The following is a 57,671-nucleotide window of genomic DNA, read 5'->3' as shown; positions in this document are numbered from 1 at the left end:
GGCTCCGGATCGAAGCCGCCGGAAAGGAGGACGTGGCACGGACCATCCTCGACGCTGCCGAGCGCCGGGTGCGCAATGACGCCACGGTGCGCATCGACCTGCCCGATCCCGATGTCCCACCCGGCCGCCGGATCGCCTCGCTCGGCGATGACGAGCACTCCTGGGTGATCCAGGGGCCGGAGCGCGTCGCCCTGATCGGGCCCAACGGTGCCGGAAAAACCACACTGCTGGAGCACCTGGTCGACGGGGGAATCGCCGCGGGGCATCTGCGCGCGACGTCCTACACCGACCGGATCGGGTATCTGTCGCAGCGGGTCGATGTCCTGGATGACACGGCGACGCCGCTCGAGAACCTGCGCCAGTCCGCGCCCGAGGTCGGCGACGTCATGCTCCGCAACCGGCTGGCACGGTTCTTGTTGCGCGGCGACGTCGTGCTCCGGCCGGCCGCGGCACTGTCCGGAGGCGAGCGGTTCCGGCTTGCTCTGGCATGTCTCGTGATGGCTGATCCGCCACCCCAGCTACTCGTGCTCGACGAGCCGACGAACAATCTGGATCTGGACACGGTCGACCAGCTGGTGTCCGCACTGTCGTCCTACCGGGGCGCCGTGCTGATCGTGAGCCACGACGACGGGTTCCTTGCGCGGTTGCCGCTCGACCTCGTGCTGGAACTCCGCGACGGCGCTCTCTCTGCGGCGCCCGCGCCCGCCTGACCGGCGTTCCTCGGTCGCACGCGACCGCGAATTGCGACCGAGGAGCGGGGCGGGGAGGGAGATGGCCGCCCGGATGTCGGTGGGCCGCGCGAAGATGGGGGGATGGCCGATGTGCTCGAGCGGTTCGGTCCTGCCACGCAGGACTGGTTCCGCGGCGCCTTCGCCGAGCCGACGGCAGCCCAGGCGGGCGCCTGGGAGGCGATCTCGGGGGGAAAACATGCTCTCGTGGTCGCCCCGACCGGCTCGGGTAAAACACTCTCGGCCTTCCTCTGGGCGATCGACCGGGTCTTCCACGATCAGCGCGACGCCCCGGTCGAGAGAAAGACGAAGAAGAACACGGATGCCGCCCCGCGCACGCGCGTGCTCTACATCTCTCCACTGAAAGCCCTCGGCGTCGACGTCGAGCGCAATCTCCGCTCGCCACTGGTCGGCATCGGCCAGTCGGCGCGGCGTCTCGGCGACCCTCTGCCGGAGCTCACCGTCGGTGTCCGCTCCGGCGACACCCCGTCGGCGGATCGACGCAAGCTCGTCACCGATCCGCCCGACATCCTCATCACGACGCCCGAATCGCTCTACCTCATGCTCACGAGCCAGGCCGCCGAGACGCTGCGGGGCATCCACACCGTGATCATCGACGAAGTCCACGCCGTCGCCGCCACCAAGCGGGGCGCACACCTCGCCGTGAGCCTCGAGCGGCTCGACGCGCTGCTGGAGAAGCCCGCGCAACACATCGGCCTGTCCGCGACCGTCCGGCCGATCGACGAGGTCGCTCGCTTCCTCGGCGGTTCCGCGCCGGTCGAGATCGTCGCGCCACGCGCGACCAAGGCCTTCGACCTGTCGGTCGTCGTCCCGATGGACGACATGCTGCACCCGCCGCCGCCACCGGGATCGGATGCCGGGCCCGCCGCCGGCGAGAGCGCGGCGGACGACGACTGGTTCGCCTCCACCGGCCCGACGGAAGTCACCGGGTCGGTCTGGCCGCACGTCGAAGAGGCGATCGTCGACCGCGTTCTCGCGCATCGCTCCACGATCGTGTTCGCGAACTCCCGTCGGCTCGCCGAACGCCTCACCGGCCGCCTCAACGAGATCTATGCCGAGCGGCTCGGCCGAGAGCCGGCCGCTCCGACGGTGCCGGCGGCGATGATGGCCCAGGCGGGCGCATCCGCGGGCGCGCCACCCGAACTCGCCAAAGCACACCACGGGTCGGTGTCGAAAGAACAGCGCGCGATCGTCGAGGACGAGCTGAAGTCCGGCATCCTGCGCTGCGTCGTCGCGACCTCGAGCCTCGAGCTCGGCATCGACATGGGTGCCGTGGACCTCGTCATTCAGGTCGAGGCGCCCCCGTCGGCCGCATCGGGTCTGCAACGCGTCGGGCGCGCCGGCCACCAGGTCGGCGAGGTGAGCCGCGCTGCACTGTTCCCCAAGCATCGGGGCGATGTGCTGCACACGGCCGTCGTCACGGAGCGGATGCTGGCGGGGCAGATCGAGGCGATCGCGGTACCGCAGAACCCGCTCGACATCCTCGCGCAGCAGACGATCGCCGCCTGCGCGCTGGCCCCGATCGACGTCGAGGAATGGTTCGAGACGGTCAAGCGCTCGGCGCCGTTCCGCACGCTCCCCCGTTCGGCGTACGAGGCGACGCTCGACCTGCTCGCGGGCCGATTCCCCTCCGATGAGTTCGCCGAGCTGCGCCCGCGCGTCGTGTGGGATCGCGATCAGGGCACGTTGACCGGGCGTCCCGGGGCACAACGGGTCGCCGTCACGAGCGGCGGCACGATTCCCGACCGCGGCCTGTTCGGTGTGTTCGTCGCTGGCGAGACACGTAACGCCCGCGTCGGCGAACTCGACGAAGAAATGGTCTACGAGTCGCGGGTGAACGACGTCTTCACCCTCGGCACGACGAGTTGGCGGATCGTCGAGATCACCCACGACCGCGTCAACGTCCTGCCCGCGTTCGGACAACCCGGCAAACTGCCGTTCTGGCACGGCGACGGATTGGGGCGTCCGGCCGAACTCGGCGAAGCGCTCGGAAAATTCTCCCGCGAAGTCGCCGCGGCGCTCCCCGAAAAAGCGACCGCGCGCCTGCGCGGCTCGGGGCTCGATGACAACGCGATCGGCAATCTTCTCGCCTACCTCGCCGAGCAGCGCGAAGCAACCGGCACCCTCCCCACCGACAAGACACTCACGGTCGAGCGGTCCCGAGACGAGGTCGGCGACTGGCGCGTCATTTTGCATTCCCCGTACGGCATGCACGTACACGCACCGTGGGCGCTCGCGGTCAACGCCCGCATCCGAGAGCGTCTCGGCGTGGAAGGATCCGCGGTCGCCAGCGACGACGGGATCATCGCCCGGGTACCCGACGCCGAAGCAGAACCGCCCGGTGCCGAACTGTTCGTCTTCGAACCCGACGAACTCGAACAGATCGTCACGGACGAAGTCGGCGGGTCAGCACTGTTCGCGTCGCGATTCCGGGAGTGCGCCGCCCGGGCACTTCTCCTCCCCCGGCTGAATCCCCACAAGCGCTCGCCCCTGTGGCAGCAACGGCAGAAGTCCGCCCAGCTACTGGAGGTCGCCAAGAACCACCCCACGTTCCCGATCATCCTGGAGACCCTGCGAGAGGTCCTGCAGGACGTCTACGACTTGCCGGCGCTCCTGCGGATCGCCCGGTCGATCGGCGACCGCGGCATCCGTCTCGTCGAAACCACGACGAGCCAGCCGTCACCGTTCGCGCGCGACCTGCTCTTCGGATATGTCGGCGCGTTCATGTACGAGGGAGATTCGCCGCTCGCGGAGCGCCGCGCCGCAGCCCTCTCGGTCGACCCCGCCTTGCTTTCCGAGCTTCTCGGTAAAGTCGAGATGCGCGAGCTGCTCGACCCGGGCGTCATCGCCCAGTTCGAACGCGAGGCCCAACGCCTCGACCCGGCCAGGCGGGCGCGCGGACTCGAAGGGGTCGCCGATCTCCTGCGGATCCTCGGCCCCCTCGACGCCGACGACACCGCTGCCCGCCTCGACGGCGACGACCCGGCCGCCGACGTCCTGCTGCACGAGCTCGTGACGGCGCGTCGCGCGATCCGGGTCGCGATCGCGGGCGTCGACCGGGTCGCCGCGATCGAGGATGCCGGACGCCTCCGCGATGCCCTCGGGATCGCGCTGCCGGTCGGCATCCCGACCGCGTTCCTCGAGCCGCTCCCCGATCCGCTCGGCGATCTGATCGCGCGGCACGCGCGCACCCACGGCCCGTTCCGAACCGGCGACGTCGCGGAGCGGCTGGGAATCGGCGCGGCCGTCGCGCGCCAGACATTGCAACGGCTCGAGTCACAGGGGCGTCTGACGAGCGGCTTCTTCCTTGCGGCTTCGGGACCCGGCGACGGCGACCTGGAGTGGTGCGACACCGAAGTGCTGCGCCGGCTGCGGCTCCGCTCGCTCGCAGCGATCCGCGGCACGGTCGAGCCGGTCTCGCCCGAGGCGTTCGCGCGCTTCCTGCCGATCTGGCAGCACGCCGACGGCCGGCGCCTCGAGGGCATCGACGGCGCGCTCGCGACGATCGAGCAACTAGCCGGCATCCCCTTGCCGGCCAGTGCGTGGGAATCGCTCATCCTGCCGTCGCGGGTCACCGACTACGTCCCGGCCATGCTCGACGAACTCACCTCGACCGGCGAGGTCATCTGGTCCGGACACGGGTCGCTCCCAGGGCGGGATGGCTGGATCGCCCTGCACCCGATCGACACAGCGGCGCTGACGCTCGCCGCGCCGGAGGGGGCCGAGCCCGAAACCCCCCTGGAACAGGAGTTGCTGGCGGCCCTCGCCGGCGGCGGGGCGTACTTCGCCGCTCAGCTCAGCGCGATGACGGCAGCGCAGTCCGAGCAGGCTGTCATCGATGCGCTCTGGAACCTGACCTGGACGGGGCGCGTGACCAACGACACGTTCGCTCCCGTCCGCGCCCTCCTGGCCGGGGGCTCGCAGGCCCACCGGACCACCCGTCGGGCCCCGCGTGCCCGCATGTTCCGCGGGACGTCACTCGCGGTGACGCCGCGCGCGGCCGCTCCCCAGCGTCCACCACTGATCGGCGGGCGCTGGTCGATGCTGCCCGCAGCCGAGAGCGACCCGGCGATCCGCGCTACGGCCTCGGCGGGACTTCTGCTCGAGCGCTACGGCATCCTGACTCGCGGTTCTGTGCAGGCCGAAGGCGCCGCGGGCGGGTTCGCGCAGGCATACCGGGTGCTGGCCGGGTTCGAGGATGCCGGCCACGCCCGCCGGGGCTACTTCATCGAGCAGCTGGGCGCCGCCCAATTCGCCGCCTCGGCCACCGTCGATCGCCTCCGCACGTTCGCCGGGCTTCCCGACCCGGCCCCGCTCCACGCCGTCACACTGGCCGCCACCGACCCCGCGAACCCGTACGGCGCCGCACTCGGCTGGCCGGTCCTGGAGGGGGTCACCCACCGTCCCGGGCGCAAGGCCGGTGGACTCGTCACGCTCGTCGACGGCTCACTCGTGCTCTATCTCGAACGCGGGGGCAAAACCGCCCTCGCCTTCACGGACGATGAGACTCTGCTGGCAGCGGCGGCGCGAGGACTCGTCGAGACCGCACGCGACCGGCGCCTGGAGACCCTCACGATCGAGCAGGTCTCGGGCGTGTTCGTCTACGGCACTCCGGCCGGGCGCGCCTTGCGCGATGCCGGTTTCGTCGAATCGGCGCGGGGACTGACACTCCGGAAGGCCTCCGCTCGTGGCTGAGCGCACCGGGAGCGGCGATGCCCGAAGGTGACACTGTCTTTCGCACCGCGCGGCGCCTCCACGACGCGCTCGCGGGGCGGGAGGTCACGCGCTTCGACATCCGCGTGCCGGGGAGCGCAACCGCCGACCTCGTTGGCGCGACCGTGCGCGAGGTCGTCCCGCGAGGGAAACACCTGCTCCTGCGAATCGGCGAGATGACGCTCCACTCCCATCTGAAGATGGAGGGCGAGTGGCATGTCTACGCGCCCGGCGAGCGGTGGCGAAACGCCGCATTCCGCGCCCGCGCGATCGTCGGTGTCACCGGCGCCGACGCCGTGGGGTTCGATCTCGCGATGGTCGAAGTACTCCCCACGGCGGATGAGGCCCGCGTCGTCGGCCACCTCGGCCCCGACCTCCTGGGACCCGATTGGGATGCCGCGGAAGCCGCGCGCCGCGTCGGCGCGGACCCCCGGGCCATCCACGTCGCGCTCCTCGATCAACGACACCTGGCCGGACTCGGCAACGAATACGTCAACGAGCTGCTCTTCGTCCGCGGCATCCTCCCGACGACACCGGCGACCGCCGTCGACGCCGCCTCTCTGGTCGACACGGGCGCGCGCATGATCCGCGCCAATCGCGACCGCACTCCGCGGACCTTCACCGGTGACGCACGCCGCGGCCACCAGACCTGGGTCTACGGCCGCGACCGTCGCCCGTGTCGGCGCTGCGGCACGCTGATCCTGCGCACCTCGCTGGGAGCTGACCCGACGAGCACGCGCAACGTCTTCTGGTGCCCGCGCTGCCAGACGTGATGTCAGTGCCCGAGATACCGGCCCGGACGGTGGTTGAGCGCGAGCACGAGGTTCAGCAACACGGCGCCGGCCGCGCTCATCAGGACGCTCTGCCACGGTACGACCAGCAGCGCCGCCAGGATGATCAGGAGGTCGAAGATCATCATGGTCCAGCCCGCGCGGAAGCCGGTGCGGTCCTGCACCTCCAGCCCGATGATGTTGATACCGCCGATACTCGATCGGTGCCGGAACAGGATCAGCACCCCGACACCGGCGAGCAGGTTGCCGGCCAGCGTGCCGTAGAGCGGCTGGATGTCGGAGATGGGGAAGTACAGGTCGTGCACGACGGCGACCCCCGAGACGAGACCGATCGAGACGACCGTGCGGATCGTGAAGTCCCACCCGCGTCGGAAGACCGCCAGAAGCGCGAACGGCACGTTGATCAGAGCGAACAGTGCCCAGAACGGCCAGCCCGTCGCGTAGCCGATCAGGAGCGAGAGGCCCGCTGTTCCGCCCGTCACCGCTTCCGACGCATGCAGCAGGTGCAGCCCGAGCGAAGCGAGGAAGGTCCCCGTCAGGATGCCGAGAATGTCCTCGGCGACAGAGTGCGCAGTAGCTTTGCCGTCGAAGACCAGGGACGGGCCGGTCGTCGGGTCGACCTCTGCATCGGGCGTACTCACCCGGCGAGCCTACTCGCCGGGACGCACTCGGCATCCGGCATCCGATGTCGTCCGCATTCGCGGGAATGAATCGGGCGGGCGCGCCGTTGTCTCCATTCTCGGGAGGATTCAGTGGGTAAGAACTACATCGACATCGAGAACGACCACGGCGAGACGCTGCGCTATCGCAAGCATGCGAACGGGCGCGGTCTCATCGCGCAAGGCGCGAAAGTGCACGCGAGCGCGCTCATCGAAGTGGGTGCCTACGTCGAACCCGGGGCGCAGATCGCCGCCGGTGCCCACATCGGTCGCGGCGTCTGGGTCGAACCCGACGCCGTCATCGGGCCGGAAGCCGAGATCGCACCGCACGCACACATCGGCGCGGGAGCCGCGATCGGCGCCCGCGCCAAGATCGGGGTCCGCGCCTTCATCGGGGCACACGCTCGGGTGGCGGGCGACTCGCTCATCGGCGACGACGAGCAGATCGCGGACGGCGAGCAGGTCGCGACAGACCAGCGCGGCCTCCGCCTCGCCGCCTGAACCCTCGAGCGGTCTCAGCCGCCCTCAGGCGAAGAGGAACAGGACGAACCCGATCAGCGGGAGCGTGCCCTGGATCAGCGCCGGTCGCAGGTACTTCGCGCCGCTCGTGATCAGCACAAGAGCGGCGGCGGCCATCGATCCCAGGCTGAAGAGCAGGAGCGTCCGCCCGGCGACATCGGCGACGGTGCCGGACTCGCCGGCCCAGAAGAGCGTCAGCCCGATGACCGCGCCGATCGCGAGGAACAGGTTGTAAAAGCCCTGGTTGTACGCCATCGGCCTGGTCGTGTCCGCGGCAACCTGATCGGCGACGCCGAACCGCTTCCAGACGCGGGGCTGCGTCCACTGGATCGACTCCATCACGAAGATGTAGACGTGCAGGAGCGCGGCGAGCGCCGCGACGACGGTTGCGATGATCGGCACCATGCTCTGACCATAGCGGTGACCGCTTTCACCCGCGGCTACGCTGACACCATGGCGAAGACGAGCGGCGGACCCCAGCGCGGCGGTCGCCGACCGCTGCGGACCACCGCCGGCAAGACCGCGAAGAAGGCACCCCCGACCAAGAAGAAGCTCGCTCCCGCGCCGCCGGTCGCGACCGTCCCCGCGGGTCCGCTGCGCCTGGGCGCGACGCCCGGAGCGACGCCGGGAACGTGGATCGACCGTTGGCAGGAGCGGATGCCGCGGACACCGCTCGACCTCGTGGCGCTGAGCGCGGCCGATCAGCACGCGGCACTCCACTCCGGCGCGGTCGACGTCGCGATCGTGCGTCTGCCGATCGATCGCGACGGCCTCAACGTCATCGCGCTCTACGACGAGGCGCCGGTCGTCGTCTGCGCGGCCGAGTCGCATCTGACCGCCGCCGACGAACTCCACCTCGCCGATCTCGCGGGAGACGTCGTGATCGTCCCGCAGGATGCGATCCTGAACCCGCACGTGCCGGATGCGGCGGCTCCCGCCTTCGCTGCCCCCAAAACGACCGAAGATGCGATCGCGCTGGCCGCCACCGGCATCGGCATCGTCATCGTGCCGATGTCGCTTGCGCGCCTCCACCACCGAAAGGACACCGCGTGGCGACCGCTCGTGGACGGTCCCGTCGCTCCCGTCGCGATCGCGTGGCGGACGGATGCCGACAACGTCCTCGTCGATACCTTCGTGGGCATCGTCCGCGGGCGTACGGCGAACTCGTCACGGTGACGCGCGGCATCCACACGCCTAGACTCGACGCCATGGCACCGCTGGTCTACATCTGCGCTCGCCCGCAGCAGGGTGCGGCTGAGGCCGAGTTCGCGTCTTTTCGCACCGCCATGCGTGACGCGACCCTCGAGCGCTGGGACCTCGTGCACGAGCCGTTGCCGGCGGATGCCTGGGACCGCTGGCGCGGCTTCGTCGTCGGCGGGAGCCCGTTCAACGTGAGCGATCCCGAATCGTCGAAGAACGCGTCACAGCAGCGGCTGGAGGCGGACCTCGCGCGCATCGCTCACCGCGCCGCGGCGGCCGAGACGGCGGCCCTGTTCACGTGCTTCGGAATCGGTGTCGTGACGCGTGCGCTCGGCGGCGAGGTCACGCGCGCGTACCCCGAGGACACGGGGCCCGCCCGCATCGCCCTGACCGACGAGGGGCACCGCGATCCGTTGTTCGGTGGACTTGCCGACACGTTCACGGCGCTGACCGCGCACAAGGAGGGCACCGGCACGCTCCCGGAGGGCGCTGTCCTCCTTGCCCAGAACAACGATTGCCCCGTGCAGGCGTATCGGATCGGGGACCGCCTCTATGCGACGCAGTTCCACCCGGAGCCCACGGCCGAGGCGTTCACCGAGCGCATGGCTGTGTACCGCGATGACGGCTACTTCGCCGCCGGCGATTACGACCGCATCGCGGCGAAGGTTCTCGCGTCGTCGCTGACCGAGCCGCCCCGGATCCTGCGCGCCTTCGCCGAGACCTACTGAGTCGCCGCGATGCCGGCGGCCTGGCGAGCGGCACCGAGAGCCCGGGGCCCGGGGGCATGTCCCACTTATGGTCGCTTTGGGCCGCGAAAACCAGCCGAAAGCGGGACATACCCTGCCGAAAGTGGGACATACCCTGCCGAAAGTGGGACATGCGCGGCACAGGCAAGGGCAACCTCGACGAGGGTCAATCCGGGGTGCTGCGCGCCAGAATCAGGCGGATGGCCACCGCCACCAGAAGCACGACGGCGGCGACGACTCCTGCGGCGATCGCGATCGGGAGCGACTGCGGCTCACCGGTCGACCGCCCCACGGCGATCCAGGCGAGACCCCATGACATGGCGATGGCGGGCGCAAGGCGTCCCTTCGTGCCGAGAGCAAGGGCGATGCCGATGAACCCGACGACGAGCAGCACAGCGATGCCCCAGAAATCCGCGGCATCACCCCAGGAGGCCGGCACGACCTCGGCGGTCAACCAGGCGGTGACGTTCGCCACCGTCGCAAGCGCCACCCACCCCAGGTGCAGCCCCACGGTGAGGTCGAGGAACACGGCATCCTGCCATCCTTCGCTCGGCTGGATGGTCAGCACCCGGATCGTCAAGGCCAGCGCGATCAGAAGGACGACGATCGCGATCACAGTCATCGGCAGGTTCAAGAACTGCGCAGCGAGCAGCCAGCCGCCGTTGAGGACAGCCGTGACGGCGACCCACCATCCGGCCGCGCGCTGACGCACCCGACTCCGCTGCGCGGGAAGCGCCTGCCAGATCGCGTACGCCACCATCAGGATGTAGATCGCCGTCCAGATGCTGAACGCCTGCGTCGCCGGAGCGAGATACGTGGCGTCGGAATCGAGGGCGCCTCCCTGAAGCTCGCGTACGTTCGTGCCACCGAAGAGTCCCGTCCCGACCATCGCGGCGATGATCATGAAGACCACGGCGGAGATCACCCCGATCTGGCGGCCGAGGTCGGCGGGACGATGCACACGTGTGTCACTCATCCCTCGACGCTAGGCACTCCGACGTCTTCTCGCCACGGGGTTGACACGGCCCCGGAGACGAAAGAGAGGCCGGCGGAGCCCCCGCATCCGCCGGCCCGAAGACCGGTCGCCCCCAGCTTCCGGACTTCTCGAACGACGGATTGTCCTCCCCCACAGGTGCGACGCCCCGCGTCCCCCACGCTCACGTCTCTGTCGTTCACAAGAGAGGAGCACCCCGGCGACACCCTGATACATCGCCGGGGTTTTTTCAGAGCCCTGCGCCGTGACACTGGAACGCCGTCAGGATGCCGGTCTCCGCCTGGGCGGCAGCCAGCGCTTCGGCGGGGCTCCGGCCGGCGGCGAGGCCGCTGTGCAGGGCGCTGAGCACCGCGCTCGCGTCGTCATCGGCGACCACGACGGGCGCGGCGATGACACAGTCTGCGCCCGCATGCAACCACGCCCGCGTCATACCGATCGCTTCCTCTCCCCAGCGCACGGCCGACCGCCCGACTTCGCATGCCGAGAGCACGACCGTGCGCGGGATGGCGGCGATGCGGTCGATGTCGTAGCCGAACAGCACGCCGTCGCTGAGCTCCAGACCCGAGAACAGGGGGTTGTCGGCCGCGTGCCGTCCGTGCGCGACGATATGGAGCACATCCGCCTCTCCCGCGACGGCCGAGGTGGCCTCGACGGTGGCCGCGGGTCCGAGGAGAAGGTGCGGCGAGTCCCAGACAGCGGCGGCCGTCGTGACCTCCTCGACGCCGCGGTCGATCCGCGGGCCCACGGCGAATGCCGCGGTGCGCAGCGGCCGCGGTTCGCTCAGCGCCCACCGCGACGCCGATCCGGCGAGCGTCAGCGCGCACTCCGCGAGGCCGGGCACCATGCTCCAGGGGATGCCGGCGAGGATGCCCGGCGCGGTCACGACCAACCTGCGGACGCCCGCGACACGCACCGGCTCGTCGACGAGCGCCCGCGACAGGAGGGCAAGGCGCTGCTGGAGGGAGCGCTGGACGACGGCCGCCAGCGGACCGGTGCGCACGGTGGCGGTCATGTCGAGGTCGGCCCGCAGCCCCGCGATGACCGTGCGCGCGGCCTCCCATCCGGGCAGCGACACGAGGGATGCCCCCGTGGAGGTGGCCACCAGGCACCGCAGTCCTGCCGTCCCGTAGACGTAGGACAGGACCGCGGTGTCCGGGGCGAGCGTCGCGCGGAGAGCATCCAGATCGAGGCGCGAGTCGACAGCGTCGTCGCGTGCCGCGCCGGCGGTCTGCCACTGCCGCTCGCGCACGCGCGCGCCGAGCGCGATCACGCGGGGGTCGGCGAGCCAGTCGGATCCGGCGAGGTCGGCGCGCAGCATCCGCAGTTCGGACAGATCGGCCGCCTGCGCCGGGTCGTGCGGCGGCCGCACGGCGACGACCTGCTGGCTGAGCAGACGGGCACGTTCGGACCATTCGAAGATGACATCGGGACGACCCGACGCGACCGCCGAATCGATCCCCGCCAACAACAGCGCCTGTCCGTGCATCGCGAGCGATGTCTGGAGGTCCAGGCTCCCGTGGACCGAACGCCCGGCACCCAATTCCGCCAGCCCGGCCGCAGCCTCGGCACGTGCGCGTGCCGGGCGCGTGTGTTCCGCGCGGCGCGCGCGCACTTCGCGCGCAAGGAGACGGACATCCAGCGACGCATGATCGGTGATCGCCGGCATCCGCCCGGCGCGCTTGCCCTGCCGGGCCCGCCAGAGCTCTCGGGCGAGCCGCAGAGCCGCCGCGTCACCGGCGAATCCGTGGCGCGAAAGCGCACGGGCGACGCGGTCGATCTCGTCGTCATCCGGGCGTCGCCGGTGCACCGGGAGGAGCTGGCCGGACTGATCCATGCCACCGACCGACAGTGCCGCGCGGAGGCGCACGCCATCGGCCCGCGTCGCCCAGGACCCCGCGCCGAGCGCGCGGAAGCGCCGAGCCGCCGTGCGCGCCACGCGCTCGGCGCGTCCCGGATCGTGACGGACGAGGGAGATCGCGAGCCGCAGTTCGGATTCCGCGCGCGCTTGCGGCATCCCGTCCGCACCGAACGACGCAGCAGCAGCGGCGAGCACGCGTTCGGCTTCCGTCGCCAGACCCGCGTCGCGCAGGACCTCGGCGCGGTCCGCATCGCAGATCGCGGCGTTGGCCGACGAGAGTGCCGCCAGCACGGGACGCGCCGCGGCCATCTCCCGCATCGCCCGAACGAGGTCGCCCTCGAGCAAGGCGACGTAGCCGAGGTTGTGCTGGGCCTCGGCGAGATCGGACGCCGACCCGTGGTCGGCGAAGACCGCGAGCGTCGCCTGAAGATCGGCGGCGCTCTGAGGGAGGTCTCGCCGCTGCATGTGGATGAGACTCCGGTTGACCCGCAGGTTCGCGACCGCAAGCGGATCGTCCGGGATCGTGTCGATGGCCAGGCCCAGCCACTGAAGCCCTTCGTCGAGGCGCCCTTGGTTGACGAGCACGCTACCGAGCTGGCCGGCCACGACGCCCCGCGTGTGCGCGCTGAGGCGGTCGTCCTCGAGCGCCGCGCGGCACTCCCGCTCGCCATCCGCTGACCGGCCGGTCTGCGTGAAGATGTACGCGCGCGTCCCCACGACGCGCGCGTACAGATCCGGATCGTGGGCCGTGGCTGCGACCGCATCGAGCACGACGAGCGCCTCCGCGAAGCGTCGCTGCGCTGCCAGATCGAGCCCGCGCGCATACTCGCGCTCGTCGGGGGACGTCATCCCCTCAGCATGCCGTGCCCGCTGCCTCCCGCGCGAGCGCGATCAGTCGTCGTCGCCCACCAGCACCGCCTCGACGGCGGCGAGCGCAGTCGTCACGGCGGCGTCATCCGCCTCCTCGGGGAGCGATCCGTCGCCGAGGATCGCGGCGATCCGCCCCGCCACGAGCGGTGCCGCGAAGGAGGTGCCGCTCCACACGGCGAAGCCACCGCGGAAGTCCTCGGGGCCGATCGTGAGGCGCTCGCGGTCGTACTCGTCGTCGCGGGTGGATGCTTGCACTCCCCCGAAGAAGTCCGGGATCGTGCTGACGACAGCGGCGCCCGGCGCGTACAGACGCACCCACGGCCCGACGTTGGAGAAGAGCGAGGTCGTGCGTCGATCGGGGTTGAGCGCGCCGACGCTGAGGTGCGCGGCGCCACCGTCGGCGACGATCCCGTTGTCGGCGCCCGGCCACGGCCAGAGCGATGCCGGAAAGGTCGGGCGGTCGATCGCGTCATTGCCCGCCGAGACGACGACGGTCGTGCCGAGCCCGCGGAGGACAGCCAGCAGGTCGTACAGGTCGCGGGTGTAGAAACCGTCCTGCGGGGTCTCGTGGTAGTACCCGAGCGAAAGACTCACGACATCGATCGGGCGTCCGCCATCCTTGCCGTGCCGTGCACGGTACGCGAGGAGTGCGAGATCCTCGAGCACGGCGAGCAGGTTCGACTCCTCCACCATTCCGAGCGCATCGGCGACGCGGATCGCGAGGATGTCGGCGGCGGGTGCGGCTTGCCGGATGATCCCGGCGATGAACGTCCCATGGCCGGCGACATCGTCGAGTTGTCCGTCCAGCGGCCCGTACAGGTCGGGATAGATCTCCGGGTTCGCGTCATCTTCGAGCCCGATCACCCGCCCGTCGACCGTGACACGGCGGTCGACGACGTCGTCGGGCAGCCACGCGTGAGCGCCAGCGCCGGTGTCGAGCACCGCCACGACGGCGCGGCGATGCCCCTTCGCCACAGCGGGGCGGGTCGGCGCCGGCCCGATCCACGCGACCGGTTGTCTGCCCCCCGATCCGCACGAGCCGTATTCGTCGACCGGATTGGTCTTCATGAAGGGGTTCGTCTTCATGAAGGGATTGGTCTTCATGAAGGGGTTCGTCTTCATGAACGGGTTCACCCCGATGGGGTCGAGCGTCAGGATGTGATCGAGGCCGATCCGATCCGCCCCCATCTGCCGGAGAGCGGCACCGGCGTCCGCACGGCCGCCGACGGCGTCCAGCGCCGTCCGGCGAACGCGCTGCAGCACGCGCCATGCATCGGGTAGCGACGGCGAGACTCCGCGGGCGACCTCATCCGGGGTCGTCAACTGCACCCGGAGCACGCGCGGCGCGCCGGGCACGCGCCCCTCGGGAACCTCCGCCAGTTCGGTACCGTCGAGGCGCTGGGCGACAGCATCCCACCCGAACTCACGCGCCGCGGCACGAACCTGAGCGTACGGCCCTTCAGGGCTCTCGGGGTCGCCGTCACCGGGCGGGATGCTGATGAGCAGCCGGTGCGGCACGTACGCGGTCTGGAACGCCTCGATGCCGTCGAGCGGCTCGGAACCGGGGTCGAGGACGACAGCGGAAATCACCGACCCCCGCGCGCGATCTCGCCACGACCAGCCCTTCGGTTGCGGCGGTCGTGGTTCGCGTGTGTCCTCAGCCATGGATCATCCCCTCATCGTCACCGCCCGCGCGGCGCGCGGACTGGTGCATCACAGATCGAATCGGGGCGTACGCAGTTCGGTGGAGGCCCCGGGCTCCGCCGTGCGGTCCAGGAGCACCCGCACGTGACACATCCCCGCGGGAATGCCCTCGAACGAGAACCGGCCGTGATCGGGCGTCGTCGTCCAGGTCTCGTCGTCCTGCACCAGAGTGATCTCGGTTGCCGGGGCGTCCACCCAGCCGTCGATGCGGCGACGGTTCTTCTCGTCCGTCACGACGTGCACGAGGACGCTGGCCGTGCCGTCCGTGAACTGCAGCGTGAGCGCGTCGGTCTCGCCGCGGACAGCCGGAGCATCCGCGTCGACGACGAGAGTCAGAAGCGCGTACTCGGCGGACAGATCCGCGGTCGCGACAGCGACGATCATCCGGTCGACGAGGTCTGTCGGTACCGGGTCGACCGCTTCCCAGGTCTGTCGCAGCGCTCGGAACAGCGCGACATCGTCAGTGGCCATCGGCGTCTCCCCTCCATCCATCGGCGGTCAGCAACGCCCGCATTTTGCCGAGGCAGCGTTGTCTGGTGGGTCCGATCGAGCCGACCGGCATGGCGAGGTCTTCGGCGATGCGCGCGTAGTCGGGGCGCTCCTCGAACGCGACGATGCGCAGCAGCCGTCGGCACCGGTCATCCAGGATCGCGACCGCGCGCCACAGCCGGTGATCGACGTCGGCGGCCTGAGCGCGCTCTTCGGCCGATTCCGCCACCGGCAGTCGCGATTCGAGCTCGTCGTCGTCGGTGGGACGTGCGCGCTGATGCGCTTTCGCGGTCCGCCAGGCTTCGCGGCGGGCACAGGTCGTCAACCAGCCGGCAACGGCTGCGTCATCCGCAATCCGGTCGTGACCGCGCAGGAGCGTCATCCACGTCGTCTGCACGACGTCTTCGGCGAGGGCTCGTTCCAGGCCGTACGAGCGGACGACGTGCCAGAGCACCGGCGTCATCGTGCGCACGAGGTCATCCATCGCGCGGGCGTCGCCCTGACGCCACCGCGTGAATGCCGCAGACGCGCGCTGCCAGATCGATCCCGACTCACCCGCGCGTGCATCGTCGCCCGATGCGCCGCGGACGTGCGGCGGGTCGGTGGCGGTCATAACCCCCATTGTGGCCATACCCAGAGGAGTCCGGCCAGACCCACCTGATACACGACGCTACGAACTCGCGCCCTCCGGCCCGGCGATGACGGCCGAATCCGGCGGGACAACGAGAGTTCCGGATGCTGTCTCCACTGCCTCGGTGGCCAGCCACACGGTCTCTCCGGCCCGGAGCGCGACGTGCCACGGAGCCTCGGAGAGGTTCACGAGGACACGGGCGGCACCCCGCTCGAGTTCGTAGACCCGGCCACCGATCGCGTCGGCGGCGCTCGCCCCCCGACTCACGGCGCGCGGGTCGGTGAAGTCGGGGTACGCGCGGCGCAGGTGCGCCAACCGGCGATACAGCGCGAGAAGCTCGGCGTGCGGCGCGGTGTCGACCTCGGCCCAGTCGAGCTTCGAGCGGAGGAACGTGGCGGGATCGTTCGGATCGGGAACGATCGATTCGTCCCATCCCATCGCGGCGAACTCCGCCTTGCGCCCCGCGGCGGTCGCGGCGGCGAGCTCGGGTTCCGGGTGCGAAGTGAAGAACTGCCACGGAGTGGACGCCCCCCACTCCTCCCCCATGAACAGCATCGGGGTCCCGGGCGCCGTCATCGTGAGCACCGCCGTGACCGCGAGACGCTGCGGCGAGAGCGTCGCCGCGAGCCGGTCGCCCGCGGCGCGGTTGCCGATCTGGTCGTGGTCCTGCGCGAAGGTCACGAGACGCCAAGACGGCACGTCGGGCGGGATCGGGATGCCGTGCTCGCGCCCGCGGAAGCTTGACAGCGTCCCGTCGTGGAAGAACCCCCCGGTCCAGGTTTTGGGCACCGCCTGCAGCGCCGCGAAATCGGCGTAGTACCCGTCGGTCTCACCGCTGACGGCGACGTGCACCGCGTGGTGCCAGTCGTCCACCCACTGTGCGGCGAGGCCGTGGCCGCCGGACTCGCGCGGCAAGATCATCACGGGGTCGTTGAGGTCGCTCTCGGCGATCAGCGACAGCGGACGGCCGACGTGGGCGCTCAGCACGTCGGCGGCTTCGCCGAGCTCCCGAAGGATGTGAATGGGGCTGCTCTCGGATTCGTGCAGCGCGTGGACGGCATCCAACCGCAATCCGTCGACGTGGAAATCGCTCAGCCACATGCGCGCGTTATCGACGATGTAGTCGCGAACGGCGCGTTCGTCGAGATTCAGGCTCGCGCCCCAGGTCGTGCCGTGACCGTCGCGCAGGTACGGACCGAACTCGGGGAGATAGTTACCGGAGGGCCCCAGATGGTTGTAGACGACGTCCTGGATGACCGCGAGACCTTCCGCGTGCGCGGCATCCACGAAACGCCGGTACGCCTCCGGCCCGCCGTAGGCCTCGTGCACGGTGTACCAGAGCACGCCGTCGTAGCCCCAATTGTGCGTGCCATTGAAACCGTTGACCGGGAGGAGTTCGATGTGGGTCACGCCGAGGTCGCGAAGGTGCGCGAACTTCGACGTGGCCGCATCGAGCGTGCCTTCGGGCGTGAAGGTCCCGATGTGGAGTTCGTAGATCACGCCGCCGGCCAACTGACGGCCGTGCCAGTCACCGTCAGTCCAGGAGAAGGCGGCCGGATCGTCGACGGCTGACATCGCGTGGACGCCCTGCGGCTGGCGCCGCGAACGGGGATCGGGCAGCACCCGGTCCCCGGCGCCCAGGACGAAGCCGTACTCGTCCCCCGCCGCGAGCGCGACCTCCGCACCCCACCACCCGCGGCCTCTCGGGCTCAGCTCGATGTCGTCGTGACCCGGGCGGCGGAGCCGCACTCGCTCGGCCCGCGGTGCCCATACCTCGATGCTCATGCGTCCATCCTGCCGCGCCGGGCTCCGCCCGCGCACATCCCTGCCGAACCGCATACTTTCGCGCGAGCCGACATCCCACGCGCGCACGGATCTTTGCGGATCGCACGGAGCTCTGCGGCTCGCGCGAATGGCGAGGGGTCAGGCCCAGCGGTAGCGGCCGCCGGCGGCGGCGAACTCCGCGGCGACGGCGGCCCGGAGCTCAGTATCGGCCACGTAATCCACCGCGGCGGAGGCCAGAGCGACCGCCGCGTCGACGAGCGCGTCCAGCGCCGCGGGGAGCACCGTGAGATCGGCGAACGCCGCGTTGTGCGGGAACACTTCGTCGGGCCCGCCGAGCCCGATCGACGGATGGATCGACGGCACGAAGCGGCTCACGTTGCCCATGTCGGTCGAGGGGCCACCCTGCGGCGGCACGACCGGCGGGGGCGGGATCTCCCGGCCGCGCGCTTCGAGCGCCCGCGCCCAGCGCTCGGTCAGGGCGACGTTGGTCTGCAACGGCAGGTACGGCGGAACCGGGTCGACCTCGATTTCGGCACGCGTCCCCGTCGAGAGAGCCGCTCCCTCGAGCACCGCCACGACGCGGTCGGTCAACTCCCTCAGGGTCTTCACCTCGGCCGAGCGCACGTAGAACAGTGCCGCCGCCCGCTCCGGCACGATGTTCGGCGCCGCACCGCCGTCGGTGATGATCCCGTGGATGCGGTCGGTCGGCAGGATGTGCTGGCGCAGTTGCGCGACTCCCTGGTACGCGGTCACCGCGCCATCGAGCGCGTTGCGGCCGAGCCAGGGAGCCCCCGCCGCGTGCGCCGCGCGCCCGTGATAGGTCACCGCGACGCGGCGCACTCCGGTGGTCCGCTGCCCGAGGATCGAGGTGGTCCCCGATCCACTCGAGGGATGGACCATTCCGGCCGCATCGACGTGGTCAAAGCCGCCGGCGCGGATGATGTGTTCTTTGCCGCCGCCGTTCTCTTCGGCGGGGGTGCCGATCAGCGACAGCCGACCGCCCAGGCTCTCCACCACCGGGGCTGCGGCGAGGAAAGCGCCGACCGCGATCCCCGCGATGATGTTGTGTCCACACGCGTGACCGATCCCCGGAAGCGCGTCGTACTCGGCGATGATCGCGAAATGCGGACCGTCGCCGTCTCCGACCGTCGCCCGCAGCGCCGTGTCGAGCCCGAACGCGCCGACCTCGGGAGAGACTCCGTGTGCGTCGAGCAGCGCCGCGATCCGCGCGACCGACGCGTGCTCCTCGAACCCGATTTCGGGCTCGTCGTAGAGCGCGACGGCCAAGGCGCTGAGCTCGGGACGCAGCGCCTCCACCGCACCCGCGAGATCCGTCCCCGCGCTCACAGCTCGACGAGCGCGCCGTCTGCGCGACGCAGCGTCAGCCGGAAACCGGCCGCTGTCCCCTGCTCGACCGCCGTGACACCGTCGCCGAGACCCAGAGCTTCCAGGACCGCGCGGAGCGGCGCGGGATCGGGCTCGACGCGCACGAACGAGACGAGCTCGATCGTCGGGATGTCGCTCGTTCCGGGCTGCGGTGTCGTCCCCCAGTCGATGAGGAACGGCACGTCGAGACGGCGATCCTCCCCTCGGGTCAGCCGCCACTCCAGCAGCACGCCGGCCGGAGTCCGGCGCGACAGGTCGCTCACATCACCCGGGTCGTAGCCGCGCGCACGCGCGCCGGCGACAGTCGCCTCGATGTCGGCCGGATGCACGGAATAGGCCTGGATGCTGGGGGCCTCGAGCGTCGAGATACCGAACGTCGTCGGCAGTTCCGGCTCGGGCCGGGCCGGGTTCGGACCGATCAGCTCGATGTACTGGGGCCCGCGCACGCCGTCGATCGTGAGGGCGACGAGAGCGTTGGCCGTCCCGGTCGGGTGGGCGCCGCCCGGGACGGCGACGACACCGGTGCGTTCGGCGAACCAGTCGATGACGCCCTGCAGGTCGGGGCCGGCGATGACGACGTGGTCGAGAAGAGTGGGAATGCTCATGCGGCATCTCGCTGGCGGGACGGGACTTCGGGCTCTCCGAGCGAGAGCATGAGACGGTTCGCCCAGTTGAAGAAGGCCGCACCATTGATCACGTCGATGATTTCGGCATCGTCCAGGCCCACGTCTCGCAGGCGCGCGATGTCGTCCGACCCGAATGCGAGGGGCGTTTCGGCGAGCGCAACGGATGCCGCACTCACGGCGTTCCAGGTCGCATCGCCGAGATCGGCATCCACTCCTTCATCGAGCAACCGCTGCACGTCGGCTTCGCGACCGGATTCCCGCGTCGCGGCGGCAGCGTGCACCGAGGCGCAGAAGACGCACCCGTTGCTGCGGGACGTCGCTGCGGCGGCCAGCTCGCGCTCGGCGCGGCCGATGCCCCCGCTGACGTTGAAGAAGATGTCGAGGTCGGTGAGGGTGCGGGCGCGGAGCGCCTCGGGATCGCGCGCGAGGAGACGGAAGTACGGCATCTTCGCGCGGGCCGGCTCGATCAGCGCATCGCGCTGGAGGTCGCTGAGGTCATCCTCGGCGACCGGCGCCAGCCACGGTACCCAGCCCAGACCCTGCTGGGTGAAGGCGTCCGGGCGGGCAAGCTCGGGGTATTCGGTGATGAGGTCGGTCATGTCAGGCTCCTTCGCCGATGAGTGCAGGGTCCTGGACAGCGGGCGTCTGCGCGAGGACGCGGAGTCCCCATGCCGCCCGAAGCTGGAAACTGAGGAAAGCGACCAGCTGGGACAGCGAGACGATGTCGTCGGCGCTCCACCCGGCATCCACGAGCGCCCGCAGCGCTTCGGGGCGTGCCTCCCGGGGACGGAAGACCAGCAGGTGCGCGTGCGTGAGCGCGGCCGCGAGGCGCGTGCCGACTCCGGCGTCCGCGGTCCACCGCGTGCCTCCGGTGTTCTCTGACTGCAGCGCCGGCTCCCGGTAGGCGCCGAACGGACCGGTGGCCGCACCGCTGCGCGCGGCATCCGCGATGGCGTCGACGAGCTCGGGTGCTTCGTCGCCGAGCAGGTCGCCGTAGAAGTCGGATGCCGCGGCGAAGCCGTGCACCTGCGCGACGAATGCCGCGATGGCGTACCGCTCCGACAAGGGGAACGTGCCGGCGTCCGCGGGCTCCAGGAGTGCCTCGAAGCTGCGCTGCGCGTTCTCGCGCGCTTGGGCCCGCTGATCGCGGACGGCGCTCAGGGCATCGCCGGGGGCGATGCCGGCGAGCAGGTCGATGATGTCGGCGGTGGCCGCGGTCATGAGCTTCCTTCCGAGGAGGGGGTGAGTGCGAAAGCACGGTGGGCGTGGTGCAGGTCGCGCGCGGCGTCGGAGCCGGTCGCGAACCCGAGGCGGGGAGCCACCTCATCGGCCAGCAACTGCAGCGACCGCAGTGTCATCTCATGCGTCGCGGCGATCGAGTGCACCTGGAATGACACGTCGCTCACGGCGCGCAGCGACTCGTCCGCGCCGAGGGAGGCGACGACCTCGTCCACCGTGCCGACGTGCGTGTCGGTGATGCGGATGAGCGCGTCGATCCCGAGCCCGGTCGTGTCGATGCCGAACATCGTCTCGGCGAGGTGCCGCAGGCCCGCATCCGCCAGCTCGAGCGCGCGTGTGCGATCGCCCTCGTCGACGACGAGTGCGGTCCGCGACGCGAGCACCCGCACGGGAGCCCCGTCGGGGAGCGCCGCGCGATACGCCGCGATGATCGGCAGCTGCAGCTCGTGGAGAGGCGCGTCCGGGGCGTCGGGGGTGCGCGGCTGTGTGCGCGAGAGCAGCAGCCCGTCGCCGTTCTCGCCGGCGCGGCGGCCACCGTCGACCGAGAACGTCGCCTGCCAGATGCGTTCGGCGAGATCGCCGCCGGCGGGATAGATCCGCGACGACGTGCCCCGCACCGCACGACCCGAAAGCGCATCGGTGAAGACCTCGAGGTGGTCGGCATAGATCTCGCGGCGACGGCCGGCGTCTTGCCCGAACGCCGCGAACGACGACGGCGTGCCCCCGGATGCGACGCCGAGCTGCACGCGCCCGCCGCTGAGCTGATCGAGCACGGCGGCATCCTCTGCGGCGCGCAGCGGGTCGTCGATCGGCAACGTGACGACGCCGGTGGCCAGAGCGATCTGCGACGTGCGTTGCGCGGCGGCGGCCAACAGCACGAACGGCGACGGCAGTCCGCCCTCGTCCTCACCGAAGTGGTGCTGCGCCACCCATGCGGAAGCGAAGCCCGAGCGCTCGGCCTGATCGATCTGCTCGAGCGCGAAGCGATAGCGGTCGGCCGCCGGCACCGGCTCGAGTAGTCGGCTGAAGAATCCGAGCCGTGGTCCGGTCATGCGGTCACCTCTGTTTCCGTGAGCCCGGCCCGCAGGGACGCGCCGGGAATGGCAGCCAGCAGCTGCCGCGTGTAGTCGTGTTGCGGGTGGTCGAACACCTGTTGGGCCGCACCGTACTCGACCTGGCGCCCGCGCTGGAGGACCGAGACCGTGTCGGCGATCTGCCGCACGACGGCGAGATCGTGCGAAATGAACACATAGGTCAGGCCGAGCTCGCTCTGCAACCGTGCCAGCAGGCGCAGGATCTGCGCTTGCACCGTGACATCGAGCGCTGAGACGGCTTCGTCGAGGACGACGAGTTCCGGCTCGACGATGAGGGCGCGCGCGATCGCGACCCGCTGCCGCTGCCCTCCGGAGAGTTCGTGCGGGTGGCGGGCGCCGATCTCGGGGGCGAGCGAGACGAGTTCGAGGTGATGAGCGGCCCGCTCGGTCCGGTCGGCGCGATCGCCGATCCCGAAGTTGCGCAGCGGTTCGGTCAGAATGCTCGTGATCGACTGCCGCGGGTCCAGCGAGGCGAACGGGTTCTGATACACCAGCTGCGTCGTCCGGTGGAACGCGCGACGGGACTTCAGCGCCGTCACATCGGTGTCGCCGACGCGGATGACGCCCTGCGCCTCTCGGTTGAATCCGGCGATGCTGCGACCCGTCGTCGTCTTACCGGAGCCGGATTCTCCGACGAGCGCGTGGGTGGTCCCGCGGGCGACGGTGAACGAGACGTCGTCGACCGCGCGCAGCGGCGTACGACCGGGGCGCGCGAACTCCTGCGTGAGGCGAGTGACCTCGACGAGCGGGTGCGCCGCAGCATCCACGACCGGCGGCGTGCGTTCGACGACGCTCGCAAGCGACGGCGCATCGGCGAGGAGCGTCCGCGTGTACTCGGCCTGCGGATGCGTGAGCACCGCAGCGGACGGTCCCGCTTCCTGCACCTGTCCTCCGCGGAGGACGACGATCTGGTCCGAGCGGTCGGCGGCAACGGCGAGGTCGTGCGTGATGAACAGGATGCCGGTACCCGACTCGGCGCGCAGCTCGTCGAGGAGGTCGAGAACCGTCCGCTGCACTGTGACGTCGAGCGCACTCGTGGGCTCGTCGGCGATGATCAGCTCGGGCTCGAGCGCCAGGGCCGCGGCGATCAGCACCCGCTGACGCATTCCGCCGGACAGCTCGTGCGGATACTGGCGCGCCCGCGCTTCGGGATCGTCGATGCCGACGCGATCGAGGAGGTCGATCACGCGGGCGTCGATCTTGCGGCGGTCTTTCCACCCGTGGATGCGGAGGGCTTCACCCACGCTCCAGCCGATCGTCGCGACGGGGTTGAGCGAATTGCCGGGATCCTGCGGGATGAGGGCGATGCAGCGACCGCGGAGGTGCCGCCATCCCTTCTCGGAGAGCCCCACGAGGTCCGTCACTCCGTCGGTGCGTTCGTTCAGCGTGATGCTGCCGCCGGCGATCCGGCCGTTGCCGGCGAGGAGACCGATGACCGACTGCGCGACGGTGGACTTACCCGAACCCGATTCACCCACGAGCGCGGTGACGCTCCCGGCTTCGACCTCGAGGGAGACGCCGCGGACGGCATCGACGAGCCCACGGCGCGTGCGGTACTGCACGGCGAGGTCGCGGACGGACAGCAGCGGCTGGGCGCTCATGCGGCGTCCCCTCCTCGAATGGCCTGACTGAGCCGGTTGGTGGCGAGGACGACGAGCACCACCACGATGCCGGGGAGGACCGTCAGCCACCAGGCGGTGGCGACATAGTTGCGACCCTCGGCGATCAGCAGCCCCCACTCGGGCGTGGGCGGCGGCGCGCCGTAGCCGAGGAAACCGAGCGTCGAGATCTGCAGGATCGCCGAACCGAGTTGCAGCGCAGCCAGTGCGATGACCGGCGTCAGCGAGTTCGGCAGGATGTGGCGCCACAGCACACCGAAGAATGTGCCGCCCGACCCGTAGGCCGCCTCGACGAAGTCCGCGACGCGCACGCTCACCACTCGTGAGCGGGCGAGTCGCGCGAAGACCGCGATCGAGGTCACACCGACGGCGATCGCGGCGCTCGTCGTTCCGAATCCGAGGAGGATCACGACGCTGAGCGAGAGAAGGAGAGCCGGGATCGCGAGGAGCACGTCGACGACCCGCATGAGGACTTCATCGACCGCGCCGCCGACGGCGCCGGCGATGACGCCCATGGCGGTGCCCACGACGAGTCCCACCGCGACCGCGATGAGCGCGCCGAGGATCGACTGCGACGCACCGTAGATGACGCGTGCATACAGGTCACGGCCCGTCGCGTCGGTCCCGAACCAATGCTCGGCGCTCGGTGCTTGCAGCGATGCGGCAACGGTCTCGGTCGGACTCTGCGAGGTGAACAGCGCCGGGAACAAGGCCCACAGCAGGGCGACCAGAATCACGAGGGCCGGCAGGACGAAGCCCCATCGGGCACGGGGCGCGCGTGCCCTCCGGGTGGGCGTGGCCACGTCCGGGGCCGAAGCGAGGGCGGTCATCGGGTGCTCCCCACGGGTGCGGACAGTTCACTGGTCATGGTCAGCTCGCTCGCTTCGGTCGTCGGTGCGTTGCGGGCGCGACGGCCCGGCGTACGCAGTCGCGCATCCAGCACGGGGTAGAGGAGGTCGACGATGAGGTTGATGACGACGAACGCGACGGTCGAGATCACGACGACCGCCAGCAGAACCGGCGTATCGCGGTTCGCGACCGCCTGAGCCGTGAGCTGGCCGATGCCCGGACGAGCGAACACGGTCTCGGTGACGACGGCGCCGCCGACGAGTTCGCCGAAGAGGAGACCCGCCATCGTGAGCGTCGGCAGGAGCGCATTGCGGGCGACGTTGCGCCAGAGCAGCCAGGAGGTCGTTGCGCCGCGGGCACGGACGACCGTGACGAACGGCTGCTCGCGCACTTCGTCGATCGAGCGCATGAGCACTTGCGCCAGCGGGGCGGCGATCGGGATGGCGAGCGTGATGACCGGCAGGATGAGCGCTTGTGCCGGGTCCGCGCCGATAACGGGAACCCAGCCCAGCCGGAAGGAGAAGATCTGGATGAGGATGATGCCGATCCAGAACACCGGCAACGAGACGAAGAACGGCGGCATCCCCCGGAAGACCCGGCGCAACCACCGGCCGGCGCCGTAAGTCGCGGTGAACGCGATCACGACGGCGAGGAAGACCGCGAGCACGAGACCCAAGACAGCCAGAACGAGGGTCGACGGCAGCGCTGTGGCGATGAGCTCCGACACCGCGGCCCCGTTGGCGACCGAGTAGCCGAAGTCTCCGTGGAGGAACCCCCAGATCGAGAGGAAGTACTGCACGACCAGCGGCTCATCGGCTCCGAGCGACTCACGGATCGCCTGGATCTGCGCATCGGTGAGACCGAGGTCCGGGCTCGCGTAGCGGGCGATGATCGCGTCTCCCGGGAGCGCGGCCAACAGCACGTAGGCAACCGTGTAGGCCAGGGCCAGCACGAGGACCGCCTGACCGATGCGGCGCAGTACGTAGGTCATGTCGCTTCTCTCACGAAGATAGGGACGGCGTCGCCCGGGACCGACGGATCGGTCCCGGGCGACGAGGGTGTCAGCCGACCAGCCAGGTCGAGTAGAAGGACGGGCGTCCGACCGACTCGGTGGAGAATCCGTGGACCTTGTCGGTGAGGCCGAACACCTGCGGCTCCTCGAAGATCGGCAGGATGTAGGCATTCTCGGCGAGGTACTGCTGTGCCGCGGCGGATGCCGCCTGACGCGCCTCCGTCGTGGACTCCGAGGCGATCGCCTGCAGCAGCGTGTCGAGTTCCTGGTCGCCGACCGATCCGTCGGCCTTGGTGAAGTTGACCAGGGTGTTGCGGTTCTTCGAGAAGTACTGGGACTTCAGAACGTCGAAGTCGGCGCGGCCGACCATCGAGTGGTACACCTGGACGGTGTTCTGGTCGGCGGAGGCGGCCGTCTGTGCGGCCATGTCGCCGGCATAGAGCTCCACCGTGACACCGAGCCTCGCGAGCTGCTCCTGGATCAGGGTCACCACCTCTTTCGAGCGAGGCTGCGGGAGTGCTTCGTTGAAGGTCAGCGACAGGATTTCGCCGTCCTTCTCACGCAGTCCGTCGGCGTTCAGCGTCCAGCCGGCCTCATCGAGGAGGTCCGCCGCCTTCTCCGGGTCGTACTCGTAGAACTCGGAGGTGTCGATGTAGCCGAGCGCCGTCGTCGCGAGTGCACCGGTGGCCAGCGGGTAGCTGTCGGTGAAGAGCGTGTCGACGATCTGCTGACGATCGATCCCGGCGATGAGCGCCTGACGCACCGTGAGGTCCGAGAGCCGCGGCTCGCGGAAGCGGAAGCTGAGCCCGTTGTTGACACCGTTGGTCGCGGCGGCGTGCAACGAGAGTCCGGATGCGGCGAACTGCGCCTCATCGGGGGCCTGGATACCGCGGGCGATGTCGGCCTGGCGGGCGACGACCGTGCCGACGCGGACGCTGTCTTCGCCGGCGACGATGTACTCGATGCCCTCGAGGTATGCCGCGCCCTGGTGCTCCAGCGACGGCGGAGCCCAGTCGTAGTCTTCGCGTGCCGTGAGGCTCGTGGACGTTCCGAGCTCTTCCTTCGAGATCACGAACGGTCCGCTACCGATGATGTCCACCGCGTTGCCGGGACCGAACTCCTCGCTCGTCCGGTCGAGCGTGGCATCCGACAGCAGGCCGGAGTTGATGGTCGACACAGCCTGGCCGAAGCCCGGCGACGGGGCGGTGAAGACGAAGGAGACGGTGTCCTCGTCGACGACGGTGCCGTGGTCGTAGTTGTTGATCGCCTCCGAAACGGGGAGAGCGCGGGCGGTGTCCCCCTTGCCGAAGAGGTCGAAGTTCTTCACGACGTTCTCCGGCGTCAGCGGTGTGCCGTCGGAGTAGGTGACGTCGGTGCGCAGATCGAAGGTGTACTCGGTCGCATCGTCGTTGACCGTGTAGGCGGTCGCGATCCACGGCTCGAGCTCGAGCGTCTCGGGGTTCTGGTACAGCAAACGGTCGGTGATGTTGTTCACGATGCCGCCGTTGGGGTAGAAACCGGCCGACGGCGAGTACAGCGTGTTCCAGGTCTGCGGCTCGAGATACGTGAGCGTACCGCCCTGCTGCGGTTCACCGCCGGCATCCGTGGATGCGGGCGTGCCCGCACCGGACGAGCAGCCGACGACGAGGGCACCGATGGCAGCGGTCGATGCCGCAGCGAGGATCACGCGGGAAATTCGGGACATGGGAGCTCCTTGAGCCAGAGCACATCTGGGTGATGTGCGGTGAAGGGAGCCCCAGCCCATCACAGAGATCCCGCCCTCGGCGATTCGCCCTTCACACGCCGTAAAGAACGTGCCCGCGGGGTGTGATCCCGGCGGATCGCACGTGGCTGCGCAGGACGTCAGCCGCGCGCCGCGGGCTGACCCTCGGCCGCGAAGCGCGGGCGACGTCCCCTGGGGTGGTGTAGTTCTTGGCCGGGTTGTCTTCGTCGTAGACGTTGGTGAGCCATCGTGCGATGGTCAGTGAGAACCGATCAAAGTCACTCACAGAAAGACATACGCTGTGGGCTAGTGCTGTGCAGCACCGCCCGTGACGATCCCAAACCCGCACGCCGCAGCTCTACAACTGGCCGGCCGATCATTCGCACGCGTCAAAGCGTGAGATGCGGGCGACGATCCAAGATGTAGACGAAAGGCTCAGGCGGTCAGGCGGGGACCGACCTAAGCTCGCGATCGAGCGGCAAACCTTGGTCGCAGGACGAGAGATGACGTGAAAGCCAGAATCGCCTCCGGGCTGGTCGGCCTCACGATGGTCGCAGTCGCAGTCTTCAGTGCATACCCGGCGCAAGCATCCACGAGCGCAAGCGTCGTTGGTGGAGCGTCGAGCGCTTCGCAGCTGACCATCGTTCCCTTCCGCGAACCGACACCGGCATGCGGCGACCAGGTGCAGCTAGTGCGCAACGGAACCCAGATTCGTGCGGTTGGCGTTGGCGTCACGGTATTTCCACCCAGCTATCCGTACGGACTGATTAACGTGTACGGACCGAACGGGTCGCTGTTGGCCCAGGGGAATGCCTCAAATAGTGGCGGTGCTAACGTCCCGTTCACTGCCGTCTCGACGGGCAAGTCAACTTACCGAGTTGTTCTCAGCAACCCGGCCAATACGTACAGCTACTGTGCGGGCTACTACTCCAAATAACATGGAGGGCTACCACCCGCCAACGTATCCGCTCCTTGAGGCGCGATTTCATCGTTCCGAGAACGACACTGTGCGGTGGCTATATGGCTGGAACGGCCCAGTCACTGAGGCTGCCCGGGATGTCACCCTGGCAGCCTCAGCCCCGGCGGGACGTGCGTTGGTAACGTCGGGTCTATGGGTGGATGAGCGGGACGCCCAACTATCCGCACTCATGGCTGCGAATTCGCTGGAGCGGGCGCAATTGCTCTCGAACTCCGGTATCGATGCGGCTATGAATGACATGCTTTGGTTACCAGCGCCGCTCACAATCAACGGTGAATCTGCGCAAATCGTGATGGGGCAGATCGGCGAATGCACAGTTGCATACGCAATCGATACTCCGGCACAGTTTGCCGCCGCGTGGGCAAAAGGCAGCGAGCTCGAATCGCTCAGCACGATCGACGCGACCGGCTACCTCATCAATCCGCTAGAAATGCATTCCTATCCGTCGCTCAACAAGCAGACAACGAGAGTGATGTCAGTCGTCGATTTCTACTAGTTGATGTGGTGCCAGTGAGGAACTTTGATCCCAAGTCGAGGCGCGCTTGGGTTTCGTTGAAGCCGACCGATTGGCGCGCTTAGTTATGAGCTAGTGCTGTGCAGCTCCGGCAGTGACGATCCCCAGACCCGCTCGCCGCGGCGACGTCCCCTGGGGTGGTGTAGTTCTTGGCCGGGTTGTCTTCGTCGTAGACGTTGGTGAGCCATCGTGCGATGGTCAGTGAGAACCGATCAAAGTCACTCACAGAAAGACATACGCACGATGGCTCTCGACCAGTCTGCCCTCCTCGAGCTTCTCGGGGAACTGAAACTCACCGATGTCACCGACCGGATCCGGGTCGCGACCGAAACGCTCTACCAGGAGCTGATCGATGCGGAAGCGGCCGCGTTCATCGGCGCCGCTCCGTTCGAACGCACGCCAGCGCGGACGACTCAACGCAACGGCACCCGCCCGAGGACGCTCACCACGACGACCGGGGATCTGGAGTTGCGGATCCCGAAGATGCGGCAGGGGACGTTCTTCCCGTCGCTTCTCGAGCGCCGTCGTCGGGTCGACCAGGCCCTGTTCGCGGTTGTGATGGAGGCGTACGTTCACGGCGTCTCGACCCGCAAGGTCGATAACCTGGTGAAAGCGCTTGGCGCGGACACCGGGATCTCGAAATCGGAGGTGTCGCGGATCTGCGCGAACCTTGACGAGGACGTGGCCGCGTTCCGCGACCGACCCCTGGCGGACACCACCTACCCGTATGTGTTCCTTGACGCGACCTACTGCAAAGCGAGGGTCGGCCGGCGGGTCGTGTCTCAAGCTGTCGTCGTCGCGATCGGTGTCGCCGCTGACGGGCGCCGGGAAGTCCTCGGGTTCGAGGTCGGAGACACCGAATCACAACCGTTTTGGACTACGTTCCTCCGCAGCCTGAAGGCGCGCGGGCTGGGCGGGGTGAAGCTCGTGATCAGCGATGCCCACACCGGCCTGATCGCGGCGATCGACCCGGTGTTCCAGGGCTCCAGTTGGCAGCGTTGCCGGGTGCACTTCATGCGCAACGTGCTCTCGACCGTTCCGAAGGCGACCGGCCCGATGGTCGCGTCGATCATCCGCACGATCTTCGCCCAACCCGACACCGAGCACGTCTTCACCCAGTTCCATGAAGTCGTGCGGATGCTCACAAGGTCGCATCCCAAGGTCGCCGAGATGCTCGAAGACGCGCAGAACGACATCCTCGCGTTCTGCGAGTTCCCGGTGGCGCATTGGCGACAGATCTGGTCCACGAACCCGCTCGAGCGGGTTAACAAGGAGATCAAACGCCGCACCGACGTCGTTGGCACATTCCCCAACCCCGCCGCGCTGCTCCGCCTCGCCGGGCACGTCCTGATCGAGCAACACGACGAATGGGACGGCGCCGACCGACGCTACTTCAGCGAGCACTCCATGAAGCTCCTGAACACCACAGAAGAGGAGGTCGCGATCCCAGAACTAGCGGCGTAATCACACACAGCTGAACTCGCACGGTGTTGAAAAACTCCACCACTCAGCGGGACGTCACCCGAAGCGCGGCCGAAAGGCGGTGCGCCAACCCTCCTCGGTCGGTGCCGTTTCGACATGAGAAAACCCTCATCGCCGTCGGTTTTTTTCCTCTCTCGATCTGGTCTTTTCGCCCGGCTAAGTGTCGGAACCCCTCGGCAGAATAGGGGTATGGATCTCCTCACCACGCCGCTTCAGAACCTGCGGGCGCAGGTCCGCGAAGTGCTGCGGAACGGGGTCGACGACCGGGCATTCGAACGGGCGACTGAAACAGAATTGGCGCAGCAACTCGCGCTCGTCGCCGAGGTCGGTCGGCTCGCGGACGCGCTCCTGCTCGATGCGGTCGGTGAAGTCATGCGGCGCTCGGAGCTCCCCGAGCGCGACGCGCGGATGACATCGCACCTCGGATGCCGGGACGTCGCCGAACTCGTCCAGAAGATCACCCGGCTCGGCTCGCAGGCCGCCGCGAGGGCGCAACGCGGGGCGAAGGCCGTGCGACCCACGTTGTCGGACACGACCGGCGAGCATCTCGACTCGGCGTTTCCGTCGGTGCGTGACGCGATGCTCGCCGGTGTGCTCGGCGTCGACGGGGTTCTGGCGATCACCGACCCGTTGCAATCAACGGCGCCGCGCGTGGCTGTCGCCGCGCGGCGGGACGCAGCCGACATGGTCGTCGCCGAAGCGCGCGGGGAAGGCCCCGACGGGGCGCCGCCGGCGTGTGCGGAACTATTGAAGATTCATGCGCAGACGTGGGCGATCGCGCTCGATCAAGACGGGGCGGAACCGCGGGAGCGAGCCGCGATCCGCAAACGTGCAGTGATGCTTGGTGTTGCGACGCCGTCGGGTGTCCCGATCCGGGGAACCCTACTCCCCGAAGTCGCCGCGCAACTCCGCACCATCTGGGATGCGCTCCTGTCGCCGAAAGTGTCGTTCACGCCAGGTGACGGTGAACGGGACGCTGAGGGCCGGTTGATCGCGCCGCTCGATGACCGCACGCACGCGCAGCAGCAGCATGACGCGCTCGCGGCCGTGCTGGGAATCGCCGCGTCCAGCGGTCTCCTTCCCACGATCGGTGGGCACGCGCCGACCCTTGTCGTGTCGGTCACTGCCGAGGATCTCGCATCAGACACCGGGTACGCGTACGCGCAGGGGCGCGCGGAACCGATCACGATCACTGTTGCCCGGCACATCGCGTGTGCTGGTGCGATCCAACGGGTCACGACCCGCCGGGACGGGAAGATCGTCGAGATCAGCACCACCGAACGTGTCTTCAACCGGCACCAGCGGAGAGCGATCGCGCTCCGCGACGGCGGATGCGTCATCCCGGGCTGTGGAACCCCGGCCGCGTGGTGCGAGATTCATCACGTCCTCGAATATGCCAACGGCGGCCCGACTCATACCGACAACGGGGTGCTGCTGTGTTGGTTCCACCACCGCTTCCTCGACCGCATCGGGTGGAAGATTCGGATGAACCGGGGCGTCCCCGAAGTCATGGCACCGGTCTGGTTCGACGCGTCCATGAGGTGGAGACCCGTCACGACCTCACCGATCCGGCTCCGCGCACATCTCCTGAGAACCTGACTGGGCACGTATCGTCTCGTCGCTTCGCTCCCTCACCCAACGACCGGTGGCCGCCCGCGCGCCCCGCGAGCACAGCGAGACGAGACACCTCGCGATCACGCCGGGATCAGCAGCGCAACCGGGTAGGTGTCCAGGAGGTCGGCGAGCGCCAGCGGACCGCCGGTGTACTGCCGCCCCGTGAGAACGTCGATGGTCGGTCCGCTCTGCCGCTGGAGAACCGTGTCGCCCCAGCCACCGCGCGCGGCAAGCCCGACGGGCAATCTCGTCGCGACGGCGAGCGCACCGCCCCGGTCGAACGCGATCGCGTGTTCCGCCGCCTCTCCGACGACGGTCATCGGGGTGTAGCGCGAGAACAGATCGGGCCGGTCCCTGCGCAGGCGCAGAGCGCGCGATGTCACGAGGAGTTTGACGGCACCGGTGGCGTCGATCTCCGGCATCCACCCCGCGTCGATCCGGGCCAGAAGCGCACGTCGCTCCGCGAAGTCGACGGCGCGGCGGTTGTCGGGGTCGACGAGGGACAAATCCCACAGCTCCGTGCCCTGGTAGACGTCGGGCACGCCGGGCCCCGCCAGCTGCACGAGCTTCGCGGCGAGCGCGTTCGATCGTCCCGGGCCGGTGATCTCGGCGACGAACTCCTCGACGAGCGGGCGCGCCGCGCCGAAGGCGGCGTCGACGAGCGCATGCACCCGCGCCTCGGCAGCGGCATCCGGATCGGCCCACGACGTGACGACCCCGCCCTCGCGGGCGGCCTTCTCGGCGTAGGCATGCAGTCGCTCGGGCGTCACCGGCCAGGCGCCGACCGCAGCCTGCCAGAGGAGCGCGTCGAGCGGTCCATCGCCGGTCGACGCGATCGCGCGCAGGCTCTCGAGAACCTCGGCCCATCGCCCCGGCACCTCGGCCAGTACCGCCAACCGCGCGCGCACATCCTCCGAGCGCTTCGTGTCATGGGTCGAGAGCGCCGTCATCGCGGCGGGCCACCCGGCCTGACGGCGGGTGGATGGCGCGTGGAACCCCGCGACATCGAGCGCGAACTGCGACGGATCGGCGCCCACTTCGGTCAGCGACCCGAGCCGCGTGTACCGGTAGAACCCGGAGTCCTCGACACCCTTGGCCATCACGGGACCGGTGGTCTGCATGAACCGGCGCGAGAACTCCTCGGCGTCGAATCGGGCGGGCTCCGCGATGACGCCCTCGAGCGCCGCGATCGCGTCGGCAAGATCCGGACGCGCCCCGGTCGCCTCGGCGACGGCGTGGGCGATGTGCTCGACGCCAGCCGGGAGGTACGCCCGGTACACGGGGAACGCCGTCAGCACCTCGGCAAGCGCATCCCGCAACGCCGCGTCATCGAATCTGTCGCGCACGTCGGCGGGCAGACACCGCACGAGACGGCCGACTTCAGCCGCCTGCGACGTGTCCGCGACGGCGCGCTTCGTGTCGTGGATGAGCGCGCTCCACGCAAGAGGTTCCCCGCGCAGGCGGGTGTCGAGTGCCGTCAGTGCCGCCTCCCCCGCAGGGTCGGTGAGCACCCGGTCGATCTCCCCGAGCGCGTCGTACCCCGTCGTCCCGGCGGTTCGCCACCAGCCCGGCAGCTCTTCGCCGTGTTCGAGGATCTTCTCCACCACGACATACGGCGAACCCGCGGCCGCGGCAAGGTGATCGAGGTACCCTCCCGGGTCGGTGAGTCCGTCGGGGTGGTCGATGCGGAGTCCGTCGACGAGGCCCTCGCCGAGCCACCGGAGGATTTCGACGTGGCTCGCATCGAAAACCTCGGGGATCTCGACCCGCACTCCGGCGAGCGAGGTGACGGTGAAGAAGCGCCGGTAGTTCAGTAGTTCGGCATCGCGACGCCAGAACGCCAGAGCCCAGTGCTGACGGGCGACGACGTCACCCGCACGAGCGGGATCACTCGTCTCCTCGACGGGCGCGGTGCCCTTCGCGAGCGGCAAGACGAGGTCGTAATAGCGCGCCGTCCCGAAGGGAGCGGCATCCGCCGGTTCCGGCGAGACAGTGATCTCCCCCGCGCCGAGGACGTCCTCGGGCTCGCCGCCGAGAACGGGCAGCACGAGACGCCCGTCACCGTGCTCCCAGTCGATGTCGAACGCGCCCGCGTGCACCGATGCTCGCCCGCGCAGCAACACGTCCCACCACCACGGATTCTCCGCCGGATTCGCGACGCCCTGATGATTCGGCACGACGTCGACGAGGATGCCGAGACCTGCGGCACGCGCCACGGCGCTGAATCGCGCCAACCCTTCCGGCCCGCCGCGGGCGTCGTCGACCCGCGTGGGATCGACGACGTCATACCCGTGATCGGATCCGTCCGCGGCTTGCAGCAACGGCGACAGGTACGCCCAGTCGGCACCGAGGTCGCGCAGGTACGGCACGACTTCGGCCGCGGCATCCAGATCGAAGGACGCCCGCACCTGCAGCCGGTACGTCGAAACGGGGCGACGGCTCATCGTCCGCTCGACTGCTCCGCCTTCGGCGCCGGTGCCGGCACGATGTCGATCGGGGTCGTGAACGCGGCCAGCGATGCGGCGACCGAGTGATCGACCTCCGGCTGCTCCGGCTCATGGTCGCGCAACACCATCAGCGACCGCCCGACGAGATCGACGTGGTCGCCCCCGGACAGCGGTTCGCCATCGGCGGCCGCGCCGGCCGTGTCGACGATGACTTCCCACTCCGGACCGAACTCGGACTGCGGCATCGTGAACTCCACGTGCTCGTCACCCGCGTTGAAGAGGATCAGGAAGTGGCGGTCGTGGATCTCCTGACCGCGCCGGTCACGCTCGCGAATCCCGTTGCCGTTGAGGAACACACCTACTGCGCGGCCGAAGCCGGAATCCCAGTCCTCGGGCTGCATCTGCGTGCCGTCCGGCCGCAGCCACACAATGTCGGGGACGGGTGCGCCCTCTTCGCGGCGCGCCGGGCGCCCGTCGAAGAAGCGGCTCCGCCGGAAGCTCGGGTGTTCGCGGCGCAGTCTGGTGAGGGCCGCGGTGAACTCGATCAGCGGCTGATCGGCGGAGTCCCAATCGACCCACGTGATCTCGTTGTCCTGCGCGTAGCCGTTGTTGTTGCCGTTCTGCGTGCGTCCGAGCTCATCGCCGTGCGCGATCATCGGCACGCCCTGACTCAGCAGCAGTGTGGCAAGGAAGTTCCGCTGCTGACGTCCGCGCATCGTGAGGATGGCGGAGTCATCGGTCGGGCCTTCGACGCCGAAGTTGTACGAGCGGTTGTGCGATTCGCCGTCGTTGTTGTCTTCGCCATTGTCGTCGTTGTGCTTCTCGTTGTACGAAACGAGGTCGCGGAGCGTAAAGCCGTCGTGCGCCGTGACGAAGTTGATCGATGCCACGGGGCGTCGCCCCGAGTGCTCGTACAGATCGGCGGAACCGGTCAGGCGCGAGGCGAACTCGCCGAGCGTCGACGGCTCACCGCGCCAGAAGTCACGGACGGTGTCACGGTACTTCCCGTTCCACTCCGTCCACTGCGGGGGGAAGTTGCCGACCTGATAGCCACCCGGCCCGATATCCCAGGGCTCGGCGATCAGCTTGACCTGGCTCACCACCGGGTCCTGCTGGACGAGTTCGAAGAAGGTGGCGAGCCGGTCGACATCGTAAAACTCGCGGGCGAGCGTCGAGGCGAGGTCGAAGCGGAAGCCGTCGACATGCATCTCGAGCACCCAGTACCGCAGCGAGTCCATGATCAGCTGCAGAGTGTGGGGGTTGCCGACGTTCATGCTGTTGCCGGTGCCGGTGTAGTCGGTGTAGTACCGCTTGTCGTCGTCTTCGAGGCGGTAGTAGGCCTCGTTGTCGATGCCCCTCATCGAGAGGGTGGGGCCCATGTGGTTGCCCTCGGCGGTGTGGTTGTAGACGACGTCGAGGATCACTTCGATGCCCGCGGCGTGCAACGCCCGCACCATGCCCTTGAACTCCTGCACCTGATGTCCGCGCTGCCCCATTGCCGAGTAGGTGTTCTGCGGCGCGAGGAAGGCGATGGTGTTGTAGCCCCAGTAGTTCGACAGGCCTTTTTCTTCGAGGGTCGAGTCGTTCACGAACTGGTGGACGGGCATGAGCTCGATCGCCGTCACCCCGATGCGCTTGAGGTGATCGATGATCGCCGGGTGCGCGATCGCGCTGTAGGTACCGCGAATCTCCTCGGGAATGCCGGGATGCTGCTGAGTGAGGCCCTTGACGTGCGCTTCGTAGATGACGCTCTCTGCATACGGCGTCTTCGGCAGACGGTCGCCCGCCCAGTCGAAGTAGGGGTTGATGACAACGCCCTTCATCATGGATGCCGCGGAATCCTCGTCGTTTCGAGAATCGGCATCGCCGAAGTTGTAGCCGAAGACCGACTGACCCCACTCGATCTGACCCTCGACGGCCTTCGCGTACGGGTCCAAGAGGAGCTTGTTCGGGTTGCACCGCAGCCCGTTCTCGGGATCGTTCGGTCCGTACACGCGATATCCGTACCGCTGACCGGGCTGGATCGTCGGCAGATAGGCGTGCCAGACGTACGCGTCGACGTCGCGGAGTTCGACACGGGTTTCTTCCCCGTCGTCATCGAACAGACAGAGTTCAACGCGCTCGGCCGCTTCGCTGAACAGCGCGAAGTTGGTACCGCTGCCGTCGAACGTCGCTCCCAATGGATATGCCGAGCCGGGCCAAACCTGCATGAGCGCCTCCTGTGCGTGGGTTACCACCTTAGTTGGCGGAGATCTCCGGATTCTGACCCTTGACATCGCTCTCGCGCAGGGCGATCTGCTCGTCGAGATAGTCGCTGAAGGGCCTGATGCCGCCACCTTTACTCCAGCGGATCTGCGGGATGCCGGCGATCATCGAGAGCGGACCGGAGGATCCCCCGGCATCCACCACCGCGAGATCGACCGGTTCCCAACCGAGATGCAGCGTCTCCCCCTCGGCGAAGCCGCCGCGGCGCGCGGCCGCAGCGAGTGCGGCGCGAGCCCGCTGCGACTCGGCGGTGAAACCGCGGATGACCTCGGCCCGGGCGCGAAGGACATCGCCGGTCGCGGCGAGGGTATCCGTCCCGATGAGCAGAACCCCCAGATGCCAGGCGTCGCCGACGGGCACGATCCGCGGCGCGCGGCCGATGCCGAGGACTTTCCGAGGAGTCGCCCACTCCCCCAGACGCTCCCGGGGGATGCCGGTGAGTCGAGCCCTCGCGGCGTCGATCAGCGAGGTCGCGCGCGCGGTCATCAGGCCCGGTCGTCGACGAGATCCGTCGGCGCGAACGTGTCGCCCCGCAGGGAGACGGCTATCAGCGGAAAGAGCAGCACCGACAGCATCCCGGCGCCGACGAAGACGGACGCCGTCGCGCTCGAGATGAGCTCCTCATCCACGCCGATGCTGGTCACCGCGACGATGATCGGAAGCCCGGTCGCCCCCATCAGCATGACGGCAAGACGCTCCTTCGCCCCCGCGCCCTCGGGCGCCGCGAGCAGGGAGGGAACCCCACGGACGACGAGGAGCACGAGGAGCACGCCCACGACCGCGAGAAGCAGGATCGGCGTGGCCAGGAGCGATGCCAGGTCGAACGTCACGCCGGTGTAGATGAAGAAGACGGGCACCAGGAAGCCGAAGGCGAGCCCCTCGATCTTGCTTTCGACACTTGCGCGATCGTGCTCACTCGCATCCCGCATCAGGAGGCGCCAGACGATGCCGGCCGCGAATGCGCCGAGGAGCATGTCGAGGTCGAGCACGATGCTGAGCGCGGTGAGCGCGGCGAGGATCAGCATGACGGTGCGCACCGCGAACTGGCCCGACGTGTGCAACGTCGCGTTCACGAAGCGGTGCAGCGCACCCTGCGGAACTCGGGCGGCATACCAGATCGCACCCGCGGCGATCAGGATGAAGGCGCCGAGGACCAGAGTCGCCACTCCCGGCTCGCGGCTGCCGAGGAGCACCGAGATCGCGACCAGCGGGCCGAACTCGCCCACGGCACCCAGAGCACCGACCGCGCGTCCGAACGGGGTGCGCAGTTCACCCGCATCCCGCAGGATCGGCAGCAGAGTGCCGAGGGCGGTCGATGCGAGCGCGACAGCGATGACGATCGCACCCGGGCCCGGCACCAGGATGAAGCCGACGACGACGCCCAGCACCAGAGAGATCAGCCATCCGCCCACCGCGCGCTTGCCGGCCCGGTCTCGCATCGCGGCGAACTCGATTTCGGTGCCCGCGATGAAGAACAGCATGGCGAGACCGAACTCGGAGAGCAGTTCGACGAACGCGGAGGGGCCGGTCCAACCGAGCACGCTCGGCCCGATGACGATGCCGAGGACCAGCTCGAATACGACGACGGGCACACGAATCCACGTGCCGACGGCGCGTGCCGCTACGGGGGCGAGTACCGCGAGAAGCGGGATCAGTACGATCGCCGTGTCCAGATCATCCATACCGGAACGGTACCGAGCCTCAGATACCGCCGTCGATCGAGCGGACGAACTCGCCCGGCTCTTCCGGCACCATGACCGGAGTCTCCCGGTTGAGACTCTTCCCGCCGAAGAAGGGCCCTGACCGCGGGAAGACGTACCAGATCACCATCAGCACGACGCCGACCAGCAGCGCTCCGATGCCGACCACGAACGTTCCGCCGATGCCGAAGAGCACGGAGTATCCATAATCGACGTCGTACATGTCGATCGCGGACTTCACGAAGGCGAACGTCAGCATGAGCGCGCCGAGGAGCGGGAAGATGCCCTTGAACCAGAGATCGCGACCCGAGCGACCGAGGTCGCGGCGGAAATACCAGACGCACGCGAAGCCGGTGATGGCGTAGTAGAACGCGATCGCGAGACCGAGCGAGAGAATCGAATCCTGCAGGATGTTGTCGCTGATGAGCGTCATGCCGACGTAGTAGCAGATCGCGACGGTGCCGCCGACGAGGGTCGAGAACGACGGCGTCTTGTATTGGGGGTGCACGGTTTTGAAGCGCTCCGGAAGTGCCCGGTACACGCCCATCGCGAGCGTGCCGCGCGCCGTCGGGAGGATCGTCGTCTGCGTGGACGACACGGCCGAGATGAGCACGGCGACCACGAGCAGCCATCCCCACGGGCCGAGGAGGCCGTCCTTGATGGCGAGGAAGAAATCGTCGGCGTTCGCTTCGTTACCCAGGCCCGTGCTGTCTTCGCCGAGACCGGCATACATCATCGCGGCGATCGTGACGGAGACGTAGGTCAAGAGCAGGATGACGGTGGTGAGCAGCGCCGCGCGCCCGGGGATGCGCTTGGGGTCCTTCGTCTCCTCGTTGAGCGCCAGGCAGGTGTCCCAGCCCCAGTAGATGAAGAGGGCGAGCAGCACGGCTTCGGTGAAGCCGTCGAAGTCGGTGAACGCGAACGGGTTCAGCCACTCCCAGTCGAACGCCGTCGCGCCCGGCGCGGTGCCGGCGAAGAACTGCCAGAGCGCCGCGACGACGAAGATGGCGAGGGCGAGGTACTGGATCGCGAGGAGGACGTTCTGGATGCGTTCGCCGATTTCCACGCCACGCCAGCTCACCCACGTCATCGCGGCGATGAAGATGACGGCCACCAGGATGATGCGCCAGTCGTTGTTCTCGAGTTCGAGCCCGAAGAGGTCCCAGAAGTACACGGAGGCGATCTGGGCCAGGTTCGCGAGGACGACCATGCCGGCGACGGCGACGCCCCACCCGCCCATCCACCCCACCCACGGGCCGAAGGCTTTCGTCGCCCAGGTGAAGGTCGTGCCGCAGTCGGGGATCTCGTTGTTGAGCTCGCGGTACGCGAACGCGATGAACAGCATCGGCACGAAAGCGATGATGAAAGCGATCGGCGCTTGCCCGCCGACCGCGAGGACGACGAAACCGAGCGTCGCGACCAGCGAGTAGACCGGCGCCGTCGAGGCGAGACCGATGACGGTCGATCCCCAGAGCCCGAGAGTACCCGTCGCGAGCCCCTTGCCTTCGGGACGTTCCAAACGGATCGGCGTGGTTTTTCCGAAGTCGCTCATCGCATTCCTTCCGGCGGTGTTTCCCGAAGACTAGACCCTCGCGTGCCGCAGATGCACGCGGGGCCGATCGCCGCGCCGGGCGCGTGTCAGCGCGGGCCGGGACGTACCGAGAGGTCGGTGATGACGGCATCCGCGGGCAGGTCGATCGCGGTGAGGATCGCGGTGGCCACCGATTCGGGATCGATGAAGCGCGCCGGATCGTACGCGTTGCCTTCCTGCTCGTGCACGCGCGCTTGCATCGGGGTCGCCGTTCGACCGGGGTACACGGTCGTCACGCGCACCCCGTGCGGGGCCTCTTCACCGCGCAGAGCGTCGGCGAGCGCCTTCAGCCCATGCTTCGACGCGGCGTAGGCAGCCCATTCGGCGTGTGCGGTGAGCCCCGCGCCGGAGTTGACGAACAGCACGTGGCCGCGCGTGGCCCGGAGGGCCCGGAGAGCGATGCGCGTGAGTTCGGCGGGCGCGATGAGGTTGACGGTGAGCTGTGATTCCCAGGCGCCCAACGGCAGATCGGCGACGTGGCCGAGGTCGACGACCCCCGCGGCGTGGATCACCGAGTCGAGGGTGTCCGGCAGGTCGGCGGCGAGCGCGGCGATCGTCTGGGGCTGCCGGAGGTCGGCGACGACGGCGCTCGACCCGGCGAACAGAGCGGTGAGCTCTGCCGCGCGAGCGTCGTCGCGCGCCACCAGGATGAGCCGGTCGCCGCGATCGGCGAGTCGCCGGGCGACCGCGAGCCCGATACCGCTTCCGGCGCCGGTGAGGAGATGGGTCTGGGACATGCCGCCATCCTCCCATCGGCGCAGGACCCTAGACCGGCGTCACCGCCGCTTCACCCGAATAACTCCTGCAGCGCGGGCACCCGGGTCGGGCTCACCTGCGGGATCCCGCGCCCGCGGCACGTCGCCTGTGGCGGGGCCGCGCAGAGTTCAGGAGTTCTTCAGGTGACGTCGGTCGCACCCGCCGCGCGGCGCCGTGCCCGGCGTTGTCATCGGGGCGGCTCCGCCGCCGGTCGCCCGCCTCCGCGCCGATTACCCGCCTTCGCGCCGGTCGCCCGCCGCGCCTGAATAACTCCTGCCGTATGGACCCACGAGTGGGGCACGCCGGCCGAATCTCGCGCCCCCGCCGGATCGCCGGCGGCAGGGCCGCGCAGAGCGCAGGAATTATTCAGGTGGCACGCCCCGCCCGCCCGATCGGGTTGAATCGAACGGTGGCATCGGCATTCTGGACGTTCCGGCCGGCACGCGCCTCTGACGCCAAGTGGATGGCGGAGTTGCGAGCGGTCGTCCTGCGCCCCGACCTCGAGCGGCTCGGGCGTTTCGACCCCCACCGTGTGCGTACGCGGTTCCTCGCGGCGTACGTCCCTGCCGACACGCGCGTCATTCAGGTCGCGAATCAGGACGCCGGGCTCGTCGCGCTCCGCGAAGAACCCGACGCGCGGTGGATCGAGCACTTCTTCCTGCGACCGTCGCTTCAGGGGCAGGGCATCGGCAGCGAGGTTCTTCGGGCGCTCCTGAGCGAACCCGGCACCACACCGTTCCGCCTGAACGTGCTGCAGGGCAGCCCCGCGCGGCGACTGTACGATCGCCACGGTTTCGTCACCGACTCCGAGGACGACGTCGACGTCTGGATGACCGCTCCCGCGCTCCGCCCGTGAGCCCGCCTCCCGCCGGGCCGACACCTTCCGCACGAGCCGACAGCATCCGTGCGCACAAAAGGATGCGGCTCGCGCGGAACTATGCGGCTCGGGGCGCGGAAGCAAGGGCTCAGAGGATGGCGTCCTCGTGGAGCGCCGAGCTCAACGTCGAGCCGCCCATGTCGAGGAACAGCTGTCCCTCCGTGACCGAGAGCACGAGGTCGTTGCGGCGCTCGAGGAGCCGCGCCGCGGCATCGACGAAACCGGTGTCGAAGCTGCGCACGACGATGTCCTCACCGCGGTGGATCCGCTTGCCGGCAAGGCGCGCGATGACCTTCACGGGATCGCGGTGGGTATAGACGATCGTGCGTTCGGCCGCTTTGCTCCCGAAGTGCAGGCGTTCGGCCTCGGGGGCGCCGATCTCGATCCAGGCGACGAGACTCCCGGTCATGTCCCGCACGAGGACGGCCGGTTCATCGGTCTGCGAGATCCCCTCGCTGAACGCGATTCCCTCCTGATACTCGAGCAGATAGGCGAGCAATCGGGTGACCATATAGGCATCTGTCTCGGACGGATGCCGGGCGACGCGGAGGGTGAGGTCTTCGTAGACGCCGCGGTCGACATCGGCCAACTGCACGGAAAAGGTGTGGATCGTTGCGCCGGTGGCCATGACGACCGAGCCTATCGGCCCTTACCTGCGCACGCTCCGCGCGAGTAGGTTCGTGAGGCAGAGTCGAGGAGAACCGCATGAACCGTCCCGAACGCACCGAATCCGAGCTGCAACAGCTGGCGAAAGACCACCTCTGGATGCATTTCTCACGCCAGTCGACGATGGAGCGCGGCGTGCCGATCATCGTTCGGGACGAGGGCCATCATTTGTGGGATGCCGGCGGACGCCGCTACATCGACGGACTGTCCGGCCTGTTCGTCGTGAACGCCGGACACGGTCGAAAGGTGCTCGCCGAGACGGCAGCGCGCCAGGCCGAAAAGCTCGCGTTCTTCCCGATCTGGTCCTACGCGCATCCCCCGGCGATCGAGTTGGCCGCGCGTCTGGCCGACCTCGCGCCGGGCGACCTCAACCACGTGTTCTTCTCGACGGGTGGCGGTGAGGCGGTCGAGACGGCGTTCAAGCTCGCCAAGCAGTACTGGAAGCTGCAGGGGAAGCCCGGCAAGCACAAGGTCATTTCGCGCTACATCGCCTATCACGGCACCCCGCAGGGTGCCCTCGCGATCACCGGCCTGCCGGCGATGAAGGCGATGTTCGAGCCGATCACGCCGGGCGGATTCCGCGTGCCGAACACGAACTACTACCGCGCGGCCGAGCAGGGTTTCACGGGGGCGACCCCGGAGGAGTTCGGGGTCTGGGCGGCCGATCGGATCGAGGAGATGATCCAGTTCGAGGGGCCGGAGACGATCGCCGCGGTGTTCCTGGAGCCGGTCCAGAACTCGGGCGGATGCTTCCCTCCCCCGCCCGGCTATTTCCAGCGCGTGCGCGAGATCTGCGACCGGTACGACGTGCTGCTCGTCAGCGACGAAGTCATCTGCGCGTTCGGCCGCATCGGCGAGTACTTCGCGTGCGACGCGTACGGCTATCAGCCCGACATGATCACGTTTGCCAAGGCGGTCACGAGCGGCTACGTCCCCCTCGGCGGCACGATGATCAGCGACCGGATCTACGAGCCGTTCCGCCATGGCAACGTGACATTCCCACACGGGTATACGTTTGCGGGCCACCCGGTGGCGGCGGCCGTCGCCCTGGCCAACCTCGACATCTTCGAGGAGGAATCGCTGCTGCAGAACGTGCGGGAGAACTCTCCGGTGTTCCGGAAGACGCTCGAGAAGCTGACCGATCTGCCGATCGTCGGGGATGTGCGTGGCGACGGCTACTTCTTCGGCATCGAGCTCGTCAAAGACAAGGCGACCAAGACGACGTTCGACGACGACGAGTCCGAACGGCTGCTGCGCGGGTTCCTCTCGGGCGCGCTCTACAACGCGGGTCTGTACTGCCGCGCCGACGATCGCGGCGATCCGGTCATCCAACTCGCCCCGCCGCTGACGACCGGCCCCGCCGAGTTCGACGAGATCGAGCAGATCCTCCGCGGCGTCCTCACGGAGGCGTGGAGCAGACTCTGACGCTCAGGTGATGACGGTGTCGAACAGCGTGCCCACCAGGAACGTCGCCCCGAGCGCGAGTGCGCCACCGATCGTGACGCGGAGGATCGCGCGCAGGCGATCAGCGCCGCCGATCCATGCGGCGACATACCCGGTGATCGAGAGGGCGAGAAGCACCGCGACGAACGTGAACCAGATGCGCGCCGGATGCGGGAGCAACAGGATCGTCGCCATCGGCAGCAACGCGCCGGCCGTGAAGGCGACCGCCGAGGCGATCGCCGCGTGCCACGGGCTCACGACGTCGTCCTGATCGATGTTGAGTTCGGCCGAGAGGTGAGCCGACAACGCGTCGCGCGCCGTGAGCTCCTCGGCAACCTTCGCGGCGGTCTCGTCCGACAAGCCCTGCGCGCGGTACAGCCCGACGAGTTCCGCGAACTCGGCGTCGGGGTCTTCCGCCAGCTCTCGGCGTTCCTTCTCGATGAGCGCCTTCTCCGAGTCGCGCTGGCTCGACACCGAGACATACTCGCCGAGCGCCATCGAGATCGCCCCACCGACGAGCGCGGCAGAACCGGCGAGCAGAACCGGCAGCACCCCCGCACTGGCGCCGGCGACACCGACGACGACGGCCGCCGTCGAGACGATGCCGTCGTTGGCTCCCAGCACACCGGCACGCAACCAGTTGAGCCGCTGGGCGATGCCCGTCTGGTGCGGCTCGTCGAGGTGCGTTCCTGCGGGAGTGGCCATACCGTCACGCTAGACCTCGGCGCGCGAGCACGCCACGAAGGTGAGGCGACCCAAAGCACCCGCCTCCGCCCCGCAGAGCCCCGTAGGGTGGAGCCGGGAGGCTGCGATGGGGAGCACGATGAGAACGGCGACGGACCTGACGCGGCGCGACACGATCGCGGCGTACGGAACGGTTCGGACCGGCGGTGAGCCTGATCTGCATGGACTTGTCCACCTCGCCGCGTCGCTGTGTGGCGTGACGCGGGCCGTCGTCAACATCATCGACGACCGGTGGCAGCACCAGATCGCGGCGGAGGGTTTCGATCCGGCCATCTGCGCGATCGAGGACTCGATGTGCGCCGTGGTCCTCGCGGACGCGCGCCACGTCCTCGTGTCCGACGCGAGAGAAGACGCGCGCTTCGCCGATAACCCCTTCGTGACCGGCGAGCGCGACACGGTGCGCTTCTACGCCTCAAGTCCGCTCGTCACCCCGGACGGCGTCGTCATCGGCACCCTGTGCGTCTTCGACGATGTCCCCGGTGACCTCCGGCCGGAGCAGAGCCACTCGCTCGATGTCCTGGCACATCACGTCGTCGACGTGCTGGAGCTGCGCCGCCTGACTCGCGAGCTCGGCCGCTCGAACGAAGAACTGTCGCAGTTCGCCGGCCAGATCAGCCACGATCTCCGCAATCCCCTGACCGCGCTCATGGGTCAACTCGAGCTCGCCGTCGACGGGCTGGCGATCGATGACGAACCGCTCGTCTCGCGGGCACTGACAAAGGCCGAATCGGCCGCGGCCCGCATGGACGACATGGTCTCGGTGCTGCTGAAGTATGCCCGCACCGGCGGACAGCTCCGCCTTGGCGACGTCGACCTGGGGGCGGTGATCGCGGCATCCGTCGACGACATGGCGGCGGCGATCGCCGAATCCGACGCCACCGTCGTGATCAACGCTCCGCTGACGGTCCCCGGTGACGCAACTCTTCTCCGCGTCCTGTTCCAGAACCTCATCGCGAACGCCGTGAAGTTCGCGCACGCGGCCGGGTCGCGTCCTTTGGTCGAGATCGCCGGCGAACCCACCACGACCGGATGGCGCATCACCGTCGATGACAACGGCCCCGGGGTCCCCGAGGACAACCGCGAGCGGATGTTCGAGCTCATGGAACGCGGCAACACGGGGGACGTGCCCGGCATGGGCCTGGGACTCGCGACGTGCCGACGCATCGCGCAGGCGCACGGCGGGCGGATCGGCCTCGAATCCTCACCGCTCGGCGGCGCGCGGATCTGGCTCTTCCTGCCCGATCACCAAGCGCTGCGCGCGTAGTCCTTCAAGAAGACACCGAAGAGGTCTTCGCCTGCTTCGCCGCGGACGATCGGGTCGTACACGCGCGCCGCGCCATCGACCAGATCGAGCGGAGCGTGGAAGCCCTCTTCCGCCAGCCGCACTTTCGTCGGGTGCGGGCGTTCGTCGGTGATCCACCCGGTGTCGACGCTCGTCATCAGGATGCCGTCGGACTCGAACATCTCGCGCGCGCTCGTGCGCGTGAGCATGTTGACGGCCGCCTTGGCCATGTTCGTGTGCGGGTGCCCGGGTCCCTTGTAACCACGGTTGAAGACACCTTCCATCGCGCTGACATTGACGATGTAGGTGCGCGCGGCGGGGCTTGCCGCCATCGACGCCCGTAGCTTCGAGATGAGCAGGAACGGCGCGGTCGTGTTGGCGAGCTGCACCTCGAGCATCTCGAGGGGATCCACCTCGTCCACGCTCTGGGTCCATGAGTTGACGTCATGCAGGTCGGGGATGAGCCCCCCGGCATCGATCGCGGTTCCGGCCGCGAGGCGTTCGAGAGAACTCGACCCGGCCGCCATCGCCTGCTCCGTGAGTTCATCCGCGCGGGAGGCGGCAGCCGCGAGGATCGGATGCGCCGTGACCGAGCGCTCGAGCGCCTGCGGATGCGGGTCGTTCGTGTGCCCGAAGGTCACGAGCGCCGGCAACGGTCCATCGGGGAGAGGCGCGAGTTCGGCATCCACCAGCGGCTGGTACGCGCCCGGGGAGCGCCGCACGGTCTGCGTCGCATTGTTGATGAGGATGTCGAGCGTGCCGCTCGCGGCGACGTCTTCGGCCAGTCCCAGGACTTGCGCCGGGTCGCGCAGGTCGATCCCGACGACCTTGAGCCGGTGCAGCCAGTCGGCGGAGTCAGGAAGGCTCGAGAACCGGCGGACGGCGTCGCGGGGAAAACGCGTCGTGATCGTGGTGTGGGCACCGTCGCGGAGCAGGCGCAGCGCGATGTACATGCCGATCTTCGCGCGGCCCCCGGTGAGCAGCGCCCGCTTGCCGGTGAGGTCGGTGCGCGCTTCGCGCTTGCGGTGGCTCATCGCCGCGCAGTCCGGGCAGAGCTGGTGGTAGAACGCGTCGACCAGCGTGTACGGCTGCTTGCAGATATAACAGGCGCGGGCCTTCAGCAGGGTGCCGGCCGTCGGCGCGGTCGTGGACGTCGAGATCGGGATACCCCGGGTCTCATCGTCGATGCGATCGGGAGCCCCCGTGGCGGTCGCGGCGACCACCGCGCGGTCGGACTCGGCAACGAACGCGCGGGCTTCACGGCGCCGCGCGACTTTTACGGCCTTGAACATCTTCCCCGTCGCCTGTCGGACGGCAATGAAATCCGGGTGCTCGTGGTCGATGGCATCCAACTGGGCGAGCACGCGCAGGGTTGCTTCGAGGTCGGCGGGATCCAGACCGCTGGGCGGCAGATCGGCGGGCGGAGTGGTCTCGTGCACACACAATTCTCCCATGGCAGCGCCTGGACATCGGCCCGGCGGTGCTAGCGTGCGATCGTGCCCGAAGCCCGCATCCATGTCTCGGCCGCCGTCATCACCGATGCGGCCGGACGCCTGCTCCTCGTCCGCAAGTCCGGCACGACGGCGTTCATGCAGCCGGGCGGCAAGCCCGAGCCCGGCGAGAACGCCGCCGAGACGCTCGCCCGCGAGCTGCATGAAGAACTGGGCCTGGCATTGGATGCCGCGCACTTCGTCGCGCTCGGCGCGTACACCGCGGCCGCCGCCAACGAACCCGGGCACCTCGTCATCGCCGATGTCTTCACCGTCGACATCGGCGCGCAGCATCCGGTCGCCGCGGCCGAGATCGCCGAACTCCGCTGGGTGACGCGCGCGGACGCGGCCGCCCTCGAGGTCGCGCCGCTCGCGCGCGAGTACTTTCTCCCCTCCTGACCCGCCTTCCGGGGTCAGTTGTGGCCGCATCCGGGTGGTGAAGCGGCATCACCCGCCCCGTCAAGCCCCATCGGCGATCGCGTGGCGAATGGCAGGGTGGATGCATGACCACTCGCACCGTCGGACCTTTCACCGTCTCGGCCATCGGCCTCGGCGCCATGCCCATGTCCATGAACGGCGATGGCGTGCTGCCTCCGCGGGATGAAGCGATCGCGACCGTGCACGCGGCGCTCGATGCCGGCGTCACCTTCATCGACACAGCCGACATCTACGCGCCCTCGTGGGCTGAGATGGGCCACAACGAGCGGATCGTCCGCGATGCGCTCGCCTCGTGGGAGGGGGACACGACCGGGATCCTCGTCGGAACGAAGGGCGGAATCACGCGCCGCAGCGCCGAGAAGGACTTCGGCCGGGACGGGTCGCTCGCCTACCTGCGCTCGGCCGTGGAGCGGTCGAGGGAAAACCTCGACGTGGACGTCATCGACCTGTACCAGTACCACCGCCCCGACCGCTGGATGGTCTATGGCGAGATCATGGCGAACCTGAAGACACTTCAGGAGGAGGGCCTCATCCGGGCGATCGGCATCTCCAACGCCAGCATCGAAGAGATCGACATCGCCCGCCAGGTGCTCGGTGAAGGCAACCTCGCGAGTGTGCAGAACGAGTTCTCGCCCCGGCATCCCGGGAGCTACGGCGAGCTTCGCTACTGCGACGAGCATGACATCGCCTTCCTGCCGTGGAGCCCGCTCGGCGGAACCGGCGGTGGCGGACGCAATGTCGGCGAGCGCTTCACCACCTTCCGCGAGATCGGCGAAGACCACGCCGTCAGCCCTCAGCAGGTCGTGCTCGCATGGGAGCTCTCCCTGAGCACGCGTGTCGTGCCGATCCCCGGCGCGCGCCGCGCCGCCTCGATCACGGACTCCGCCCAGGCCGCCGAGCTCGCGCTCAGCGCCGACGAACTCGCGCGATGCTCCGCGGCGGTGGGCATCGAGATCTGACCCGACGGTCAGGGCGTGCCGACACCACGCTGGCAGTCGACGCAGTTTTCGGCATAGGGCAGAATGTCGAGTCGCGCGGCCGGGATCGTTGCGCCGCAGCGGATGCAGCGGCCATACGTTCCGGCGTTCAGCCGTTCCAGCGCCGCGACGATCTGATCGATCACGCGCCGAGTCGACGCGCTGGTCGCCCAGGTCACGGGGTCGATGTGAGGGGCGGCGTTGGGCGCAGCCTCCCGCAGGAGGGCTTCGCGCTCGCGGAGTTCTTGCTCGAGGAACCGGCGGACGTGCGGCACGTTGAGCTTGGGTGCGGACGAGGGTGCCGTGTCGAGAGACATGGAGTACTCCTTCAGAGAATGTGGGTGGGTGTTCATGTGGCGAGCGCCGCTATCAACCGGCGAGAAGTTTTCGACGATCCAGCGGAGCACCCGCGCGGACAGCGCCGCGGCAGGGCCTCACGCGTCCACTGCGAGCTGGGCACTACTACCCCGGAGCGTGCAAAAAAAGCGCCGCAGTGCGACGCGCGTGAGTGACCGGAAGACCGTGTGAAAAACGGATCAGGCCGGCGGCGCGCGACGGGCGGAGCGGAAGAGCACATCCACTCCGGCACCCATCATCCGCGGCGGGAGGACCTCATGACGGGACCCGGCAACCTCCCTGCCACCCACGGCGGCAGGACCCGCCGTGGGATCAGGAAGGACGGTCATCGACATGCCCCTCACCATAGCCCGCCCCCCAGAAAAGGCAAGTCGGCGCCGGTTTTTCGCCGCAGATGCTTTGCCTCGGCAAATGGGCTATGGTCATCGGAATCACGCCAGCTGAAGAAGGGAAGCGTGAACAACATGGCAGGTAAAGCCCCACGCGGTGGAAGCGCGAAGAAGGAACCAAAACTCACTCTCAAAGAGAAGCGCGAAGCAAAACGGGTGAACGCCGCCCCGACGGCCTTCATCAAGCCGCGCAAGGCGGGATAGCGCCGCTCGCCGTTGCTGTCGGGGGCCTCTGAGCGCAGCGGCCCCCGACAGCGCTCACACGGCGAGCGCTCCGCGCGAAGAGAGTGAACACGCCCTCTCGCGATCCCGGCGGCCACGCACGCAAAGACAGTTCCGCGGACACGCGGCCACGCTTTCGGCCGGCGATGCCCGGGCGCGCCGGGAGCGCGCGACAGGTCCGATGGTTCTGACGGACGTCAATGGAGTACCGCGTCGCCCCGGGGGACGCTCGGGTGATGCCTGGAATCGGCTTGCCATAGCGGTCGTTGCGCCTCGTCGACGCTGACCACCGTAGTGCCGCCTGTTCGAGAAAGCTCGGCCGCCCACACGATCCGGTGAAGTGCTGTCGGCCGCGCCGTTTCGACCGCTCGGTCGTAACGGCGGATCCATGGACGGCACGAAACCCGGAGATGTGAGGTCTCCGGGTTTCGTGTGCGGGGGATCACTCCGGGCTCGGGGGTGAACGGACACGCGTCGCAACGCTGGAGATGCGCTCCCGACGGGCGCCTGAGACCGACGTGGTCCCTCGTTCCGGACTATGGCGTCTCGGGGACTCCGGGTCGGGGATGAGGCTGCCGGCGCTGCGGCTTTCGAGTCCCGAGGCTCGCAGGATTGCGAAGAATTCCGCGTCGACCCAGTCCGGATCTGCCCACAGGAGCTCAAGATCCCGTCCGCGGGTGTCCGCGTCGAGGTCGGATGGCGTGATCAACGTGGTCATCATCTCGCAACCCCCGTCCGTGGTGAGCGGAGTCAGGCCTGGATGCTGGCCGTCTCCGTCCGCGGCGTATCTGCGTCGCTGCTGGTGATGGTGATCTTGCGGGGCTTGGCCTGCTCCGCCACCGGGATGCGCAACCGCAGAACGCCGGCGGTGTAGTCGGCGTCGACCCGCTCCGTATCGAGCGCGTCGCCCAGGATGAGTTGCCGGCTGAACACTCCCCAGGGCCGTTCGGCTGCGACCATGTTCGCCGCGTCCGGCATCCGACTCAGCCGTTCCGCCTTGATGGTGAGGACGTTGCGTTCCACGTCGATGTCCAGTCGGCCCGGGTCGATCCCGGGCAGGTCGAGCTCTACGAAGAAATCGTCGCCCTCGCGCCACGCATCCAACGGCATACCTGTGGGCCGGGCCACGGTTCCGAAGACCTGCTGGGTGAGCCGGTCGAGTTCACGGAACGGGTCATGTTGCAACAGCATTTCTGATCTCCTCCATTTCACTTGCTTGGTCGATTCTGCCGACACATCTATGTCGACAGGTATAGATTTTATATCGCCAGAGCCGCAGTGTCGCAAGTGGCTTCGTGAGGATGTTTCCGGAGAGAGGCGAAGATGACCGATGACGCGCGAGGGGTGTACGCGATCGCGGTCGCCGCGGAACTCTCCGGCGTGGGTGAGCAGACGCTGCGTCTCTACGAGCGGAAAGGACTCTTGACCCCCGCGCGCACAGCGGGAGGGACCCGCAGATACAGCGTCGACGACATCGCCGTGCTTCGACGAGTCGTCGCACTGCTTGCGGAAGGGTTGAATCTCGCAGGCGCCCGTCGCGTCATCGAACTCGAAACCACGAATGAACACCTCCGCGGTCAGATCGCAGACCTCACCGCACAGGAGATGCGATGACGAACGTCACGCCGCGCACCAAGCGGTGTCGGGATGTCCCGTCATGATCGATGGACCACAGGGCGATGACGAGCATCCCCTAGCACCCCTGTCCACGCGGGAGCCCGACATCCTCGATCTCACGGTCGGCCCGTGCGGCCCCGCGGAGAACTTCGATTTCGCCGAAAAAGGCACTGCTGCTTCAGCAGCACGAGGAGGCCGTCGCACGGGCGCAGCAGACCAGAGAGATCCTGCGTTCCGTTCGGATACGAATCCGCCCGCCTCCGCCTCGCCTACGCCGAACGGCTGAGGCGGCTGCGCCGAACCGCCGAGGCCCGCCGCCAGCTCTTCCGCGTCGAGATGGACTTCACGACGATGCAGGCCGGCGCCTAGATAGACCGGGTGCACAGCGACCTGCGCGCATGCGAGCGCGGGGCCGTGAGGCGCGCCGCCGCGCACGATTGGCGGACACCTCTACAAGATCTCGGCATAACGACCCGCGCTCAGTTGCGTGACGCGTTGGTAGGCGTCGCGGCATCCTGTCGCGCGGCTCCCCTGCTGGCGAATTCACGATGGGGAGTTCAGAAGCCCGACTCAACCGCCAGATCCGTGCGTCGGGCCGCGACGGCGCGGGGGTCCCGCAGCATCTCGTCGCGCAGATAGCGGGCGTACCCGTCTGGGGCGCGACCGACCGAACGGCCGCTTGTGAGCACCCGCGCGCCGTCCGACGCGGCGACTCGTGCACCGATCGCGCGAGCACGTTCGACCATGAGGACATCCTCGTGCACCGGCAGGGCGCGGAATCCATCGGCGCGTTCGAGCACATCGGCCCGGACGCCAAGATTCGCCCCGTGCACGGCCCCGTTCGCAACAACGGGCGAGTGCGTCGCGTGCCAGGCCAGCAGCTGTTCGTCATCCAGGTCGTCGAAGCGCGGTTGCACGGTGCCGACCACGACCTCGGCACCGGCGGCGGCGAGGTCCAGCTGGTGCGTGAGCCAATTCTGGGGCACGACCGAGTCGGCGTCAGTATGCGCCGTCCAGATCCGGTCGAGCGGCAGCGGTGAGGCTGACTCCGAAAGACGTGCCAGCGCGCCCGCGAGGGCCGCGTCACGAGCCGCACCCACAGCTCCTGAGTTGAGTTCCACCGCTGGAACGCCGAGCAGACGGACGATCTCGAGCGACCGGTCGGTGCATCGATCCAACGCCACACAGGCCGCCGTCACCGCGACCCTCACGCCGACCGCATCCAGAGCGGCACGCACCGAGTGGAGACACGCTTCGAGCAGGTCTTCTTCGTCGTGCGCCGGAATGGCGACGACCACGGCATCCGGGAGCATGATCATCCCGCCTCCGCACGCGCCACTGACGGCGTCCCCGCCCGGACGTGCACGTCGAGCACGAAATCCTCTTCGCCGTGGTGAACGGCGCGCGCCCATCCGGTCGCGGCGTCGAACGCTGCGTGCACGAGTCCGGCGGAGATCGCGGCATCCGCCATCGGGTGCCGCCAGTGACAGAGGACGATCACGCCGTCGCTCGTGAGGGACGCGTCGATGCGTGCGATCGCGTCGGCGAGCGCGTCCGGGGACCAGTAGTACGCAATCTCCGACACGATGACGAGGTCGAACACTCCTTCGGGCCAGTCGTCAGGGAGATACCTCTGCTCGAGCACCACCCCCGTGGCCGTCTGCAGGCGGTCGCGAGCCAGGCGCAATGCGCTGTCGGCACCGTCGACGGCCACCACCTGAGTGCAACGATCCGCGAGGTCGGCGGTGAGCTCGCCGTTCGCGCAGCCCAGTTCGAGTGCGCGATCGAACCGTTCGCGAGGGAGCGAAGCCAGAAGGATCGCGCGCTTGCGGCGCTCATACCATCGCGTGCGAAAACCCCACGGGTCCGGCGATCGGCGGAACTTCTCCTCAAAGCCATCAATCGAAATGGACGGAGGCTTCTCAATGTCGTGCGCGGCGAACACTTCCACGTCGCGCGCGAAGTGCGCGAGCATGCCCGGGTGCAACATCGGCGGCGCACCTTCACGCTGCGACCGGTAAGCGTCGAGCGCTCGCGCTTTCGCGTCGACGGCCTCGGCTGCCAACGGCAGGACTACCCAGTCGGATGCGTCGACCTCGTCCGGTTGCGCCCAATGCCACAGCCACACGGGATATCCGACGACACGCACTCCGGGCGCGGCGCACTTGATCGCTTCCTCCCCCGCGATGCGGTGGTCGCGGTGGCCGTCGCCAGCCCATGGGGCAAGCAGAAGCACGCGCCATGGGTTCGTGCCGAGCTCGCCGCGGAGGGCAGCACCGAGCGCGTCGCGGGTTCGGTCGAGGCCGCCATCCGGCAGCCCCAGGAAGCGCAGCCTGGCTGTCGGGGCGAGTTCTCGGAGCGCTGCGACGAGCTCCTGACGTCGAAGACCGGCGAGCACTTCATGATCAAGAGCAGGATCACCCGCTTCTCCGTCTGTCGCAACGATGACGGTGACATCGATCCCGGCCTGCGCGGCGGTGTGCAACAGCCCGCCGGCGCCGAGGGTCTCGTCGTCGGGGTGTGCGGCGACGACGACGATCCGATCGACATCCAGCGACACATGTGGGCTCGTCGCCCAAGGCGCTGCCCGCGCCCACCGGTGTTCGTCGGTTCCCGGATCGCGGTGATCGAACGGTCTGCTCACGACGCCAGCAGCCTTCCGAGCCGTGCGAGATCCCGCTCGCCGTGATGCTGGCGGAGGTAGATGCGCAGGTCGGCCACGCGTCGCGCATGCTGCTCGTCGGTCGCGAGTGGAGCGGGGCCGAGAGCGCGGTCAGTGATGGAGAGGATGCTCTCGACCTGGCTCGATGTGATCGCGCGTACGCGCTCGGCGGTGATCTTCAGATCCCGACCGGTGACTCCGGCGTCGACCGCGTCCGCCGCTTCGGCGAGAACGGCGCGCACGCTCCAGAACGCGGCATCGGCCGCGCCGGCGAACACCTCGGCAACCTGGTCTGATGTGCTCGTTTGTGCCCGTCCGATGACGGCACGGACCAGTGGAGCGGTCGAGCCCCACCACACGGCCGCCACGCCCATCCCGCCCCACGCGAATCCCGGGCGGGACAGGTACCAGCCGTCCTCACCTACCGGGACGGCGGACGCATCGTCGAAGTCCACAGGGGCACTGACCACTTGGCTGAGTCCCCGCGACACCCACGGGCCGCGACGCGCGTTGACGCCCGGCTGCCGCAACGCCACCGCAAACAGCCGACGCGTCTCCGGCCCGGTCCACGCCGTCACGAGGGCATGGCTCAGCGTTCCGGCCAGCGAACACCAGTCCTTCGTGCCGTCCAGCCGCCAGCCATCCCTCGCGGGGCGGGCTTCCAGCCGCGCGCCCTCCGCCGCGTACACCCCCCAGGACCCGTCCGAACGGTCGCCGATCGCATCCAGATCCACCGGGATACCGGCGTCGGACGCCTCGCGGAGGATGCTCCGCGCATCCAGATGCGGTTCGAGAATCCGCGCACCGGCTACGTCAGCGGCCGCGGCGGAAGCAAGGACCTCCCATGTTTCGCGGGTGCGGCCTTCGCCCGGTGCGGGTGTCTCCGCCGCCGCGGCGACTGCCCACTCGACAGTGGCGGCGAGGTGGGCGCCGAGCAGCGGGACTCCCGCTGCCAACTGCGCGACCGAGGTCGCTGCCGCGCCGGCAGGGCCGGGGCGTAGGGACAGGGGCTGGGCCGCCGTCTCGAGATTCATGGACGGACCGTTAGGCATGCTCGACACGCTACGGTCCGGCCGCGGCTCCGCCTTCCCCCTTGCGTGTATGCGCTTCGCCTGTTACCCGGCAAGACGCGCGAGCGTGTTTGCTCGCACCGCAAGATCGAGTGCGCGGAGCAAAGAAAAACCCCCGATAAACGGGGGCTTTTCTATGGCGGTGGCGGTGGGATTTGAACTCATCCCTCCGTGTTTGGAGAGGGCCGCATGTGCGCGTTCGCCGCGTGTTTCCGCGGTTCGCCGACACCGACGGCGACCTGTGCTGGTGCTGTTCTTCGCCCGGCTCTTCCCAAATTCTTCCCACGTCCCAGCTGGACTCGACGCCGAGGGTGAATCAGTGCAGAGACCGCTCAGCACGGAGGCCGATCCGTCCGATCACGACCGATGTCGATCCCGCCACGGCGTGCCGCTTTCCAGAGCTTGCGAACCCCGTACACGCGGTAGTTGTCTTCCCCGAGCGTCACAAGTTCCGGGATGAGGACCGCGTCGCTGACGGCGCGCGCGGACGGGACACGGTCTTTCGCGTAATAGGTGCTCGGAGCCACCTGCAACAGGCTGCAGATGGGCTCGACCCCGAGCGGGCGACCTTCGACGATGTCGTCCCTATTCGCGTCGATGACCGCGACTACTTCCGGTGTTGGCAGTCAAGCGCCGCCCCCTGCGGGTGCGCTATTTAGCAGGTCTCTACGACCGGGGCTGTGTCGCCGTAGTTGCCAGATGCCCAGCAGCGGTTTGTGTTAGCAACCCAGTTGCGAGTCGGGGAGAGAGTCGTGCGCGGATTGGCGAAGCGTGTGTCCGTCCAGGAGGCGACTCCCACGCAGTCGGTGGATGCGATCGAGTTGTCGATCGGGCACATGGAGTTGTTCGACAGCTGGACCTGACCCCATATCTTGCTAGATGTGGTGCTGCCAACCTTTGCATCGATGAACGTCTCAAGCGACGACGACGGGCCGGGAGGGAAGGCGGGCAAGTCCACAGCGGATTCGAAGCCCACCGCCATTGATTGGAGCCCGCAGCTGTCAAAGAGATCATTCAGGTCCGCGTATGGTTGCGCCGCTGCAACTCCGCCTGCCGACGAAGTTATCGACCAGCTGTTGAGGCTGTAGTTCTTAGCGATGAACTGATCACGGAAGCCTGGTCCACATAGCTCCCACGGCAGCACGCTACCTCTGACGCCGGTGGCACTGTTCGAGAGATTGATCTCGAACTCGACCGCGATAGGTCCGGTGAGGTTGGCTGGCGAGTAAGGGGTGTATCAGTCGATGCTGTTGTAGAAATACTGGGAAGACCCCCCGCGTACGGTGCCGGCATAAACCGTCTGTGGTTGCCATGTGGGGACGATGGCACGTGCGGCATTGGACGTACCCGAGGAGGGAACGGCCATCTCTATCGGGGACGAACCGCGAGCCGTCGAGCGTAGGTCTTCGAGTTTCTCGGCAGGTATTGGCGCTGCGATGAAGGGGTCGCCCTCTACCTGAATCTCGGGGAGTGGTTTGAATGTTGTTGCCCGAAGTGTCGCGTCCTGGCTTGTGCTTGGTGCACGGTATGGCACAGAGGCGACTAGCGCGGCTACTTGTGGGACGGTCCCGTACATGTCCGCAAACTGCTTCATGAACTCGGCCGGCGACTTATCTGAGTCGAAAAAGTACTCACCGACGACCTGGTCGTTCTCAAAGCGAACACCCACGGCCGCGCCCTCGTACGTTTCAGCGATCCGGAGGGCTTTGTCGAAATCGGTCGTGATGCTGAGCCTTGCCTGCAGTAGAGAGGTGCTTGCAGCGGGTTCCTTCGTGTCGCTATCGTCGACAGTTGCGACGGCTGCTGGCACTATTCCGAAGATAGTGATTGCGGCGGCGAGCATGAAGCTGGTGGTCAAAGCGAGTCGAGTGTGGGGGGAGTTCACGCAGATCTCCTTAGTCGGTAGACAGCAGCGGATAGCCCTAAGAATGCGGCCGCACCGCCGTATATCGCCAAGGTAGCGCTCCAGGTAGCAGAGGTCCACAGCATTGTTCCTTCGGGCGTGGGGTACCCACAGTTCAGCCCGTAAGGCATCGCGCCGATTGATCCTTCCACAGCGCTCAGAGCGGTTTCGTCAAGGAATCCAAGCTCCGGCGCACGCTGTTCAGTGAGGTAGATGCAACGGGCTCTGGGCGAGTCGAAGGAGAAGGCTGATAGCAAGCCGGTGGTGACGATCAGTAGCGATAGTCCGGCAAGAATTGCGCAGAGAACTCGCGTGGCTCGACGGTGACTTCGTGACTTGCTGACCATAGGTTGAGGGTAGACGGAACCTCCGTGAATCGCCCCGGGTTTAGTGGAGGGCGAGTTCTCCCAGCGCCGACTGGCTCTGGGTGTTGCTCCGACGGTAGTACTCGTTCTTATTCTCGATGGGTGTGAGGTAGCCAATCGATGAGTGCAGCCGGTTCTCGTTGAACCCGTGCACCCAGGGACGGTCACCTCATCCGATCGAATTCGCAGGACGGGTGGTTCGCCGCCGCGGTCAAGCGCGCCATGATCGAGGATCCCTCGTTCAGCCGAGTCACGCCGCACGATCTCCGGCACACGGCCGCAAGCTTGGCGATCAGCTCGGGAGCGAACGTTCTCGCCGTCCAACGAATGCTGGGACACGCGTCCGCCGCGATGACTCTGGACACCTACGCCGATTTACTCGACGACGATCTGGACAACGTGGCCGCCGCTTTGAACCGCGCCAGAGAGAGTCACATCACGCCTCGCGCGCCTCAGTTGTAGCCATCGGGCGGCGAACAACGTCATTCAGTTCTTCCCATTTTCTTCCCACGAGGCCGCGCGGGAGGAAAAGAGAAACCCCCGATCCCAGTGTTTACAAGGGATC

Annotated in this window: 49 protein-coding genes and 2 pseudogenes (1 of these 51 running past the window's edge); 17 read left to right on the top strand and 34 right to left on the bottom strand. The window is 68.5% G+C overall.

All coding sequences use genetic code 11. The features are described 5' to 3' along the window. From N4R40_RS05300 to N4R40_RS05290, 3 genes are all read left to right on the top strand, one after another. Positions 1–710, top strand: the 3' portion of a protein-coding gene (locus tag N4R40_RS05300) for an ABC-F family ATP-binding cassette domain-containing protein (RefSeq protein WP_261606329.1). Its footprint begins 892 nt before the window's first position; 710 of the gene's 1,602 nt are visible here — the last part of the coding sequence; the start codon falls outside the window, past its left edge; its stop codon occupies positions 708–710. A 102-nt stretch (positions 711–812) separates the two neighbouring features. Next, the gene (locus tag N4R40_RS05295; RefSeq protein ID WP_261606328.1) at positions 813–5,444 is read left to right on the top strand and encodes an ATP-dependent helicase; all 4,632 of its coding nucleotides are present in this window, start codon (positions 813–815) and stop codon (positions 5,442–5,444) included. Between the two features lie 17 nt (positions 5,445–5,461). After that, positions 5,462–6,235, top strand: coding sequence for a DNA-formamidopyrimidine glycosylase family protein (locus N4R40_RS05290; protein WP_261606327.1), 774 nt, complete (start codon positions 5,462–5,464; stop codon positions 6,233–6,235). A 2-nt stretch (positions 6,236–6,237) separates the two neighbouring features. Here the strand turns inward: N4R40_RS05290 and N4R40_RS05285 are convergent, their stop codons facing one another. After that, complete coding sequence (locus N4R40_RS05285; RefSeq protein WP_261606326.1) at positions 6,238–6,894, bottom strand: YitT family protein; 657 nt, start codon at positions 6,892–6,894, stop codon at positions 6,238–6,240. A 111-nt stretch (positions 6,895–7,005) separates the two neighbouring features. Between N4R40_RS05285 and N4R40_RS05280 the strand changes: the two genes are divergently transcribed. Then, positions 7,006–7,413 (top strand): transferase, encoded by a 408-nt coding sequence (locus N4R40_RS05280; protein WP_261606325.1) that lies wholly within the window; start codon positions 7,006–7,008, stop codon positions 7,411–7,413. Between the two features lie 24 nt (positions 7,414–7,437). Here N4R40_RS05280 and N4R40_RS05275 read toward each other — a convergent pair whose 3' ends face one another. Then, entirely contained in the window at positions 7,438–7,836 is a 399-nt protein-coding gene (locus N4R40_RS05275) for a DUF1304 domain-containing protein (protein WP_261606324.1), read from the bottom strand. Positions 7,837–7,884: 48 nt separating this feature from the next. Here N4R40_RS05275 and N4R40_RS05270 point away from each other — a divergent pair, with 48 nt between their 5' ends. Next, positions 7,885–8,607 carry a LysR family substrate-binding domain-containing protein gene (locus N4R40_RS05270; protein WP_261606323.1) on the top strand — a complete coding sequence of 241 codons (723 nt, stop codon included), beginning with the start codon at positions 7,885–7,887 and terminating at the stop codon, positions 8,605–8,607. A gap of 32 nt (positions 8,608–8,639) precedes the next feature. Next, on the top strand, positions 8,640–9,359 hold the full coding sequence (locus tag N4R40_RS05265) for a glutamine amidotransferase-related protein (RefSeq protein WP_261606322.1): 720 nt from the start codon (positions 8,640–8,642) through the stop codon (positions 9,357–9,359). A gap of 184 nt (positions 9,360–9,543) precedes the next feature. Here the strand turns inward: N4R40_RS05265 and N4R40_RS05260 are convergent, their stop codons facing one another. From N4R40_RS05260 to N4R40_RS05190, 15 genes are all read right to left on the bottom strand, one after another. Continuing rightward, the gene (locus tag N4R40_RS05260; RefSeq protein WP_261606321.1) at positions 9,544–10,353 is read right to left on the bottom strand and encodes a tryptophan-rich sensory protein; all 810 of its coding nucleotides are present in this window, start codon (positions 10,351–10,353) and stop codon (positions 9,544–9,546) included. A gap of 247 nt (positions 10,354–10,600) precedes the next feature. Next, positions 10,601–13,078, bottom strand: a complete 2,478-nt coding sequence (locus N4R40_RS05255; protein ID WP_261606320.1) for a CHAT domain-containing protein — start codon at positions 13,076–13,078, stop codon at positions 10,601–10,603. A 42-nt stretch (positions 13,079–13,120) separates the two neighbouring features. After that, complete coding sequence (locus N4R40_RS05250; protein WP_261606319.1) at positions 13,121–14,764, bottom strand: S8/S53 family peptidase; 1,644 nt, start codon at positions 14,762–14,764, stop codon at positions 13,121–13,123. 48 nt (positions 14,765–14,812) lie between these two features. After that, positions 14,813–15,274, bottom strand: a complete 462-nt coding sequence (locus tag N4R40_RS05245; RefSeq protein WP_261606318.1) for a hypothetical protein — start codon at positions 15,272–15,274, stop codon at positions 14,813–14,815. Beyond that, entirely contained in the window at positions 15,264–15,905 is a 642-nt protein-coding gene (locus N4R40_RS05240) for an RNA polymerase sigma factor (protein WP_261606317.1), read from the bottom strand. The genes N4R40_RS05245 and N4R40_RS05240 overlap by 11 nt, the downstream gene beginning before the upstream one ends. Positions 15,906–15,962: 57 nt before the next feature. Then, on the bottom strand, positions 15,963–17,708 hold the full coding sequence (treZ, locus tag N4R40_RS05235; RefSeq protein WP_261606316.1) for a malto-oligosyltrehalose trehalohydrolase: 1,746 nt from the start codon (positions 17,706–17,708) through the stop codon (positions 15,963–15,965). Between the two features lie 138 nt (positions 17,709–17,846). Further along, a complete protein-coding gene (locus tag N4R40_RS05230) occupies positions 17,847–19,055 on the bottom strand; it encodes an amidohydrolase (protein ID WP_261606315.1) in 1,209 nt (402 codons plus the stop codon). Then, on the bottom strand, positions 19,052–19,699 hold the full coding sequence (locus N4R40_RS05225) for a VOC family protein (RefSeq protein WP_261606314.1): 648 nt from the start codon (positions 19,697–19,699) through the stop codon (positions 19,052–19,054). Before N4R40_RS05225 ends, N4R40_RS05230 begins: the two co-directional genes overlap by 4 nt. Continuing rightward, positions 19,696–20,319: an alkylhydroperoxidase domain protein gene (locus tag N4R40_RS05220; RefSeq protein ID WP_261606313.1), complete on the bottom strand. Its 624-nt coding sequence runs from the start codon at positions 20,317–20,319 to the stop codon at positions 19,696–19,698. Before N4R40_RS05220 ends, N4R40_RS05225 begins: the two co-directional genes overlap by 4 nt. Before the next feature lies 1 nt (position 20,320). Next, the gene (locus N4R40_RS05215) at positions 20,321–20,941 is read right to left on the bottom strand and encodes a CMD domain protein (RefSeq protein WP_261606312.1); all 621 of its coding nucleotides are present in this window, start codon (positions 20,939–20,941) and stop codon (positions 20,321–20,323) included. Next, complete coding sequence (locus N4R40_RS05210; RefSeq protein ID WP_261606311.1) at positions 20,938–22,011, bottom strand: putative FMN-dependent luciferase-like monooxygenase; 1,074 nt, start codon at positions 22,009–22,011, stop codon at positions 20,938–20,940. The genes N4R40_RS05215 and N4R40_RS05210 overlap by 4 nt, the downstream gene beginning before the upstream one ends. Beyond that, positions 22,008–23,654 carry a dipeptide ABC transporter ATP-binding protein gene (locus N4R40_RS05205; protein WP_261606310.1) on the bottom strand — a complete coding sequence of 549 codons (1,647 nt, stop codon included), beginning with the start codon at positions 23,652–23,654 and terminating at the stop codon, positions 22,008–22,010. Before N4R40_RS05205 ends, N4R40_RS05210 begins: the two co-directional genes overlap by 4 nt. Further along, positions 23,651–24,502 (bottom strand): ABC transporter permease, encoded by an 852-nt coding sequence (locus N4R40_RS05200; RefSeq protein WP_261606309.1) that lies wholly within the window; start codon positions 24,500–24,502, stop codon positions 23,651–23,653. The genes N4R40_RS05205 and N4R40_RS05200 overlap by 4 nt, the downstream gene beginning before the upstream one ends. Further along, positions 24,499–25,512 carry an ABC transporter permease gene (locus N4R40_RS05195; RefSeq protein WP_261606308.1) on the bottom strand — a complete coding sequence of 338 codons (1,014 nt, stop codon included), beginning with the start codon at positions 25,510–25,512 and terminating at the stop codon, positions 24,499–24,501. Before N4R40_RS05195 ends, N4R40_RS05200 begins: the two co-directional genes overlap by 4 nt. 70 nt (positions 25,513–25,582) lie before the next feature. Next, entirely contained in the window at positions 25,583–27,238 is a 1,656-nt protein-coding gene (locus N4R40_RS05190; protein ID WP_261606307.1) for a TIGR04028 family ABC transporter substrate-binding protein, read from the bottom strand. Positions 27,239–28,371: 1,133 nt separating this feature from the next. On the opposite strand from N4R40_RS05190, the gene N4R40_RS05185 reads away from it, so the two are divergent. The 3 genes from N4R40_RS05185 to N4R40_RS05175 all read left to right on the top strand — a co-directional run bounded on the left by N4R40_RS05185 (position 28,372) and on the right by N4R40_RS05175 (position 31,830). Further along, positions 28,372–28,731 (top strand): hypothetical protein, encoded by a 360-nt coding sequence (locus N4R40_RS05185; RefSeq protein ID WP_261606306.1) that lies wholly within the window; start codon positions 28,372–28,374, stop codon positions 28,729–28,731. 261 nt (positions 28,732–28,992) lie between these two features. After that, entirely contained in the window at positions 28,993–30,213 is a 1,221-nt protein-coding gene (locus tag N4R40_RS05180; RefSeq protein ID WP_261606305.1) for an IS256 family transposase, read from the top strand. 207 nt (positions 30,214–30,420) lie between these two features. Further along, positions 30,421–31,830 carry an HNH endonuclease signature motif containing protein gene (locus N4R40_RS05175; protein WP_261606304.1) on the top strand — a complete coding sequence of 470 codons (1,410 nt, stop codon included), beginning with the start codon at positions 30,421–30,423 and terminating at the stop codon, positions 31,828–31,830. Positions 31,831–31,925: 95 nt separating this feature from the next. On the opposite strand, the gene treY is transcribed toward N4R40_RS05175, so the two are convergent. From treY to N4R40_RS05145, 6 genes are all read right to left on the bottom strand, one after another. Continuing rightward, a complete protein-coding gene (treY, locus tag N4R40_RS05170) occupies positions 31,926–34,289 on the bottom strand; it encodes a malto-oligosyltrehalose synthase (protein ID WP_261606303.1) in 2,364 nt (787 codons plus the stop codon). Beyond that, a complete protein-coding gene (gene glgX / locus N4R40_RS05165) occupies positions 34,286–36,502 on the bottom strand; it encodes a glycogen debranching protein GlgX (RefSeq protein WP_261606302.1) in 2,217 nt (738 codons plus the stop codon). The genes treY and glgX overlap by 4 nt, the downstream gene beginning before the upstream one ends. A 28-nt stretch (positions 36,503–36,530) precedes the next feature. Continuing rightward, a complete protein-coding gene (locus N4R40_RS05160; protein WP_261606301.1) occupies positions 36,531–37,043 on the bottom strand; it encodes a glutaminase in 513 nt (170 codons plus the stop codon). Beyond that, a complete protein-coding gene (locus N4R40_RS05155) occupies positions 37,043–38,239 on the bottom strand; it encodes a cation:proton antiporter (RefSeq protein WP_261606300.1) in 1,197 nt (398 codons plus the stop codon). The genes N4R40_RS05160 and N4R40_RS05155 overlap by 1 nt, the downstream gene beginning before the upstream one ends. A gap of 19 nt (positions 38,240–38,258) precedes the next feature. Continuing rightward, the gene (locus N4R40_RS05150) at positions 38,259–39,809 is read right to left on the bottom strand and encodes an APC family permease (RefSeq protein ID WP_261606299.1); all 1,551 of its coding nucleotides are present in this window, start codon (positions 39,807–39,809) and stop codon (positions 38,259–38,261) included. 86 nt (positions 39,810–39,895) lie between these two features. After that, positions 39,896–40,585, bottom strand: coding sequence for an SDR family oxidoreductase (locus N4R40_RS05145; protein ID WP_261606298.1), 690 nt, complete (start codon positions 40,583–40,585; stop codon positions 39,896–39,898). A gap of 428 nt (positions 40,586–41,013) precedes the next feature. Between N4R40_RS05145 and N4R40_RS05140 the strand changes: the two genes are divergently transcribed. Beyond that, on the top strand, positions 41,014–41,460 hold the full coding sequence (locus tag N4R40_RS05140) for a GNAT family N-acetyltransferase (protein ID WP_407665836.1): 447 nt from the start codon (positions 41,014–41,016) through the stop codon (positions 41,458–41,460). Positions 41,461–41,569: 109 nt separating this feature from the next. On the opposite strand, the gene N4R40_RS05135 is transcribed toward N4R40_RS05140, so the two are convergent. Next, a complete protein-coding gene (locus tag N4R40_RS05135; RefSeq protein WP_261606297.1) occupies positions 41,570–42,109 on the bottom strand; it encodes a YaeQ family protein in 540 nt (179 codons plus the stop codon). Between the two features lie 77 nt (positions 42,110–42,186). On the opposite strand from N4R40_RS05135, the gene N4R40_RS05130 reads away from it, so the two are divergent. Then, positions 42,187–43,572 carry an aspartate aminotransferase family protein gene (locus N4R40_RS05130; protein ID WP_261606296.1) on the top strand — a complete coding sequence of 462 codons (1,386 nt, stop codon included), beginning with the start codon at positions 42,187–42,189 and terminating at the stop codon, positions 43,570–43,572. Positions 43,573–43,575: 3 nt separating this feature from the next. Here the strand turns inward: N4R40_RS05130 and N4R40_RS05125 are convergent, their stop codons facing one another. After that, the gene (locus N4R40_RS05125; RefSeq protein WP_261606295.1) at positions 43,576–44,295 is read right to left on the bottom strand and encodes a VIT1/CCC1 transporter family protein; all 720 of its coding nucleotides are present in this window, start codon (positions 44,293–44,295) and stop codon (positions 43,576–43,578) included. Positions 44,296–44,413: 118 nt separating this feature from the next. On the opposite strand from N4R40_RS05125, the gene N4R40_RS05120 reads away from it, so the two are divergent. Next, the gene (locus N4R40_RS05120) at positions 44,414–45,598 is read left to right on the top strand and encodes a GAF domain-containing sensor histidine kinase (RefSeq protein WP_261606294.1); all 1,185 of its coding nucleotides are present in this window, start codon (positions 44,414–44,416) and stop codon (positions 45,596–45,598) included. Here N4R40_RS05120 and N4R40_RS05115 read toward each other — a convergent pair. Then, entirely contained in the window at positions 45,577–47,070 is a 1,494-nt protein-coding gene (locus N4R40_RS05115) for an SDR family oxidoreductase (RefSeq protein WP_261606293.1), read from the bottom strand. The genes N4R40_RS05120 and N4R40_RS05115 overlap by 22 nt on opposite strands. Positions 47,071–47,112: 42 nt before the next feature. On the opposite strand from N4R40_RS05115, the gene N4R40_RS05110 reads away from it, so the two are divergent. Continuing rightward, positions 47,113–47,505 carry an NUDIX hydrolase gene (locus tag N4R40_RS05110; RefSeq protein WP_261606292.1) on the top strand — a complete coding sequence of 131 codons (393 nt, stop codon included), beginning with the start codon at positions 47,113–47,115 and terminating at the stop codon, positions 47,503–47,505. Between the two features lie 104 nt (positions 47,506–47,609). After that, positions 47,610–48,503 (top strand): aldo/keto reductase, encoded by an 894-nt coding sequence (locus N4R40_RS05105; protein WP_261606291.1) that lies wholly within the window; start codon positions 47,610–47,612, stop codon positions 48,501–48,503. A gap of 8 nt (positions 48,504–48,511) precedes the next feature. Here N4R40_RS05105 and N4R40_RS05100 read toward each other — a convergent pair whose 3' ends face one another. Both N4R40_RS05100 and N4R40_RS05095 read right to left on the bottom strand, forming a co-directional pair. Then, positions 48,512–48,838, bottom strand: coding sequence for a TraR/DksA family transcriptional regulator (locus N4R40_RS05100; RefSeq protein ID WP_261606290.1), 327 nt, complete (start codon positions 48,836–48,838; stop codon positions 48,512–48,514). A gap of 219 nt (positions 48,839–49,057) precedes the next feature. Beyond that, the gene (locus tag N4R40_RS05095) at positions 49,058–49,207 is read right to left on the bottom strand and encodes a hypothetical protein (RefSeq protein ID WP_261606289.1); all 150 of its coding nucleotides are present in this window, start codon (positions 49,205–49,207) and stop codon (positions 49,058–49,060) included. Positions 49,208–49,333: 126 nt separating this feature from the next. Between N4R40_RS05095 and N4R40_RS05090 the strand changes: the two genes are divergently transcribed. Next, positions 49,334–49,471, top strand: a complete 138-nt coding sequence (locus tag N4R40_RS05090) for a hypothetical protein (RefSeq protein WP_261606288.1) — start codon at positions 49,334–49,336, stop codon at positions 49,469–49,471. A gap of 768 nt (positions 49,472–50,239) precedes the next feature. Here N4R40_RS05090 and N4R40_RS05085 read toward each other — a convergent pair. Next, entirely contained in the window at positions 50,240–50,680 is a 441-nt protein-coding gene (locus tag N4R40_RS05085; RefSeq protein WP_261606287.1) for an Hsp20/alpha crystallin family protein, read from the bottom strand. Between the two features lie 132 nt (positions 50,681–50,812). Between N4R40_RS05085 and N4R40_RS05080 the strand changes: the two genes are divergently transcribed. Further along, on the top strand, positions 50,813–51,103 hold the full coding sequence (locus N4R40_RS05080; protein ID WP_261606286.1) for a MerR family transcriptional regulator: 291 nt from the start codon (positions 50,813–50,815) through the stop codon (positions 51,101–51,103). Positions 51,104–51,663: 560 nt separating this feature from the next. Here N4R40_RS05080 and N4R40_RS05075 read toward each other — a convergent pair. From N4R40_RS05075 to N4R40_RS05055, 5 genes and pseudogenes are all read right to left on the bottom strand, one after another. Next, positions 51,664–52,425 carry a glycosyltransferase gene (locus N4R40_RS05075; protein ID WP_261606285.1) on the bottom strand — a complete coding sequence of 254 codons (762 nt, stop codon included), beginning with the start codon at positions 52,423–52,425 and terminating at the stop codon, positions 51,664–51,666. Then, a complete protein-coding gene (locus N4R40_RS05070; RefSeq protein ID WP_261606284.1) occupies positions 52,422–53,750 on the bottom strand; it encodes a bifunctional PIG-L family deacetylase/class I SAM-dependent methyltransferase in 1,329 nt (442 codons plus the stop codon). Before N4R40_RS05070 ends, N4R40_RS05075 begins: the two co-directional genes overlap by 4 nt. Beyond that, on the bottom strand, positions 53,747–54,802 hold the full coding sequence (locus N4R40_RS05065) for an acyl-CoA dehydrogenase family protein (protein ID WP_261606283.1): 1,056 nt from the start codon (positions 54,800–54,802) through the stop codon (positions 53,747–53,749). The genes N4R40_RS05070 and N4R40_RS05065 overlap by 4 nt, the downstream gene beginning before the upstream one ends. Positions 54,803–55,182: 380 nt before the next feature. Then, positions 55,183–55,461 (bottom strand): annotated as a pseudogene (locus tag N4R40_RS05060) (IS3 family transposase); the annotation flags it as partial. Between the two features lie 614 nt (positions 55,462–56,075). Next, positions 56,076–56,723, bottom strand: a complete 648-nt coding sequence (locus N4R40_RS05055) for a hypothetical protein (RefSeq protein WP_261606282.1) — start codon at positions 56,721–56,723, stop codon at positions 56,076–56,078. A gap of 548 nt (positions 56,724–57,271) precedes the next feature. Here N4R40_RS05055 and N4R40_RS05050 point away from each other — a divergent pair. Then, positions 57,272–57,568: pseudogene (locus N4R40_RS05050) on the top strand (tyrosine-type recombinase/integrase); the annotation flags it as partial. Positions 57,569–57,671: the final 103 nt, after the last annotated feature.

The organism is Microbacterium memoriense, from assembly GCF_025398275.1.
Lineage (GTDB): Bacteria > Actinomycetota > Actinomycetes > Actinomycetales > Microbacteriaceae > Microbacterium > Microbacterium memoriense.
The sequence above is the reverse complement of the archived record's forward strand: the minus strand, read 5'-3'. Positions and strand labels throughout refer to the sequence as shown.

Coding starts and splice junctions, on each gene's coding strand:
- N4R40_RS05195 (WP_261606308.1), bottom strand. CDS start 25,512: ATGACCTACGTACTGCGCCGCATCGGTCAGGCGGTCCTCGTGCTGGCC.
- N4R40_RS05250 (WP_261606319.1), bottom strand. CDS start 14,764: ATGGCTGAGGACACACGCGAACCACGACCGCCGCAACCGAAGGGCTGG.
- N4R40_RS05120 (WP_261606294.1), top strand. CDS start 44,414: ATGAGAACGGCGACGGACCTGACGCGGCGCGACACGATCGCGGCGTAC.
- N4R40_RS05210 (WP_261606311.1), bottom strand. CDS start 22,011: ATGACCGGACCACGGCTCGGATTCTTCAGCCGACTACTCGAGCCGGTG.
- N4R40_RS05075 (WP_261606285.1), bottom strand. CDS start 52,425: ATGATCATGCTCCCGGATGCCGTGGTCGTCGCCATTCCGGCGCACGAC.
- N4R40_RS05240 (WP_261606317.1), bottom strand. CDS start 15,905: ATGACCGCCACCGACCCGCCGCACGTCCGCGGCGCATCGGGCGACGAT.
- N4R40_RS05125 (WP_261606295.1), bottom strand. CDS start 44,295: ATGGCCACTCCCGCAGGAACGCACCTCGACGAGCCGCACCAGACGGGC.
- N4R40_RS05160 (WP_261606301.1), bottom strand. CDS start 37,043: ATGACCGCGCGCGCGACCTCGCTGATCGACGCCGCGAGGGCTCGACTC.
- N4R40_RS05270 (WP_261606323.1), top strand. CDS start 7,885: ATGGCGAAGACGAGCGGCGGACCCCAGCGCGGCGGTCGCCGACCGCTG.
- N4R40_RS05295 (WP_261606328.1), top strand. CDS start 813: ATGGCCGATGTGCTCGAGCGGTTCGGTCCTGCCACGCAGGACTGGTTC.
- treY (WP_261606303.1), bottom strand. CDS start 34,289: ATGAGCCGTCGCCCCGTTTCGACGTACCGGCTGCAGGTGCGGGCGTCC.
- N4R40_RS05085 (WP_261606287.1), bottom strand. CDS start 50,680: ATGCTGTTGCAACATGACCCGTTCCGTGAACTCGACCGGCTCACCCAG.
- glgX (WP_261606302.1), bottom strand. CDS start 36,502: ATGCAGGTTTGGCCCGGCTCGGCATATCCATTGGGAGCGACGTTCGAC.
- N4R40_RS05290 (WP_261606327.1), top strand. CDS start 5,462: ATGCCCGAAGGTGACACTGTCTTTCGCACCGCGCGGCGCCTCCACGAC.
- N4R40_RS05080 (WP_261606286.1), top strand. CDS start 50,813: ATGACCGATGACGCGCGAGGGGTGTACGCGATCGCGGTCGCCGCGGAA.
- N4R40_RS05220 (WP_261606313.1), bottom strand. CDS start 20,319: ATGACCGACCTCATCACCGAATACCCCGAGCTTGCCCGCCCGGACGCC.
- N4R40_RS05215 (WP_261606312.1), bottom strand. CDS start 20,941: ATGACCGCGGCCACCGCCGACATCATCGACCTGCTCGCCGGCATCGCC.
- N4R40_RS05100 (WP_261606290.1), bottom strand. CDS start 48,838: ATGTCTCTCGACACGGCACCCTCGTCCGCACCCAAGCTCAACGTGCCG.
- N4R40_RS05095 (WP_261606289.1), bottom strand. CDS start 49,207: ATGACCGTCCTTCCTGATCCCACGGCGGGTCCTGCCGCCGTGGGTGGC.
- N4R40_RS05245 (WP_261606318.1), bottom strand. CDS start 15,274: ATGGCCACTGACGATGTCGCGCTGTTCCGAGCGCTGCGACAGACCTGG.
- N4R40_RS05150 (WP_261606299.1), bottom strand. CDS start 39,809: ATGAGCGACTTCGGAAAAACCACGCCGATCCGTTTGGAACGTCCCGAA.
- N4R40_RS05175 (WP_261606304.1), top strand. CDS start 30,421: ATGGATCTCCTCACCACGCCGCTTCAGAACCTGCGGGCGCAGGTCCGC.
- N4R40_RS05115 (WP_261606293.1), bottom strand. CDS start 47,070: ATGGGAGAATTGTGTGTGCACGAGACCACTCCGCCCGCCGATCTGCCG.
- N4R40_RS05145 (WP_261606298.1), bottom strand. CDS start 40,585: ATGTCCCAGACCCATCTCCTCACCGGCGCCGGAAGCGGTATCGGGCTC.
- N4R40_RS05130 (WP_261606296.1), top strand. CDS start 42,187: ATGAACCGTCCCGAACGCACCGAATCCGAGCTGCAACAGCTGGCGAAA.
- N4R40_RS05275 (WP_261606324.1), bottom strand. CDS start 7,836: ATGGTGCCGATCATCGCAACCGTCGTCGCGGCGCTCGCCGCGCTCCTG.
- N4R40_RS05105 (WP_261606291.1), top strand. CDS start 47,610: ATGACCACTCGCACCGTCGGACCTTTCACCGTCTCGGCCATCGGCCTC.
- N4R40_RS05205 (WP_261606310.1), bottom strand. CDS start 23,654: ATGAGCGCCCAGCCGCTGCTGTCCGTCCGCGACCTCGCCGTGCAGTAC.
- N4R40_RS05200 (WP_261606309.1), bottom strand. CDS start 24,502: ATGACCGCCCTCGCTTCGGCCCCGGACGTGGCCACGCCCACCCGGAGG.
- N4R40_RS05065 (WP_261606283.1), bottom strand. CDS start 54,802: ATGAATCTCGAGACGGCGGCCCAGCCCCTGTCCCTACGCCCCGGCCCT.
- N4R40_RS05155 (WP_261606300.1), bottom strand. CDS start 38,239: ATGGATGATCTGGACACGGCGATCGTACTGATCCCGCTTCTCGCGGTA.
- N4R40_RS05190 (WP_261606307.1), bottom strand. CDS start 27,238: ATGTCCCGAATTTCCCGCGTGATCCTCGCTGCGGCATCGACCGCTGCC.
- N4R40_RS05225 (WP_261606314.1), bottom strand. CDS start 19,699: ATGAGCATTCCCACTCTTCTCGACCACGTCGTCATCGCCGGCCCCGAC.
- N4R40_RS05180 (WP_261606305.1), top strand. CDS start 28,993: ATGGCTCTCGACCAGTCTGCCCTCCTCGAGCTTCTCGGGGAACTGAAA.
- treZ (WP_261606316.1), bottom strand. CDS start 17,708: ATGAGCATCGAGGTATGGGCACCGCGGGCCGAGCGAGTGCGGCTCCGC.
- N4R40_RS05265 (WP_261606322.1), top strand. CDS start 8,640: ATGGCACCGCTGGTCTACATCTGCGCTCGCCCGCAGCAGGGTGCGGCT.
- N4R40_RS05260 (WP_261606321.1), bottom strand. CDS start 10,353: ATGAGTGACACACGTGTGCATCGTCCCGCCGACCTCGGCCGCCAGATC.
- N4R40_RS05255 (WP_261606320.1), bottom strand. CDS start 13,078: ATGACGTCCCCCGACGAGCGCGAGTATGCGCGCGGGCTCGATCTGGCA.
- N4R40_RS05135 (WP_261606297.1), bottom strand. CDS start 42,109: ATGGCCACCGGCGCAACGATCCACACCTTTTCCGTGCAGTTGGCCGAT.